The following is a 57,671-nucleotide window of genomic DNA, read 5'->3' as shown; positions in this document are numbered from 1 at the left end:
CGGAGCACTCATCCGCGCGCCTTGAGCGTTATTTGCAACTTTGCGCCGAGCAAAATATGCAGGTTTGTATCCCTTCAACGCCAGCGCAGGTTTACCACATGATCCGTCGTCAGGCGCTGCGCGGAATGCGTCGCCCACTGATTGTCATGTCGCCAAAATCACTGCTGCGTCATCCGCTGGCCGTGTCCTCCCTCGATGAACTGGCCAATGGCAGCTTCCTGCCGGCGATCGGTGAGGTCGACGAGCTGGACTCGAAAGGCGTCAAGCGCGTCGTGATGTGTTCCGGCAAGGTCTATTATGATCTGCTTGAACAACGCCGTAAGAATGAACAAACAGACGTTGCTATCATTCGTATCGAGCAGCTTTATCCGTTCCCGCACAAGGCGGTACAGGGCGTGATTGAGCAGTATGCGCATGTTAAAGATTTCGTCTGGTGTCAGGAAGAGCCGCTCAACCAGGGCGCATGGTATTGCAGTCAGCACAATTTCCGTGAAGTTGTTCCTTACGGTGCTTCTTTACGCTACGCGGGACGTCCGGCATCTGCCTCTCCTGCCGTAGGCTATATGTCAGTTCACCAGAAGCAGCAGCAAGATCTGGTTAACGACGCGCTGAACCTTAAATAGTCGTTTAATTTTGTAATTTACCCGAGCTGATTGTAGTGACAGCCAAAGCTAATGCCGATGCCACTACAATCACCAAGGGACAAATAAGGATAGATTAATGAGTAGCGTAGATATTCTGGTCCCTGACCTTCCTGAATCCGTTGCGGATGCGACGGTTGCGACCTGGCATAAAAAACCTGGTGACAGCGTTGAGCGTGATGAAGTTCTGGTTGAAATCGAAACTGACAAAGTGGTGCTGGAAGTTCCGGCAAGTGAAGCTGGCATTCTGGACAGCATTCTGGAAGAAGAAGGCGCGACCGTGCTTTCCAAACAGCTTCTGGCTCGCCTGCGTCCGGGCGACAGCTCTGGCAAACCAAGCCAGGAAAAAAGTGCAACGAAGGAGTCTACGCCTTCTGATCGTCACACCGCAGCACTGGATGATGAAAGCAACGACGCGCTCAGCCCGGCCATTCGCCGCCTGATTGCCGAGCATTCTCTGGATGCCAGCGCCATTAAAGGCACCGGTGTTGGCGGTCGTCTGACTCGTGAAGATATCGATCAGCACATCGCCAAAAAAGGCAATGACAAACCGGCTGCTGCACCGGCCCAGGCCAAGCCAGCCGAAGCTGCACCTGCACCTTCAATTGGCGCTCGCAGTGAAAAACGCGTGCCGATGTCTCGTCTGCGTAAACGCGTCGCCGAGCGTCTGCTGGAAGCGAAAAACAGCACCGCCATGTTGACCACGTTTAACGAAATCAACATGAAGCCGATTATGGATCTGCGCAAGCAGTACGGCGAAGGCTTCGAGAAGCGCCACGGCGTGCGTCTGGGCTTTATGTCGTTCTACCTGAAAGCCGTGGTAGAAGCGCTGAAGCGTTTCCCGGAAGTGAATGCTTCAATCGATGGCGATGACGTGGTTTACCACAACTATTTCGATGTGAGCATTGCAGTATCTACGCCACGTGGACTGGTAACGCCGGTTCTGCACGATGTCGACACATTGGGCATGGCTGATATTGAGAAGAAAATCAAAGAGCTGGCTATCAAAGGCCGCGATGGCAAATTGACCGTTCAAGAGATGACCGGCGGTAACTTCACCGTGACCAACGGCGGTGTGTTCGGCTCTCTGATGTCAACGCCTATCATCAATCCACCACAGAGTGCGATTCTAGGTATGCACGCGATCAAAGACCGTCCGATGGCGGTTAATGGTCAGGTTGTTATCCTGCCAATGATGTATCTGGCGCTGTCTTACGATCACCGTCTGGTTGATGGACGTGAATCTGTAGGCTTCCTGGTGACCATCAAAGAAATGCTGGAAGATCCATCTCGTCTGCTGTTGGACGTCTAGGATTTAACACCTCTTTATTGAAGGCGTGGTAAATATAAGTGCAGGGCAGGGATTTCTGCTCTGCAACCTACTGAAATCAATGGATAGAACATCATGAATTTACACGAGTACCAAGCGAAACAGCTGTTTCTGCGCTATGGCCTTCCTGCCCCTACAGGCTTTGCTTGCTCCACCCCGCGTGAAGCGGAAGAGGCCGCATCGAAAATCGGTGCCGGTCCGTGGGTAGTAAAATGTCAGGTTCATGCTGGCGGCCGTGGTAAAGCTGGCGGCGTGAAAGTCGTTAAAAGCAAAGAAGAAATTCGCGCTTTTGCAGAGCACTGGCTGGGTAAACGTCTGGTGACCTATCAGACTGATGCACAGGGCCAACCGGTTAACCAGATCCTGGTCGAGGCCGCAACTGACATCGACAAAGAGCTGTATCTTGGTGCCGTTGTTGACCGTAGCTCACGCCGCGTAGTGTTCATGGCTTCCACCGAAGGCGGCGTGGAAATCGAGAAAGTGGCTGAAGAAACTCCACACCTGATCCACAAAGTTGCGCTGGATCCACTGGCAGGTCCACAGCCTTATCAAGGCCGTGAGCTGGCGTTCAAACTGGGTCTTAGCGGCAAGCAGGTTGCACAATTCACCAAGATCTTCATGGGTCTGGCGAATATCTTCCTGGAGCGCGACCTGGCGCTGATTGAAATCAACCCGCTGGTTGTGACCAAAGAAGGTGATTTGATTTGCCTCGACGGCAAGCTGGGTGCAGATGCCAACGCCCTGTTCCGTCAACCGGAACTGCGTGAAATGCGTGACCACAGCCAGGAAGATGCTCGTGAATCTCAGGCTGCACAGTGGGAACTGAACTACGTAGCGCTGGACGGTAACATCGGTTGTATGGTTAACGGTGCGGGCCTGGCAATGGGTACCATGGACATCGTTAAACTGCACGGCGGCGAACCCGCTAACTTCCTGGACGTTGGCGGCGGCGCAACCAAAGAGCGCGTGACCGAGGCATTCAAAATCATCTTGTCTGACGACAAAGTGAAAGCTGTATTCGTTAACATCTTCGGCGGTATCGTGCGCTGTGACCTGATTGCCGACGGCATCATTGGTGCAGTGGCTGAAGTGGGCGTCAACGTACCGGTTGTGGTGCGTCTCGAAGGAAACAATGCTGAACTGGGTGCCAAAAAACTGGCAGACAGCGGTTTGAACATCATTGCAGCGACCAGCCTGACTGACGGCGCAGAGCAAGTTGTTGCTGCAGTGGAGGGTAAATAATGTCGATTTTAATCAATAAGAACACCAAAGTTATCTGCCAGGGTTTCACCGGTAGCCAAGGGACTTTCCACTCCGAGCAGGCGATTGCCTACGGAACCAAGATGGTTGGCGGCGTGACTCCAGGTAAAGGCGGCACTCAGCATCTGGGTCTGCCAGTGTTCAACACCGTGCGTGAAGCCGTTGAAACGACCGGCGCAACCGCATCTGTTATCTACGTTCCAGCACCTTTCTGTAAAGATTCGATTCTTGAAGCTATCGATGCAGGCATCCAGCTTATTATCTGTATCACCGAAGGCATCCCGACTCTGGATATGCTGGTGGTGAAAGTTAAGCTTGAGCAAACTGGCGTGCGCATGATTGGACCTAACTGCCCAGGCGTTATCACTCCGGGCGAATGCAAAATCGGCATCCAGCCTGGTCATATTCACAAGCCAGGCAAAGTGGGTATCGTTTCCCGCTCAGGTACTCTGACTTATGAAGCCGTTAAGCAGACGACCGATTACGGCTTTGGCCAGTCTACCTGCGTCGGTATCGGCGGTGACCCGATCCCGGGTTCAAGCTTTATCGATATTCTGAAGCTTTTCCAGGAAGATCCACAAACTGAAGCAATCGTGATGATCGGTGAGATCGGCGGTAATGCGGAAGAAGAAGCGGCTGCTTACATCAAAGAGCACGTAACTAAACCGGTTATCGGCTATATCGCGGGTGTGACTGCGCCAAAAGGCAAACGTATGGGCCATGCCGGTGCGATCATTGCTGGCGGTAAAGGCACTGCCGACGACAAATTTGCAGCGCTGGAAGCGGCCGGTGTTAAAACCGTGCGCAGCCTGGCTGACATCGGCAACGCCGTGAAATCTGTACTGCCACACTAAGCCTGAACGCGTTAATCTCGTTCTTGTGACGATGCCGCCCACCGAGGCGGCATTTTTTTAGCTAAAACTCCTCCTACCCAAATTCGTTCTTTCCCCTAAATCACTAACAATCTAATTGTTCTCAAACTATTAATTTATCTTTATTAACAATAAAGGTCTATTTTACACTTGGATTACTTTACATTTAATTAAATGAAATATTGATCTGGATCATGGTTTTATTTAATTGAAATAAATGGCGGAATATAAATAATATATAAATATTTATTGCGATACCTGATATTCACATCTATTTAACAGCAATGACTACATGATAATACAAATAATCCTTAAATTAACATTTGGCGAAATAGTTCGTTAAATATTTTCCTATTGATCTGGAAATAAATACCAGAAGAGATTAAATTGCTGTAGATCAATATCTGGTATTGTTTAGGGAAATGATACGAATTGATCTACATTCCAAAAATAAGCTATAGCGCACGAAAAGACCTATTTATTGTGAGGGAATAGTGGCGTAATATTATCGTGAATCAGTAATACCCTTAAAGCAGAGCTCCATGGACCAGAACCCCCCGCATTCTGTGCCTCATGGTGCCAAGCGGCAGCGTGCGTGCCAAGCACGGCTGTGCCTGCAAAGGTAGGGTTAAATAGAATTCTGATGACCCTCTATTTAATTAAAAACTTAACAAGTAAAGATTCGCTTAAGTAAATCGATAATGAATTAACTCATTAATGAATTGAAGCAGTGTTGATAACCGCACGTTAAATACTGGTAGTTGTGAGGCGTATTACCTTTTATACGTCAGAGAGTCGCAATTTGGAGTCTTCCTCCGAGGAGCTAGGGGCTAGAATGTTTGATATCGTAGAGCTGTCGCGTTTGCAGTTTGCTTTAACGGCCATGTACCATTTCTTATTTGTTCCACTAACGCTGGGTATGGCGTTTCTGCTGGCAATAATGGAAACGATTTATGTTCTTTCAGGCAAACAAATTTATAAGGATATGACCAAATTCTGGGGCAAGTTATTTGCTATTAACTTTGCCTTGGGTGTGGCCACAGGATTGACCATGGAATTCCAGTTCGGAACCAACTGGTCATATTTCTCACATTATGTCGGAGACATATTTGGCGCGCCGCTGGCTATCGAAGGCCTGATGGCGTTTTTCCTGGAGTCAACGCTGGTCGGGCTGTTCTTCTTCGGCTGGGATCGCCTGTCAAAAGTGCAGCATATGACGGTAACCTGGTTTGTTGCACTGGGCTCAAACCTTTCTGCGCTGTGGATCCTGGTTGCCAACGGGTGGATGCAAAACCCGGTGGCATCAGCGTTTAACTATGAAACCATGCGCATGGAGATGGTCAGTTTCTCTGAGCTGGTGCTGAATCCGGTTGCCCAGGTCAAATTCGTGCATACCGTGGCAGCAGGCTACGTGACCGGCGCGATGTTCATGTTGGCAATCAGCTCCTGGTATCTGCTGAAAGGACGCGATACGGCCTTTGCCAAACGTTCGTTTGCGATAGCAGCCAGCTTTGGTCTAGCGGCGGTTCTGTCCGTAATTGTACTCGGCGACGAGTCCGGCTACGAAATGGGCGACGTGCAGAAAACCAAGCTGGCAGCTATCGAAGCCGAATGGGAAACCCAGCCAGCACCCGCCAACTTTACGCTGATCGGGCTGCCTAATCAGGACAAGATGGAGAACCAATACTCCATTCAAATCCCGTATTTACTGGGTTTGATTGCAACTCGCTCAATCGATAAACCGGTAACTGGCCTCAAAGAACTGATGGCGCAGCATGAAGTTCGTATCCGCAATGGCATGAAAGCTTACGCGCTGCTTGAAGAACTTCGCTCGGGAAATAACAGCCCTGAAGTACGCAGTGAATTCGAGAAAGCCAAAGTTGATCTCGGCTATGGTCTGTTGCTGAAGCGCTACACGCCAAAAGTTAGCGATGCTACCGAGACGCAGATCCAACAGGCGACCAAAGATTCTATTCCTCGCGTTCTACCGCTGTATTTTGCCTTCCGTATTATGGTGGCGGGTGGATTCTTGATTCTGCTGATCATCGGCCTGTCATTCCTGACTGTGCTGCGCGGCCAGATTGGCAAGCGTCGCTGGCTGCATCGCCTGGCATTGTATGGTTTGCCGCTGCCGTGGATTGCTATCGAAGCCGGTTGGTTCGTGGCCGAGTATGGGCGTCAACCGTGGGCTATCGGCGAGATTCTACCCACTGCCGTGGCGAACTCTTCTCTAACCGCTGGCGACGTACTGACATCCATGATCCTCATTTGTGGCTTGTACACGCTGTTCCTGGTCGCCGAAATGTTCCTGATGTTCAAATTTGCCCGTCTTGGACCAAGCAGTCTGAAAACCGGCCGCTACCATTTTGAACAAACTGCCGCTCACCCTCAGCGCGTACAATAAATAGGAGACCACATATGTTTGACTATGAAGTATTGAGGTTTATCTGGTGGGTGCTGATTGGTGTGCTGTTTATCGGCTTCGCGGTAACCGACGGCTTTGACATGGGCGTGGGCATTCTGGTGAGGATTATCGGCAAGACTGATACCGATCGCCGGGTAATGATTAACGCTATTGCCCCACACTGGGACGGTAACCAGGTCTGGCTGATCACCGCAGGCGGCGCGCTGTTTGCCGCCTGGCCGATGGTTTATGCCGCGGCGTTCTCTGGCTTTTACGCAGCAATGATACTGGTGCTGTGCGCATTATTCTTCCGTCCACTGGGTTTTGACTATCGCGCCAAGGTAGACGATCGCCGCTGGCGGAACATGTGGGATTGGGGCATTTTTATCGGCAGCTTTGTGCCTGCGCTGGTGTTTGGCGTGGCGTTCGGCAATCTGCTGCTGGGTGTTCCGTTCCACGTCGATGAGTATCTGCGCCTTTATTACACGGGCAATTTGTTCCAGCTGCTTAATCCGTTTGGGCTGCTGGCGGGTATTGTCAGCCTGACCATGCTAATTACTCAGGGCGCAACTTATCTGCAAATGCGCACTACCGGTGAGCTGCATCTGCGGACTCGCACCGCCTCGCAAATTTCTGCGCTGGTGATGATGGTGTGCTTCCTGATTGCCGGCATCTGGCTAATAAAAGGTATCGACGGCTACGTAGTGACCTCGGCTATCAACACGGCTGCCGAATCCAATCCGTTACGCAAAACGGTCGCGCATCAGGCCGGTGCCTGGCTGCTCAACTTTAATCGCATGCCGATACTTTGGATAATCCCGGCGCTGGGCGTGATTTTACCTTTATTTACTATTCTGCTTTCCAGATTGAATAAAGGTGCCTGCGCGTTTGTGTCTTCATCGTTGACGATTGCCTGTGTGATCCTTACTGCGGGTGTGACTATGTTCCCGTTCGTGATGCCATCAAGCACCATGCCGAATGCCAGTCTAACCATGTGGGATGCCACTTCCAGCCCGTTGACTCTGAAAGTCATGACCGTTGTGGCGTGTATTTTTGTGCCGATCATCCTTATTTATACCAGCTGGGCTTACTACAAAATGTTTGGCCGTCTCGATAAAAACTTCATCGAAAACAACAAGCATTCACTGTACTAATCTCATCGGAAAGGGGAGTTAAACATTATGTGGTATTTTGCCTGGATACTGGGAACACTGCTGGCTTGCTCGGCGGGAATTATTACCGCGCTGGCGTTGGAGCATGTCGAAGAAACCAAAGCAGTGAATGACCCAGAATAACTCATCATGCGGTGAATGATTTTATTGCCGCTACTGCCAAAGGTCCCAGCCGGGGCCTTTCCTTTCACCCTTCGCGTGGCTTGATTTTTTTTACATGATTTACAAAGCACTGACACTGCCATTTCAATCAACCATCACGGTTCATAATTATTTTCATTCCAGACTTGCAACCCATTCCCAAGCTGAAATCAGTTGCGTATAGTAGGGCCGTCAAATTGCAATACGGGATGTAGAGTGAGTAATTCGTTGTTCCGATGGCCTGCCCGTGTCTACTACGAAGACACCGATGCAGGCGGCGTGGTTTATCACGCCCGTTACGTCGCCTTTTTTGAAAGGGCTCGCACTGAAATGTTGCGCGATCGCAACTTTCACCAGCACCAAATGCTGGAAGATCATATCGCTTTTGCAGTTCGCCGAATGACGGTTGATTATCTGGCTCCGGCACGCCTTGACGATTTGCTGGATGTCCAGAGTGAGATCACCGAAATCCGGGGGGCTTCACTTACCTTTGCACAACGAATTCTTGATTCGCATGGCAACCTTCTGTGTAGTGCAGAAGTACTTATTGCATGCATCGATCCACATCAAATGAAGCCACGAGCGCTTCCTAAGTCTATTGTCGCGGAGTTCAAGCAGTGACTGACATGAACATTATTGATTTATTTTTAAAGGCCAGCATCCTGGTTAAGCTGATCATGCTTATCCTGATCTGTTTTTCCATTGCCTCCTGGGCAATCATCATTCAGCGCACCAAAGTGCTGAATGCGGCAACCCGCGAAGCTGAAGCGTTTGAAGATAAATTCTGGTCTGGTATTGAGCTTTCCCGTCTTTATCAGGAAAGCCAGGGTCGCCGCGACACTTTGACCGGTGCGGAGCAGATTTTCCACTCGGGTTTCAAAGAGTTTGCCCGTTTGCATCGCGCAAACAGTCACGTGCCCGAGTCGGTTATCGAGGGTTCTTCTCGCGCTATGCGTATTTCCTTCAACCGCGAACTGGAAGCGCTGGAAACTCACATTCCTTTTCTGGGCTCGGTTGGTTCTATCAGCCCGTACATTGGCCTTTTCGGAACGGTATGGGGGATCATGAACGCCTTTATCGGTTTGGGCTCGGTTAAACAGGCTACGCTGCAAATGGTTGCTCCAGGTATCTCTGAAGCACTGATCGCTACTGCTCTAGGTTTGTTTGCTGCCATTCCTGCTGTTATGGCCTACAACCGTCTTAGCCAGCGCGTGAATAAACTCGAACAAAATTACGATAACTTCATCGAAGAATTCACGGCTATCCTGCACCGTCAGGCTTTCTCTCGCGAGAGCAGTAATTAAGGGAGGGGAGTATGGCTCGAGTACGAGGTCGTAAGCGCCGTGAACTGAAGTCGGAAATCAATATCGTTCCACTGCTCGACGTGTTGCTGGTGCTGTTGCTCGTTTTTATGGCAACAGCTCCCATCATCACCCAGAGCGTTGAGGTGGACTTGCCTGATGCGACCGACTCTAAAACAGTTTCTACCGATGATAACCCTCCGGTTATTGTCGAAGTTTCTGGCGTAGGCCAATACACCATTGTTATTGACCATCAGAGAATGGAACAGCTGCCCGAGCAGCAGGTTATTGCCGAGGCGTCACAACGCATTCAGGCAAATCCTAAAACCGTTTTCCTGATCGGTGGAGCAAAAACAGTACCTTACGATGAAATCATCAAGGCGCTGAACTTGCTGCATCAGGCGGGTGTTAAATCGGTCGGTTTAATGACACAGCCAATCTGATCATGGCTAATGGGTAACATTTATTTTAAACCTGGTGGCGGTACCTTGACCATTAGGCCTTGCTCAAGCGCGAATCTGGCGGGGCAGGGTGCTAGTGAGTACACACCAGGCTTTAGCAATTCTGTGTTGGGAAATCTATTTTGGTAAAGGCAACTGCAACTGAACAAAACGATAAGCTCAAACGCGCCGTTATTGTTTCGGTCGTTCTGCATATCATATTGATAGCCTTGTTGATCTGGAGTTCTTTCGACAAGGACACCAACATGAGCGGCGGCGGTGGCGGCAGTGATATTTCGGCAGTAATGGTCGATTCCGGTGCCGTGGTCGATCAATACAATCGTGAGCAGCAGCAACAGGCTGATGCAAATAGCGCGCAGCAATCGCATCAGAAAAAATCTGAGCAGCAGGCTGAAGAGGCCAAAGAGGCAGCTGAACAGGCTAAGCAGGAAAAAGCTGAACAAGCCAAAGAAGCTGCCGAATCAGCCAGGCAAGCCGCTCAGCAGCAGAAGGCCGAGCAGGCGAAAGAGGCAGCTCAAGCCGCGCAGGAACAAAAACAGGCTGCTGCCGAGCAGGCAAAGCAAGCCGCCGAGCAACAGAAGCAGGCTGCTGCCGAACAGGCCAAAGAAGCTGCCGAAGATGCTAAACAGGCTGCCGCGGATGCCAAAGCCGCAGCCGTGAAAGAACAGCAAAAGCAGGCTGCAGATGCAGCCGCGAAAGCCAAGGCTGAAGCAGATAAAGTCGCCAAGGCGCAGGCCGATGCGCAGAAGAAAGCCGAAGCTGAAGCCAGGAAGCAGGCTGAGGCAGATACTGCCGCCGCCGCTGCTGCAGCGAAAAAACAGGCTCAGGCAGAAGCTAAGAAAGAAGCCGCAGCAGAAGCCAAAAAAGCGGCTGCTGAAGAGGCGAAACAGGCAGCTGCCGATGCTAAAGCCGCAGAGGCGAAAGAAGCCGCTGCAGCCAAAGCTACCGCAGCGAAAGAGGCTGCCGAGGCTAAAGCTACCGAGGCAAAAGAAGCCAAGGCCGCAGCAGCCAAAGAGGCCGCCGCCGAGAAAGCAGCAGCAGCCAAATCAGCCGCGGATGCCAAGAAAAAGGCGGCCGCTGCTGCAGCGAAACAGTCAGAAGATGTTAACGACCTGTTTGGTGGGTTAGCGTCTTCTAAAAATGCCCCTAAAGGCGGTGGTGGCGCACCTGCTGGCGTGGGTAAAAATAAATCGGCCGGTGCTTCTGGAGCAGATCTTGCCAACTATGGCAGTAAAATTCAGGCAGCAATCCAGCAACGTTTCTATGATTATCAGTCATACATTGGCAAGACCTGTAAACTCAAGGTCAAGATGGCGTCTAACGGCACGCTGCTAGATATCCAGTCCGAGGGCGGCGATCCGGCCCTGTGTCAGGCGGCTATTGCTGCAGCGCGTCAGGCGAAATTCCCGCCTCCGCCTTCGCAGGCCGTGTATGAAGCATTTAAGGACGCAGGATTAGACTTTAAGCCTCGTTAAGAGACTTAAGTCACGGCGTTGTGAGTCGGCAGTCGAAAATATTTATCTTTAAGATATTTACGATGGCTTATCTGGTGTTTGTGTAGTTTTGTGTGTATTGGTTTGTTAAAATTCTGCTAGTTTATCGCGGAAAGAATAAGCCGGTCAGACTTCATGGCTCGCAGGCTTCAGGGCAGTTTAAAACAGTGGAAACCGCGCATTCCCCGACATGGAAACGGGGAGTTTATGCGCGGGCTTCTGCTGTTTGTTATGGAGCCCTGCGAGGCGTAAGATTTCTTTCGGGCTCTATGTCCAGATAAGGGAGATACAATGAAACAGGCAATTCGAGTAGCGTTCGGCCTATTAATGATGTGGGCAACGGTATCTCAGGCGGAAGTTCGCATCGAGATAACCCAGGGTGTAGATACCGCTCGTCCTATCGCGGTAGTACCTTTTAAATGGGCTGGCCCAGGTACTCCTCCGCAGGATATCGGTAGCATTGTTGGTGCCGACCTGCGTAACAGCGGCAAATTCAATCCTATCGACAATGCACGTATGCCACAGCAGCCGACTACCGCAGCGGAAGTTACCCCTGCTGCCTGGAGCGCGTTGGGTATTAACGACGTTGTGGTGGGTCAAATTCAGCCTGGTGGCGACGGCAGCTATGTCGTTTCTTATCAGTTGGTAGATACTTCTGGTAGCAGCCCGACTGTATTGGCTCAGAACCAGTACAAAATTACCAAAGAATGGCTGCGTTACGCGGCTCATACTGCAAGTGACGAAGTCTTCCAGAAACTGACCGGCGTCAAAGGGGCTTTCCGCACCCGTATCGCTTATATCGTGCAGACCAACGGTGGAAAATTCCCGTATGAACTGCGCGTCGCGGATTATGACGGCTACAATCAGTTTGTCGTGCATCGTTCGCCAGAGCCTTTGATGTCTCCGGCCTGGTCTCCGGACGGCAGCAAACTGGCTTATGTCACCTTCGAGAGCGGACGTTCTGCTCTGGTCGTTCAGACGTTGGCCAACGGCGCTATCCGTCAGATCGCTGACTTCCCGCGTCACAACGGAGCACCAGCGTTTTCGCCAGATGGTACCAAACTGGCAATGGCCCTGTCTAAATCAGGTAGCCTCAACTTATATGTAATGAATTTAGCTTCTGGCCAACTAAGCCAGGTTACTGATGGACGTAGCAACAGCACTGAACCTGCATGGTATCCGGACAGCCAAAATCTGGCGTTTACCTCGGATCAGGGCGGTCGTCCACAGTTGTATAAAGTAAATATTAATGGCGGTGCGCCACAACGTCTGACGTGGGAAGGTTCTCAGAACCAAGACTCAGATGTTAGCTCCGATGGAAAATTCCTTGTAATGGTTAGCTCCAACAACGGTAGCCAACACATCGCCAAACAAGATCTGGAAACGGGAGCCGTTCAAGTATTAACGGACACGTTCCTGGATGAAACGCCTAGTATCGCGCCGAACGGCACCATGATTATCTACAGCTCCTCACAGGGACTGGGCAAGGTGTTACAGTTGGTCTCGACTGATGGGCGTTTCAAAGCGCGTCTTCCGGCTACCGATGGACAGGTCTCATTTCCTGCCTGGTCGCCGTACCTGTGATGCATGTTTAGATATGTATGGCAAATTATAAAAAAGGATCAACGAGATGCAACTTAACAAAGTGCTGAAAGGCCTGCTGCTGGCAGTACCTGTAATGGCAATCGCGGCGTGTTCTTCACACAAAACCGCAGACAATGGCCAAGCTGGATACGGCGCTGGTGCTAACGGTGCTAGCACTGAAAATGGCAACATGTCTTCAGAAGAACAAGCTCGTCTGCAGATGCAAGAACTGCAGAAAAACAACATCGTTTACTTCGGTCTGGACAAGTACGATGTTTCTTCTGACTACGCTCAGATGCTGGATGCACACGCAGCTTTCCTGCGTAGCAACCCGTCTTACAAAGTGACTGTTGAAGGTAACGCCGACGAACGTGGCACGCCTGAATACAACATCGCTCTGGGTGAGCGTCGTGCTACTGCAGTTAAAATGTACCTGCAAGGCAAAGGCGTTTCTGCTGATCAAATCTCTATCGTTTCTTACGGTAAAGAAAAACCAGCTGTACTGGGTCATGACGAAGCGGCTTACGCTAAAAACCGTCGTGCCGTACTGGTATACTAAGAGAATCGCATGAGCAGTAACTTCAAACATCACCTGTTGAGTTTGTCGTTACTGGTTGGCGTAGCGGCCCCCTGGGCCGCTACTGCCTCGGCGCCAATCAGTAATGTCGGCTCAGGCTCGATAGAAGATCGAGTCACCACCCTTGAGCGTATTTCTAACGGTCAAGGCCAGCTATTAACTCAACTGCAGCAGCAAGTTTCTGATAATCAGAACGATATTGCCAATCTTCGTGGTCAAATACAGGATAACCAGTATCAGCTGAAGCAAGTCACCGACCGTCAAAATCAAATCCTGCAACAGATTGCTGCGATGCAAAGCTCTGGTGGCGCTCCTGCGGCCTCAGCTGGTGCTGCAGCCGGTGCAGCAGCTTCTGATGGCGGTTCAGCTCAAGCGCCTGCCAGCAGCGCGCCAGCGGCCACCGGTAACCCTGACACCGACTACAATGCTGCCGTGTCGTTAGTGCTGGATAAGAAACAGCCAGATCAGGCTATTAGTGCCTTCCAGGCTTTCATCAAGCAATACCCGGATTCTACTTACCAGCCTAATGCCAATTATTGGCTTGGCCAGTTGTATTACAACAAGGGTAAGAAAGATGATGCCGCGTACTATTTCGCGGTTGTGGTTAAAAACTATCCGAAGTCACCGAAAAGTCCAGATGCGATGTACAAGGTCGGGATCATCATGCAGGAAAAAGGCCAGAGCGATCGTGCTAAAGCCGTGTTCCAGCAAGTGGTTAAACAATACCCGAACAGTGAATCTGCAAAACAGGCTCAAAAACGTTTGGCTTCAAAATAAGTCTTCATTCAGGCCCGAAAAGTAACCATATCGGCTGTTTTTCGGGCTCGAATGTATGAAGAACAAGCAGTCAGTCAGTTATCTCGAAATTAGAGTTGCGCTGTCGAGATAAATCAGTAATATATGCCGCCGTTGCCCAGACAAACTGAAACAAGTTAATCAGGCAAGCAAATTAAGCAGATTAGTGGGTCGTTAGCTCAGTTGGTAGAGCAGTTGACTTTTAATCAATTGGTCGCAGGTTCGAATCCCGCACGACCCACCACTGTTTAATAAGAAGTAAAAGTGTTAAGTCGTAAGGGCTGAGAACCTGCAGTAGGTTCGAGCCGAGCGGAGCGAGACGACAACGCGCTAGCGTTGCCCGAAGGGTGAGGCCATAGGCCGAATCAATCCCGCACGACCCACCACTGTTTAATTAGAAGTAAAGTGTTAAGTCGTAAGGGCTGAGAACCTGCAGTAGGTTCGAGCCGAGCGGAGCGAGACGACAACGCGTTAGCGTTGCCCGAAGGGTGAGGCCATAGGCCGAATCAATCCCGCACGACCCACCACTGTTTAATAAGAAGTAAAAGTGTTAAGTCGTAAGGGCTGAGAACCTGCAGTAGGTTCGAGCCGAGCGGAGCGAGACGACAACGCGCTAGCGTTGCCCGAAGGGTGAGGCCATAGGCCGAATCAATCCCGCACGACCCACCACTGTTTAATTAGAAGTAAAGTGTTAAGTCGTAAGGGCTGAGAACCTGCAGTAGGTTCGAGCCGAGCGGAGCGAGACGACAACGCGTTAGCGTTGCCCGAAGGGTGAGGCCATAGGCCGAATCAATCCCGCACGACCCACCACTGTTTAATAAGAAGTAAAAGTGTTAAGTCGTAAAGTTAGCAAGCAGTTAAACAGTGGGCCGTTAGCTCAGTTGGTAGAGCAGTTGACTTTTAATCAATTGGTCGCAGGTTCGAATCCCGCACGGCCCACCACTGTTTAGTAAGAAGTAAATTTTTAATCCGTAAGGGTTGAGAACCTGCAGCAGGTTCGAGCCGAGCGAAGCGAGACGACAACGCGCCAGCGTTGCCCGAAGGGCGAGTCCAAAGGACGAGTCAATCCCGCACGGCCCACCACTGTTTAGTAAGAAGTAAATTTTTAATCCGTAAGGGTTGAGAACATTGTAGTAAGAAGTAAGTCAGTTAGAAGAGGGCCGTTAGCTCAGTTGGTAGAGCAGTTGACTTTTAATCAATTGGTCGCAGGTTCGAATCCCGCACGGCCCACCACTTCTAAGAAAAAAGCGCCTACGAGGCGTTTTTTGCGTTTTAGAGCCTGTGAAATTATTCAACTACTCCGAGCGTGCAGATCCCGCGAAGAGTGTGGGTGAGAAGCTGCGCACAGGTTCGAGCCGAGCGAAGCGAGACGACAACGCACAAGCGTTGCCCGAAGGGCGAGTCCAAAGGACGAGTCAATCCCGCACGGCCCACCACTTCTAAGAAAAAAGCGCCTACGAGGCGTTTTTTGCGTTTTAGAGCCTGTGAAATTATTCAACTACTTCGAGCGTGCAGATCCCGCGAAGAGTGTGGGTGAGAAGCTGCGCACAGGTTCGAGCCGAGCGAAGCGAGACGACAACGCACAAGCGTTGCCCGAAGGGCGAGTCCAAAGGACGAGTCAATCCCGCACGGCCCACCACTTCTAAGAAAAAAGCGCCTACGAGGCGTTTTTTGCGTTTTAGAGCCTGTGAAATTATTCAACTACTTCGAGCGTGCAGATCCCGCGAAGAGTGTGGGTGAGAAGCTGCGCACAGGTTCGAGCCGAGCGAAGCGAGACGACAACGCACAAGCGTTGCCCGAAGGGCGAGTCCAAAGGACGAGTCAATCCCGCACGGCCCACCACTTCTAAGAAAAAAGCGCCTACGAGGCGTTTTTTGCGTTTTAGAAACGCAGAAATTGTTAAGGTCAATTGCATCTTAAATCAACAGCATACGCTGCGCTTACTGGGCATCGGCCCAGACCGACACAAGAGGAATTCAAGGCCATTCCCCTTGTGAATCCCCGGCCTTGTTATCTTGATACGATCGAGGCAGAAGTATGAGTTCGTTTCAGTTACCACTGCGCATGACGTAGGTCGCGCCGCTTCGCGGTTTCTTCACTGCGGATTCGAAACAAAATCGTTTCTCATCACTTCGTTCAGCGCCGTCCTGATACCGCCAATATGAGCATCAAACCAAAAGCGGCAACCTTGAGGTCAAATCCACGATCCTTCAAACTTCAAACTTCAAACTTCAAACTTCAAACTTCAAACTTCAAACTTCAAACTTCAAACTTCAAACTTCAAACTTCAAACTTCAAACTTCAATATCCGTCATTCCATTTGTTAAAATTTAAGCGGCTTAAACGAAACCCGTATTACGCACAAAATTACAGCGACATTTTACTGTTATCAGAGTATTTTGTTTAGCATACAAAACAAATGAGCCTCACAAAGGCTTGAACTGATGATTTGCCGGATGATTGACGGCTGAATGAGATGATGAGCAATGAGTGAGACATTGGACCTGAACGCGGCGGTTTACCCTTTTCCTCCTAAGCCCGCTTCGCTAAACGACGATGAGAAAGTCTTCTATAAAGAGAAAATTAAAAGACTGCTTAAAGAACGCGATGCGGTGATGGTTGCTCATTACTATACCGATCCTGAAATCCAGGCACTGGCGGAAGAAACGGGCGGCTGCGTCGCCGACTCTCTCGAGATGGCACGTTTCGGCAGCCAGCATCAGGCTTCAACCTTGCTGGTTGCAGGAGTGCGTTTTATGGGCGAGACCTCTAAGATTTTGAGCCCTGAAAAAACCGTGCTCATGCCGACACTGAACGCCGAGTGTTCGCTGGATTTAGGCTGTCCCGAACAGGCCTTCTCTGATTTTTGCGATGCCCATCCCGATCGCACCGTGGTGGTTTACGCCAACACTTCGGCAGCGGTTAAGGCGCGTGCCGACTGGGTGGTCACGTCAAGCATTGCCGTAGAGTTGATTGAACATCTTGATAGTTTGGGTGAAAAAATCATTTGGGCGCCTGATCGCCATCTCGGAAATTATGTTCGCAAGCAGACCGGGGCAGATATCCTCTGCTGGCAAGGTGCCTGTATCGTTCATGACGAGTTCAAGACCCAGGCGCTGACCCGTATGAAAGCTTTATACCCTGAAGCTGCCGTGTTGGTTCACCCTGAGTCTCCTCAGGCGATCGTCGATTTGGCTGATGCTGTGGGTTCTACCAGCCAGCTGATTCAGGCGGCAAAAACCTTGCCTAACAAGAAGCTGATTGTCGCCACCGATCGCGGTATTTTTTACAAGATGCAGCAGGCTTGCCCGGACAAAGAACTGTTCGCCGCGCCGACTGCGGGTGAGGGGGCAAGTTGTCGTACCTGCGCGCACTGCCCGTGGATGGCGATGAACGGCCTCAAGGCGATAGCTGAAGGGTTAGAGCAGGGCGGAAGCCAGCACGCGATAGAGGTCGACGAGGCGCTGCGTGTGAAGTCTTTGATACCGCTGAATCGTATGCTGGACTTTGCTGCCAGCCTGAAACTTCGCGTTCAGGGTAATGCCTGAGATTTTTGCTTCAGAAAATGGGCCTGTTGCCAGGTGCAGCAGGCCGCCAAAACAATCAGTGATTAATTATCCCCGCCACTGACGATAGGCACGCTGCAAATCTACTCCCACTCGATGAGCAGAACCTCGCAGGGTGCGTTTACTGTCAATCAGCGTGACATTTCCTGCACAAGATAAGGTGTGTAAACCATCCGTGAAGGGAGCTGCGCTGGCAGGAGCTTGCAATAACGCCCCTAAAGACAGCTCGGGCGCGGGTAAACTGGCTAACGGCATCTCCAGCAGACGCAAGGCACCGCCATAAGTTTGGCTGCAATCCTGCGTGGGTAACACCAGCGTGCCATCCTGTACAAAGGGCGTTCCTCCCATTCGAGCACCACTTTTATCCTGCCGCAGCGGCTGCTCCGTGACATTTTCCCATGGGCCAAACAGATGATTGGCGCGCGCCAGCATCAGCGTGCGGGTCCGTGCTTCTTTTGGCGACGGTGGGGTATAAAACATCCACCAGCTACTCTCGGCAAAAAATGGCGAGGCATCAATCGCGGCACAGGGAAATGAAAACTCAGGCACTTTTTCCCACTGCCATGGAAAATCAATAGCACGATATAGCGATAGCTGGCCGGATTTGTAGGCTTCGGGCAGCATCCAAGTCTCGCCATCAGCCTCAAAAACCACGGGATAGGAAAGATGCCATTGCTCTGAAAGCACCGTGCGCTGTTCAATCACCTTCAAATTGGCATCCAGCACGAAAACAGCAATGTCCCCTCGCCGGGTGCGATAGTCATAAAATTCAGCAAAAATATAGAGATAGCCATTACGCCAGAGACCAAAAGGATCGGCTAAAAAGCATAGCGAGCGATCGGCTTCAATCCATTTAATGGCAAACGCATCCAGCTTTCCCGCGCCGGCAACGTGCTGAATGGGAGCCTGAATAATGCCAATACGCCATAAATCAGTAAGCAACATATCCATTGATTAATGAGTCTATTTAGTTGAAGTTTGGTAATGCAGCTTGTCGCCAAGGCTGGCGGTAATATTGGCAGTAATGCTGGCAGCAGCCTGAGTGTAAAGCTCACGGCTAAACCTGTTCAGCACGTATTGGCGTGCCTGTTGACCATATTGCCGTAGCGCAGCCGGCTGGGCAAAAATGCGCTCTAGCACGTCAATAAACGCGGCGGTCAAATCACCCTCTAGAATAAAGCCCGTTTGTCCTTCTAAAACGGCCTCGCGCAGCTCACCAACCGGCGTAGCAATAACGGGTAGCGCAGCGTTCATCGCTTCATGAGCGGCAATGCACATCCCTTCATATCTAGAGGTTTGCACATAAACATGCAATCCGGCGAGAAAGCATTCTACTTCACCAGAAAACCCGGGCAGTGACACGACTTCCTGCAAGTCATGCTGCTCAATTTTAGCCTGTAAAGCCTCGCGCTCAGGGCCGTCCCCAAGAATAGTCAAACGAATATGCGAAGCAAGCTGAGGATGTTTATTTAAAAATGCCGCTAATGCGTCAATTAAAAGTGCATAGTTTTTCACTTCATGAAGGCGGCCGACGCTGCCCAACTGCAAGACTGACTGGCCATCCCAGGGATTAGCCTGCGGTGCCTGGGGATTGCTGCAGAAGAATGGCCACGGCATGATCTGTTGAGCAGGAATGTGCATTTCGTCACGCAAGAATCGAACAACGGTTTGAGAGTCGCCAATCCACAGGCGTGACATTTTCCGCAGCCAATAGGTATGGAAACGCACGCTGGCGCTGTGTTTAAAGCTCACGACAGGGATGTTCAGAATACGACCGGCTAATTGGCCGATAACGGTTCCCCAGCTTAAAGATGTCCAAATGACGTCTGGGCGATCCAAGAAAATTGTTGCTAGATAGCTGCCGAGAATAATCGGCAAACTACGCCGCCGCTTCGCCAGCAGGCGATAGGTCAGCCCGGCTTCTGTAAGCCGCACCGCGGCCCCCAGATCGCGAGGTTCACAAGCGATAATAGAAACCTGATGTCCAAGTTTCTCAAGCGTTTGGACAATATCCGGGATAGCAAACTCAGCGCCTCCGGTTTCAAGGCTGGTGACGAGATAATGTATTTTCATTATTTACGCTTACCCAATTTGCAGATATTTACAGGGGCCTAACCCGTTAAAAAATCGTCATTACGTTTTGTGAAAATTACTTTGACGATTTGCACAAAACAGTGATTCAGAAAGGCAGGTATTGGCTTTTTGTCAGTGATTTTTGAAGTGTAAACACGGATTGATACACGATTTATAAACCGTATTGATGAGGGGATGTTTTCAAACAACTGGTTGAGCTGGCGTTGATATTGGTCTTGGAAAGGCCGCGGTAAGGGGGATGTCGACGATGCTTGTTGCAGGATTGAGATTGCAATAAACCCGCGTTTTATAAAACAGCTTTAAACGCGGGTCAGCAGGATTAAAGATCAGTGACGATGCCCGTGATCGCCTGCGTGGTCGTGATCCTCATGATCATCAGTAGAGCCATGACTGTGTGCATGATTGTGTCCGTGATGCCCGGAAGCTGCCGCGGTGGCAGCCTCGTCGCTGAGCGTGCAGTCATACATTTCACAAGCACCGAACTCCATCTGAATCGTCGAATGCCCGATTTTGTATTTTTCAGAAAGATGATGCTGGATCCGAGCGAGCAAGCCGTCGTGATCGTGCGGCGGAACCACCTGCGCGTGCAGAGTCATCAAACGCTGCTCGCCAATCTGCCAGACGTGGACGTGATGCACGTTGCGCACTTCGGGGATCACTAGCGACAGGTCTTTACGCAGTTTATCAATATCAATTTCCTGGGGGGTGCCTTCCAGCAGTTCGTGGAAACTCTCGCGCAGCAGTGCCCAGGCATTGCGCAGAACCAGGCACGAAACCAGCACCGATAAAATCGGATCGATCGGTGTCCAGCCAGTATTCATGATGATCAGTGCCGCAACGACTGCGCCAATTGATCCTAAAAGGTCGCCCATAACGTGTAATGCGGCGGCTCGCACATTGATGTTCTCTTTTTCTTCCCCCTGATGTAGCAGCCAGAAAGACAGCAGATTGGCAAAAAGACCCGCAATCGCGATAGCCAGCATGGGGCCACCCAGCACCGGCTCCGGCGTAGCAAAGCGGCGAATCGCCTCCCACAGTATCAGTACGACAATCAGCAGCAGCGCTGCGGCGTTAACGAAGGCCGCCATGGTGGTCAGGCGCAAGTAACCAAAGGTCAGGCGTGAATTGGGTTTACGGCGCGCAAAACGCACCGCCATCAGCGCCATCAGCAGGGCTGCGGCATCGGTCAGCATGTGACCAGCATCGGCGAGCAGCGCCAGCGACCCCGAAATCAGGCCACCAAAGACTTCCGCCACCATAAAGACTACGGTAACCAGGAAGGCCAGCAGCAAACGGCGGCTGTTCCTGTCCTCAGGTAAAAGAGACCGAACTGACATTATTATTCCCTATATTTTCTAAGTATTGATAAAACGCTGGACAGCATCGGCGTCTAAGTCTGCGCACTTTTCCGTAAAATTTCTAACTGTTGCAGCAAGGTCTGCAACAGATTGATTACCTTATTATAGGCCTGCTGGTGTTTCTTGCCGTGTTGACAGGCCTCGATTAACCGCTGGCACAGCGCAGCCTGATGCTCGTCGCCGATAATAAGCAGGCTGCCCTTGATTCTGTGCGCCGCCTTTGCCATCGACGGCCAATCTTCTGCAGCCGCCGCCTCGAGCAGCTTTTGCCGATCCTCGCCAAGCGTCTGATAGAGCGTATCGATTAGGCGTTTAACCAGCGAAGGATTGCCATTGCCTCGCTCGTGTAATTTATCCTCGAAGGCCGCCAGTTCGGCCTGACGAGCGTTTAACACCGATGTCAGAATAGCCTGAATGGCCGCTAACGATACCGGCTTGGTGAGGAAATCGTTGACCCCAAGCTGCTGAATCGGCAGGCGCGTGAATTCTTGTACATCAGCCGAGCACAGCACGATATGACAGGGAGAACGTCCGTGCTGTCTCTCTTGTCGGCGAATTAATCGACCGAGCAACGCGCCATCAGGGCGTGGCATATTGTAATCGATAAACAGCAAGTCAAATGTCTGTGTTGCGCAGGCAAGCAGGAAAATTTTGCCGCTTTCAAAAGTGCTTGCCACTATGCCGCAAGATAATAGCTGGCGCTGCATTAACAGTAAATTGGTCGGGTGATCGTCGATTACTGCTACCCGCAATGGATAAACCAAGTCATGGCTGGCCTGTTGCGCGCTGAAAGACACTTCAGGCTCCTTAAGGGCGTTCAGCGGCAGTGTAGAGCTCGGCAGGCTAATGTTTACCGACGTCCCCTCGCCGAGGATTGACGTCAGCCGGATTGTTCCCGACATTTTCTCGACAATCTCTTTGCAGACCGACAGCCCCAGGCCACTGCCCTGCACCGAGACACGCTGCGCTCCCGCCGCCCGATAAAATGGTTGAAACAGTTTTTCCTGTTCATCTGCTGCAATGCCGCTGCCTGTATCGCTGATGACAATCTGCAGTTCACCAGCCGTGGCTTCTACCGTCAACCAGCTCAGAGTGAGATCAATTCGACCCAACTCGGTGAATTTAATCGCATTGCTGACCAGATTATTGATGATTTGCATCAGTCGATTGCTGTCTATCAGCACTACCTCGGGCAACGGTTCTACCGTATGCAGAGTAAAGGCAATAGGTCGCTGGCCAATGAGCGGAATAAACAACTTCGGCAGCTGCAACAGCCAGGATCGCAACGCCAGCGGTTGCGGGGAAAGTGTCAAAACGCCGCTATCGAGCCGTGCATAGTCTTGTAAATCGTTAAGCAGATTCATCAGCGACGAAGCCGAGCTGTAAACCAGCGGCAGATTATCACCGTTTGGCCGCCCATCTTTCAGCTCCAGCTCTAAAAGTCCGAGGATGGCGTGCATGGGAGTTCGTAATTCATGGCTGATGGTCGCCAGAAAATGACTTTTAGACCGGTTGGCTTCCTCGGCCTGGCGTCGCGCAAGGTCCAGCCGCTGTCGCTCCTGTTTATCACGACGCTGCAGATAAAGGCGGCGAGAGAGAATAATCAATAGCACTACCACCACCGCCGCCAGCAGACTTAGCAGCCAGGTGGTTTGCGGCTGCATGCGGTTATCGTTTACCGCATCGATTACGTTACGCCGATCGCTAACCCATTGGTCGCGCAACGTTTGCAGGGTTTGCGACGGGATCTGTTGCAGATTTTTATCCAGAATACCCAACAGTAGCGGGGCGTTTTTCGGTACGCCGAAGGCAATCGGATAAGAAATATTGTTGGCGGCAAATGCCAGCTTGATCACCCCTGCATATCGCGACAGGGCAGTGAAGTTGGCGGTGACAATGTTATCAACCAATGCATCTATCTGGCCGTTGGCCAAAGCGTTATACAGCGAGGGGCTGTCATTAAATATTTGCACATTGAGTGAAGCGGGAATAATCGAAAGTGACAGATCGCCACGCAAGGCGCCGATACGTTTGCCGCTCAAACCCTGCCAGGTCGAGACATTCCCTGCCGATTGCGGAACGTACACTCCCCACAGTGAGCGATGATAGGCCATGCTGCTTTCATACTGCCGTTTGGCCTGTTCAAACAGCGGAAGTACGGCGCGAAAAGCCGCTTTGTGTTGATCGACTTCCTGATCCGCCTGCTGCTCATTGGCAGACCACACCGGGGAAAATCGCAGTCCGCTGTTCTGGGCAATAATATTCAGAATATCAACAACAAAGCCGTGCGGCTGTCCATCTGAACCGCGATAGACGAACGGGTAATCGTTTTCGGTCGCCGCGTAATGCACCAGCGGATTTTGCTTCACCCACTGTGCTTCCATGGGCGTTAGCGCGGCGTTGCCGGTGTCGAGATAGCTGGGGATTGGCTTATTCCAGCGGCCTTGTAGCTGATTCATAACCTCGACCGGTGTCGCGCTGATGGTCTGATTCAGCACATCCAATAGCTGCGCATTCTGGCTTGAAAAAATGAACGACAGGCTGCCGAAATTGAGCGTAGTTTCGACCTGATAAATTTGCCCGAGTTGGAGTTGGTCGATAATGAAGCTGGCGCTGGCTTCGTCGGCTATCAGATAATCACTTTTGCCGTTTAGCAGCGAGTAAATCGCCTGCAGGTTGCTGTCGAAAGACTGAATGCTGTGGGTGAGTTTGCTAATGCGATCATAGGCTTCCATGCCGGTCATTTTACTGATGGCAATTTCCGCGCTCTGCGAATTGACCATGACTTGACGAGCATTTTGCCGACTGCGAAGCACCCGTAACGGGCTAATGTAATAGGGCTTACTGGACCACACGCCCGGTGGCAACTGGTTTTGCGGCACGCCAAAAATAGCGTCTATCTGCCCCTGTTTAAGCGCCTCGAGCAGGGCTTCCGGGCTGGAATAACCACTGATGGCAAAATGGATGCCAGTAACCTGTTGCACGTAGCTGAGATAGTCAGCATTCAAGCCGTAATAATCGTTGGCAATCAGGATATTATACGGGCTGCTGTTATCACTGAGGATCCCCGCGCGCAGCGTTTTTCCTCGCCAGGGATTTTGCACGCCATTTAGCAACATATCGGTCGGTAAGGTCAACGTGCTGACCAAATGGTAATTGGTGACAGACGCGGCATAACTGGCGGGCATTAGCAGACATCCTACCAGCAATATCAGCAGCTTCAGGCTTTTCATGGCTTCTGCAATTCTTTGTAGACTGCAGCCAGCTCGAAGAGGTTATTGGCTCCGGTCTTGCGCAAGATATTCTTTTTGTGGGTGCTGACGGTTTTGTTGCTGATATTCAACATGTTGGCAATTTGCAGATTAGAATGGCCCTGCGCCAGCAAACCAATGATCTGCAACTCTTTTGGTGTCAAAGAACCACTGGCGTCGTCGTTATCCGTTTCCGCATCTTGATCAAGCCAGGCTGGAAACACTGTCTCTCCTCGACTTAGCGCCTCAAGAGCTTCTACCAATATGCTCATCGACTGGCCTTTATTAATAAAGCCGCTCGCGCCACCGGCAAAAGCCAGTCTGGCATAAACCTCTTCTTCCTGGGCGGTATAAATCAGCACTGACTGAGCTGGATAGTGGCGCAGGATTCGTTTGAGCAGCTGCAAACCGTCAACCTGCGGCAGGCCGATATCGAGCACCACCAACTGATATTGACAGCTGGCCAGATTGGCCATCGCAGCCTGGTCGTCCTCGACACTGTGCAGTTGCCAGTCACGGCCGGAACGTTGTAGTGCGGCCTCAATGGCAACTTCTACTAAAGGATGGTCATCGACTAAAAGTAACCTTGGCATGCGGCACTCTGCAAAGATAAAAACGGGAAGCCGAAGCCTCCCGTCAGGATAGAACCAGATAATGCCATAAACCTGCTAAGCTGCAGCCTGTTTACCGGTAATTATTTGCCTGAAAAAAGGCTTATTTGCCGGTGTCAGCAGACTGTTTGGTGCCCGGAGTTTGATTAGGGCAGCGACCGTCTTTACACATGGTAATCTTGTGGTCTTTGTTTTTGCTGGTTTTATGGTGCATCGTGGTCGTTTTTTTATGTGGCGACTGCTGAGCGACATTGGTATTCGAGGTATTAATTTTACCGTTATCAACGCCGTTTGGTGCCAGTTTCTGAATCGAACCTGGGCTGTCAGACGCATTGGCGTTACCATTGTTGTTGGAACCAGAGCCATCTTCGGCGTAAGCACCGGCGCTCAGTGCCAAACCTGCGGTCAGAAGTATTATTGCGAGCTTTTTCATTTGCTATCTCCTTATAAGTTTGAGCTTCAACCATCAATTCTTGTAAATGCTTATCAATATAAAAGCTTAGTCGATGATTAAGGGTAAGCAATGAGATTAATGCCGATTAATGGCGGAAAGTCGATTTACAGCTGTACACATTGCCGCTAGATTGGTCGCGATTAGAAAAACAGAACCGCACTTTTTTGAAATACCCAATGGAACAGTTATGAATTATCAAAACGACGATTTACGTATCAAAGAAATTAAGGAACTTTTGCCGCCGGTTGCTCTGCTGGAAAAATTCCCCGCAACGGATAAAGCCGCTAAAACGGTTTCCCAGGCGCGCAATGCTATCCATAAGATATTGAAGGGTAATGACGATCGTTTACTGGTAGTCATTGGACCCTGTTCCATTCATGACCCGAAAGCGGCAAAAGAGTACGCTACGCGTCTGCTGACCCTGCGCGAAGAACTGCGCGGAGAGTTAGAAATTGTGATGCGTGTTTACTTTGAAAAACCGCGTACCACCGTGGGATGGAAAGGTCTGATTAATGACCCGCAAATGAACAATAGTTTCCAGATTAACGACGGTTTAAGAATCGCGCGTAAATTACTGCTGGATATTAATGACACCGGATTACCTGCCGCCGGAGAGTTCCTGGATATGATCACTCCTCAGTATCTGGCGGATCTGATGAGCTGGGGCGCTATCGGCGCGAGAACGACCGAATCACAGGTTCACCGCGAGTTGGCTTCCGGGCTTTCTTGCCCTGTGGGCTTCAAGAACGGCACCGATGGCACGATTAAAGTGGCGATCGACGCGATCAACGCCGCCGGTGCGCCGCACTGCTTCTTGTCTGTGACCAAATGGGGCCATTCTGCCATCGTCAATACTGCCGGTAACAGCGACTGCCATATCATTCTGCGCGGCGGAAAAAAGCCAAACTACAGCGCCGAAGATGTTAAAGAAGTGAAAGAAGGCCTTAAAAAAGGCGGCCTGCCAGCCTCGATTATGATCGACTTTAGCCACGCTAACAGCAGCAAGCAGTTCAAAAAGCAGATGGAAGTTTGTGAAGATGTTTGCGGTCAGATTGCTCAGGGCGAGCAGGCAATCATGGGCGTGATGGTTGAAAGTAATCTGATTGAAGGCAATCAGAGTCTGGATACCGGTGCACCGCTGGTTTATGGCCAAAGCGTGACCGACGCCTGCATCGGCTGGCAAGACACTGAAACTCTGCTGCGTAATCTGGCGAACTCTGTAAAACAGCGTCGCGGATAATTCTTTCGCAATGCCGGTAATGTTATACCGGCAAATTACAGCCAATAAAAAAGAACGCCGAGGCGTTCTTTTTTTCGCATTCAGTTCAGCACTGAATTACTTGGCTTTACCCTGATTGGCAACCGCAGCAGCTTTTGCAGCGATTTCGTCAGCATTACCCAAATAGTAGCGTTTGATTGGTTTGAAGTTCTCGTCGAATTCATAAACCAGCGGCACGCCAGTAGGAATATTCAGCTCAAGAATTTCATCTTCGCTGAGGTTATCCAGATATTTTACCAGCGCACGCAGGGAGTTACCGTGTGCAGCAACGATAACGCGTTCGCCGCTTTCCAGACGTGGCTTGATAACGTCAGTCCAGTAAGGAATAACGCGTTCGATGGTCAGAGCCAGGCTCTCGGTGGTTGGCAGCTCTTCTGGACGCAGTTTTGCATAACGCGGGTCATGACCGGGGAAACGCTCGTCGGTTTTTTCCAACTCTGGCGGAGTAACGCGGAAGCCGCGACGCCATTGTTTAACCTGCTCGTCGCCGTATTTCGCAGCGGTTTCAGCTTTGTCGAGACCCTGCAACGCACCGTAATGACGTTCGTTCAGTTTCCAGGATTTTTCAACCGGCAGCCATGGCTGATCCAGTTCATCCAGCACGCTCCAGAGAGTGTGAATTGCACGTTTCAGTACAGACGTGTAAGCGAAATCAAACTGGAAGCCTTCTTCTTTCAGCAGTTGACCTGCCTGTTTTGCTTCAGTACGACCTTTATCCGAAAGATCAACATCATGCCAACCGGTAAAACGGTTCTCTTGGTTCCATTGACTTTCGCCGTGTCTTACAAGAACCAGCTTGGTTACAGCCATAGCTAAACTCCTCAATTTACTGAAATTCCAAATGACGACTGTGATCATTATATGGCCTGACCCCCCGCGTCGGCAATCAATAAACGAAACGCGCAGCCCGAGTTGGCAGGCTGCGCGTTAATGGGAGTTTGCTTTACCGCTGATTACGCAGCTTTTTTCAAACATGTGCTCATATAGGTTTTACGAGCATCACCTTTGAGTTCTTTTTTGGCAGCATCCGCGTTACAAGTCTTCATTTTGTTTTGCTGCGGTGTCATGGCTTTATCGCCGGTTTTGGATTCCGCTTTCAAGCAGTGGCTCATGAAAGTCTTACGCTCGTCGCCTTTGAGGCTTTGCGTGGTGGCCTGCTGATTACAGTCGGTCATTTTCTGACGTTGAGCTGCCTGAGCCGGGGAAGAGGCCTTCATGGCATCGGCGGCCATAACATTGCCGCTGATGCACAGCGTAGCTAACAATGACAATAAAATGGGTAGACGCATAACGTATTCCTTTTTTAAACGTCCTGCTCACCAGGACACTCTGTAAGCGTAGATGGACTGTTGAATATTGGTTGGGGAAATTCCCGTCCAGCGAGGATAGATATCACATTTTTCGATAAATGATCGCTAAACAATCGTAACAACTCGGTTTTTTTATCCTGTCAAAAACTTACCTAAAAATTACATAAAATCACGGAACTTAGCGGTGAACTTCTATTGACGTGAATGGTTATGATAATTATTATCATTTTCATTACGAGTATTGATTATATAAAACCTGATAAATAACAGGGTATTGCTGTGCGTATGATTTGTCTTTTTTCGCTGGAAAAATGGCTGAGTAAAATAATAATCCTAATCTTCCTAAGGCCTTTTTTATGTCTCCACACAAGGGAAAACGTCACCTTAAGACCTTGCTGTCTTTAAGCCTGGTTGCCAGCTCGATTATGAGTGCCGTCGCAGCGGAAAATGCAGTTTCTACACCAGTGGTTAATAACTCAGATAATAAAAACGCCGATACCGGCGATGTCATGACCGTTATTTCACCAAAAATCGAAAGAAAGGCCGGTGATGAAACCAAGATTACCGCCAAAGATATGCAACGTGATGGCGGCAATGATTTTGGTACTATTATGCGTTACCAGCCGCTGGTGAGCGCCACAGGTTCAGCGGGTGGATCTTCTGTCGGCAAAAGCGGTTTTGATCGCGGCGGTTATACCGGTTACAACATCCGTGGTCTGGAATCCAACCGCGTGGCGATAGACGTTGACGGTATCGCCCAGCCTAACGCCACAGGGCGACCTTATGTCGGACGCGCCGGGCAGGACACCTTTGGAATAGGCCGTGACTATATTGATCCTTATATGTACGGCACCGTCGATATTCAGTCTGGTGCGACCAACGTTTCCTACGCCAACACCGCCATTGGTGGCGCAGTTTCCTTCAAGCCGAAGACCGCCGACGATTATTTGAATGCCAGCAAGCACAGCTACTTTGGTTACCAGAGTGATTACGATTCGGCCAACCGCAGCTGGCACAACGGCATTACCGTTGCCGGTGGCGATCGCGACCTCAGCGGTATCGTGGTGCTGAGCCGCCGCGACGGGCAAGAGACGCGCAACAATAGCGGTACGCGAGATGCCTATCCGGCTAACTGGCATTCCGACGCGCTGATGGCGTCTGGAACCTGGGCTGCGACCGATACTCATACTCTGACGGGTACCGTCGATCTCTATCAGAAAACAAATCACACCAATTTTGACTCATGGAACACCGCAGGAACCGCCATTAACGGCAGGGATTATCAGAGCAGCGAAACTCGACGTTTCAGCGCAAGCCTGCTGGATCACTGGACGCCGTACTCGCTGCTGGTGGACACCATCGACACTCACGTTTTCTATCAAAGAACCCAGGCGCACGATAATACCTACGGCCCGAATACGACTACCGGCAGCGGCATGGTGCGTACCTTCTCAGACTCGAATGCCCACACTCTGGGTTTCGATAACAAGATGGCCAAATCCTGGGGGATTCACGAATTCCGTTGGGGCATGAACGGCAATATTTCTGAAACTGAGCGTCCGTTTAGCCAGTCGCCGAATCAAAGTGCATACACCTATATCATGCAGCCGGCTGCCAATAGCCGCACTTACGTATTTGGCGCTTTTGCCGAAGACACCATGACCTGGGATCTTGGCGGGCATAATTTCTCTGTAGTGCCGGGCCTGCGATTGGCCTACCAAAAATCCGAACCTAAGGATCTTTCTGCACTGGCCAGTGGTTCTCTGTCGGAATCAGAGCTGTCAACGCTGTACAGCAAAACCAGCGACACAGAGCTATTGCCGTCTTTGGCCTTTATCTATGATATCGCGCCAAAAGTGCAAACCTATCTGCAATACAAGCGCGGCGCACAGTTCCCGGATGCCAGCCAGCTTTACGGTTCCTGGAACCTTAGTTCAAGCTACGCCGGAACAGCTCAGTATGCGCTAATCGGTAATCCAAATCTGAAGACCGAAACCAGCAACAACTATGAGTGGGGCATCAAAGGCGAGGCGACGCCGGGGATCACCTTTAACCTCAACGCCTTCTACAGTCAGTACAAAAACTTTATCGCCTACACTCGCTATACCCGATCCGGCAGCCCAGCGGTATTTACCAATATTCCGAGCAACATTTATACGGCGTATGAAGCAGAAAACCGCGACAAGGCCTATATCTATGGCACCAGCCTCAGTGCCCGTTTCAACTTCGGCACCTGGTATCAGCAAGTGGATGGTTTAAGCGCCCGTCTGGCGTTCGGTTATGCCAAAGGCGCATCGAAATCGAGCTATGAAGGGGATAAATACGTATCTCTGGAAAGTGTAGCGCCAATGAAACTGGTCACTGGACTGGCCTATGACGACCCGTCGAAACTTTACGGCATGGCAGTCACTGCAACCTTCAATAAAGGCAAGCAGGCAACGCCAACCAATCGTGAAAGCTATACCAATACCGGCGGAAATCTGGGAAGTTCCTCAACCGAATATGCGCGTATTCCGGGCTACGGAATTGTCGATTTGACCGGCTATGTGCAGGTCGCGCAAAACGTCAAAATCAGCGGCGGTATCTATAACGTCACCGACAGAAAATACTGGGATTACCTGAGTACTCGCGATACCGAGACTTCAACCGCCCAGGACAAGTCTGATCTGGCTCTGGCAACCATGCCGGGCAGAACCTTCCAGCTGGGTGTGAACGTCGACTTCTAATCTCGGCAATGGATAAGGCAAGATAAGCAAAGGGCCGTCCTGTCGAGATGGCCCTTTTTTATGCGCGGTGAAAAGTTACAGCGCGAAAAACTGATACACCGTGGCTGAACGATAAATCTGACCCGGTTTCAACCAGCAGCTCGGCTGCGGCCAGGTTGAATGATTCGGGCTATCTGGCAGGAATTCGCTCTCGAGCGCAACGCCGCTGTAATTGGCATACTGCCCCCCGCTGCGGTTCGGCGTGCCGTTGAGGAAATTACCGGTATAAAGCTGTAGGGCAGGGGCCGAGGTAAATACCGACATTTTGACTTTTTCGTCGGATGACCACAGGTGCGCCGCCGCGTTGTCACTGGCGTTACAGGTGGCGTATAGCAGGTAAGCGTGATCGTAGCCTTTAACCCGTTGCTGATCGCGATCGGCGAGAAAATCTTGAGCCAGCGTTTTCGGCTTGCGGAAATCCATCCCGGTTTGTTGTACCGAAGTTAAATCAGCGCACGGAATCCCGTCGCTATCAATAGGCAGGAAACGCTCTGCGAACAGCTGTAGCTTATGCTTACGCACGTCGTGACCTTCGCCGTCGAGATTGAAATAGGCGTGATTAGTCAGATTCACCGGACAAAGCTTATCAACCTGCGCCTTGTAGCTGATTTCCAGGCGGTTATCATTGGTCAAAACGTAGTGAACCTCGGCGGTCAGCTCGCCAGGGTAACCCTGATCGCCATCTGGCGATACCAGCTGGAAGCTCACCTTTTGCTCGGTATAGTTAAGGATTTTCCAACGACGAGCGTTAAAACCCTCTGGCCCGCCGTGCAGCTGGTGGACGCCCTGATTGGCAACCAATAAATGCGGTTTGCAGTCGATCTGGAACTGCGAACGGGCGATGCGGTTGGCATAGCGGCCCACTGTCGCGCCCAGATAAGCGGTTTGCCGAGGATATATTTCCGGGCTCTGACAGCCCAGCAGCAGCTCGCGCTGTCCACCCGCTTGCAGAGGCAGAACCAAAGATAACCAGGTAGCACCCCAATCCATAAAGGTAGCCGTTGTCCCAGCAGGATTTTTTAGCGTAACCAACTGAAATGGCGAGCCGTCCGGGGCTCGCTGGGTGTCGACTGGTGTTAACATATGCTGGCACCTTCTGAAGCCTGGCAAACGTAGAATGTTTCTTTGATACCCGTTTTAGCGTGATATTCATGAGCGACGGTTTTGCGCACTTTTTCAACCAGCTCGCTCGGCATTAATGCCACAATGCAGCCGCCAAAGCCGCCGCCGGTCATGCGTGCGCCGCCTTTATCACCAATAACTGATTTAACGATTTCAACCAGCGTGTCGATGGGTGGCACGGTGATTTCGAAATCGTCACGCATCGAGGCGTGAGAATCCGCCATCAATACGCCCATGGTTTTCAAATCACCGTGGCTCAGGGCAATAGCGGCGGCCTGAGTGCGATCGTTTTCGGTAATCACGTGACGTGCGCGACGGGCAGTCAGCGGATCAAGGCCGGCTTCCCTGGCGGCAAACAAGGCAATATCCACGTCACGCAGCGCCTTAACGCCAAAGAAACGTGCCGCTTCTTCACACTGTTTGCGACGCGTATTGTATTCGCTGTCGACCAGACCGCGTTTCACGTTGGAGTTGATGATCACAACCGAGGCATCTTTTGGCATCGAAACCGCTTTGGTTTCCAGCGATCGGCAGTCAATCAGCAGCGCGTGATTCTCTTTGCCCAATGCGGAAATCAGCTGGTCCATGATGCCGCAGTTGCAGCCCACGAACTGGTTTTCTGCTTCCTGACCGTTTAGCGCCAGTTGTACACCGTCGATATCCAGATCATAGAGACTTTTCAGCGCCTGGCCGACCGCCACTTCCAGCGAGGCCGATGAACTCAGGCCCGCGCCCTGCGGTACATTGCCGCTTATCACCATATCGGCGCCGGAAAATTCGCTGTTGCGCAGTAACAGATGTTTGACCACCCCGCGCACGTAGTTGGCCCACGGTAGCGCATTGGTGCTGACTATGGGATCGTCGAGCGAGAATTCGTCTTGCTCATTTTCATAATCTGCGGCGATAACGCGGATAATGCGATCGTTGCGTTGACCGCAGGCAATTACCGTTTCGTAATCAATGGCGCAAGGCAGTACAAAGCCGTCGTTGTAGTCGGTGTGTTCGCCAATCAGATTGACGCGGCCAGGAGCCTTGATAGTCACGGTGGCCGGATAGCCGAATTTCTGTTCAAAGATTTCCAGGGTTTTGTTTTTCAATTCCATCATTTAACTCCGGCTTCACGATAGTGAACGTCGCTCACTGCTCGCAGACGTTCAGCGGCCTGTTCGGCAGTCAGGTCTCGTTGGGTTTCAGCCAGCATTTCATAGCCGACCATGAATTTTCTTACCGTCGCCGAGCGCAGCAATGGCGGATAAAAATGGGCATGCAGCTGCCAGTGCGAGTAATCACCCTCGCTAAACGGTGCGCCATGCCAACCCATTGAATACGGGAAAGAGCACTGGAACAGGTTATCGTAGCGGCTAGTGAGTTTTTTCAGCGCCAATGCCAGATCGCTGCTTTGCGCTTCGCCAAGCTCGGTGAGGCGCAGAACTTTGGCTTTTGGCAGCAGCAGCGTTTCAAAAGGCCATGCAGCCCAGTAAGGCACTACCGCCAGCCAGTGTTCAGTTTCAACTACCGTTCGGCTGCCGTCTGCCAGCTCGCGCTGCACGTAATCAAGCAGCATCGAAGAACCATACTGCGCCAGATATTGACGCTGTAGACGATCTTCACGGTCAGCTTCATTAGGCAGGAAGCTGTTGGCCCAAATTTGACCGTGCGGATGCGGGTTAGAGCAGCCCATCGCCGCGCCTTTGTTCTCGAAAACCTGAACCCACGGGTAAGTTTTGCCTAAATCCGCGCTTTGCTCCTGCCAGGTATGCACGACCTTTTCAAGGGCAGGCAGCGACAACTGAGGCAGGGTTTTGCTGTGGTCGGGAGAGAAGCAAATAACCCGGCTGGTGCCGCGCGCACTCTGACAACGCATTAATGGGTCTTCGCTTTCCGGCGCAAAAGGCGTATCCGGCATCAGCGCCGCAAAATCATTGGTAAACACGTGCGTCCCCTGGTAATCGGGGTTGACGTCACCGGTCACGCGAGTATTGCCCGGACACAGGAAACAGTCTGGGTCGTGTTTAGGCAAGGTTTCCTGCGAAGGCGTTTCCTGCTGACCCTGCCACGGTCGCCTGGCACGGTGCGGGCTGACCAATACCCACTGATCGCTCAGCGGGTTATAGCGGCGGTGCGGATGCTCGATGGGATCAAAATCAGACATTCTCTTTCCTTAATCTGGATAGCCCTGTGGGTTTTTTGATTGCCACAGCCAGGTATCGTCCGCCATGTTTTCCAAAGTACGGCTTACACGCCAATTCAGCTCTTTGGCCGCCTTGCCCGGATCAGCCCAATAAGCTGGCAAATCTCCAGCGCGGCGCGGGGCAAAGTGGTAATTCACCGGCTTGCCACAGGCTTCGCTGAAGGCATTGATAACATCAAGAACGCTCTTGCCGACACCTGCTCCGAGGTTGTAAATGTGTACGCCCGGTTTGTCATGCAGGGTTTTCATCGCGGCGATGTGACCATCGGCCAGATCGACCACGTGAATGTAGTCACGCAGACAGGTACCGTCTGGAGTGTCATAGTCGTTGCCAAATACTGACAGCGACTCGCGACGACCTACGGCAACCTGCGCGATAAACGGCATCAGGTTGTTGGGGATACCTTGTGGATCTTCACCCATCAGGCCCGACGGATGCGCACCGACTGGATTGAAATAGCGCAGCAGAGAGATGCTCCAGTTCGGTTGCGCACGCTGCAAATCTTGCAGGATTTTCTCAACCATCAGTTTGCTTTGGCCATAAGGGCTGGAAGGCGTTCCGGTTGGGAAATCTTCAACGTAAGGGGTTTTAGGCTGATCGCCGTAAACTGTGGCCGATGAACTAAAAATGAGGTTAGTCACGCCAGCGGCGCGCATTGCTTCAACCAGCACCAGCGAGCCGTGAACGTTGTTATCGTAATATTCCAGCGGTTTGTTCACCGACTCACCCACGGCTTTCAGGCCGGCAAAGTGAATAACCGAATCGACTTTATATTCGCTGAAGATTTTGTCCAGCAATGCGCGGTCGCGAATATCGCCCTGGATCAGAACGGGAGTTTTACCCGTCAGAGTAGTGATGCGTTCCAAAACGCTGGCTTTGCTGTTGCAAAGGTTATCCAGAATGATTGGCGAATAGCCCGCTTCAATTAATTGAACGCAAGTATGGCTACCAATGTAACCGCTACCACCTGTCACTAGAACGTACATATCGACTCCTTGATGGAAATGATGTGGGTAACAATATCATGCTGTGGTGCGTAAAAAGGTGATCCATCTTATAAAATGGAATCGTTTACACCTCTAGTTTACCACTGTGATAGGCTTCGTACCATGGGGGATAGGGAAGGGGATAATCCCCTTTGAACCCTTGGGATACGTATAGTGTAATCGATTACAGTGATTTTTTTATTGCAAAATTGTTTTTTATGGGCAATTTCCGAGGTTAGTTTTAAGTCAATTATTCAGGCTGATTCTTGTGGTCTACTGCCCTGTATCAACTCTTAAACCAATAAACTATGAGCCATTTTTCCGGTTCACTCATTTCAATGATCATTTAACCGGCAGCATCTCAGCGCTGTAGGTGCTGTGCGCTGGCTTTAGATGCTGCGCTCGGGCTTTTTAAGGTCAATAATCACCGAGGCGTTTTCCGGTTCACTCATTTCATTGGATATTTAGCCGGCAGCATCTCAGCGCTGTAGATGCTGCGCACGGGCTTTTTAAGGTCAATGATCACCGAGGCGTTTTTCCGGTTCACTAAATTCAATGGTCAATTAGCCGGCAGTGCCGGAACCGGGCAAGAGGTCTTCAGGGCGAGCCCTCTTGCATCTCCGCGTTTTGGGTGCTGCGCACGGGCTTTAGATGCTGCGCACGGGCTTTTTAAGGTCAATAATCACCGAGCAGTTTTTCCGGTTCACTCATTTCAATGGTCAATTAACCGGCAGTGCCGGAACCGGGCAAGAGGTCTTCAGGGCGAGCCCTCTTGCATCTCCGCGCCCTTTGGTTTTGTTTGCCTTTACGGCACCAGACGATGAGTTCGTTTCAGTTGCGACTGTGTGTGGCGTTGGTCGCGCCGCTGCGCGGTCCCCTCGTTCGTTCGAAAGCCAAAAACGTCTTTCTCCCTCCCTTAGCGCCGCCCCGAGGCCGCCAATCAGGGCTATTAAAGAAAAATCGGCAACCTAAGCTGAGGTCAAAAGGCCTTTCTTCTGACAAGAATTTTTTTTGAAGGTGACATTCTGTGAATATCGGTTTTATTAATTCAAAAACGAAATCAAAAGTTATATTTAGTCTCGAACAAACCTAAGAGACCTATCTTTGTGAGATCGGCTTTTGACCGCCGTAGAGTTGCCGGTTTTTCTTTTTAGCTACTATTGGCGGCCTCAGGCCTACGCTGAGCGAAGGAAAGGGAGACGCTTTTGGCTCCCGACTGAGTGAAGGCAGCCCGCAGGGCCGTGGCCAACGCCACGCAAGGAGGCTTCTGAAACGATCTACTTTTTTTGCACCAATCTGGTCACGAGAAAAGGGGCCCGGGATTCTTAAGGGTGGCGGCCCAAGGGCCACCCTTGAGGCGGTCTGGGCCGCAGCCCAGTAAGCGAAGCGCATGAAGTTGAATTTGAAGTTGAAGTTAAAGTTGAATTTGAAGTTAAGCTAAAGGCCGTGCGCAACACCTAAGCCATGCGCAGCATTAAAGGCCGTGCGCAGCACAAGATGCTGAATTAAACCCTAGTGCGCTGCCCCAATCCCTAAAACAAAAAGTTGCCTTTAGATTCCCAATCTAAAACCAACCTAACCGCGATCCAGCTCATCAATCTGGTATTGATAAATCTCCCCATCCGGCACAAAAGTCAGTCGATGTGAAATACATTGCGGGGCATCTTCCGCATGATGGGAAACGAACAGTAGCTGGGTGTTGCCTTCGCCGATCAGCACGTCGATAAAGCGTCGCACCAATTGGCGGTTAAGCGGGTCAAGGCCTTGTAATGGTTCATCGAGGATCAGCAAGGCAGGGTGTTTGACCAGCGCACGCGCAATTAGCGCCAGACGTTGTTGACCCCAGGAGAGGCTATGGAATGGCGTATCAGCCGTGCGTCCGCCCAATCCAAGCAGTTCCAGCCATTGGGTGGTCAGCTGCTGTTGGCGATCGGAAACGGCCTGATAAATGCCAATCGAATCAAAGAATCCGGATAAAATTACGTTGCGAACATTTGAACTGACGCGGTAATCGAGATGCAGGCTACTGCTGACATAGCCGATATGGCGCTTGATATCCCAGATGGTTTCTCCGCTGCCACGACGGCGACCAAACAAGGTTAAATCGTTGCTGTAACCCTGTGCATGATCGCCAGTGATAAGGCTTAGCAGGGTCGATTTCCCGGCTCCGTTTTGACCGACGATTTGCCAATGCTGTCCCACATCCACCTGCCAAGTCAGCCCGTGCAAGATAGGTTTGTCGTTGTACTGAACCACACCATTACGAAGTACGATCAGCGGTTGATCGGCAGGCAACAGGGCTTTCTGGGTCGGATCCTCAGCTTCGGGCAAATTCATCCCGCTCAGCGTTTCGCTATGCGCCAACTGGGCAACCAACGCCTCTGACAACACTTGCTGACGCGGCCCGACAGACGCCAAAGAGCAGTCAGCAAGCACGCCAACGTATTGGATAAAATCAGGAATATCATCGAAGCGGTTCAATACCAGCACCATCGTCTGGCCCTGCGCGGCAAGCTCTGCCAGCATCTCCGCCAGCTGTTCCCGCGCCTTGACGTCTAGCCCGTCAAACGGTTCATCGAGCACCAAAAGATCGGGTTGTTGCATCAATACCTGGCACAGCAGCGTTTTACGTGTTTCGCCAGTTGAAAGATATTTGAAGCGTCGACTCAACAGGTGCGCAATACCAAACTGCGCCGCCAGCTTCTCGCAGCGGGCCGCATCATGGACCTGCTCCTGAATAATTTCAGCAGTGGTTCGGCCAGTATCGTCTTCATCGGCGCTTAACATATCGGTGTTATTGCGCTGCCATTCGTCGGCCACCAGCTTTTGCAACTGCTCAAAAGAGAGGCGAACAATGCTGCCGAAATCGCTGTTGCGCGAGCCTTCCAATAACCCCAAATCTCCAGCAATGGCACGCGCCAGGGCCGATTTTCCGCTACCGTTCGAGCCGACGAAAGACCAGGTTTCACCCTGGCGCAAGGTTAACTCGGGTAAATCGAGAGTGCGCGTATCGCTAAGACGGAAAATGGCTTGTGAAATAGATAAAGATGACATTTTGCTCCTGCCTGCTTATGACCTTGGGGTTGCCCGCGCGGGGTCTTATACCCTGAGATTCTTATTAAAATGAATCATTAAGAATTTTAGGGATAAGCTCATCACCGGCCCAAGTCAATTGACAATTCTGCAAACTGTCAGCGCTAAAAATGCAAGATATTGATTAATAATAGCTTTAGCACAGCGTGGCGATAATCACCTGGTCGGCATCAAATTGTGCGTAGACCTCTGCATCTTCTTTGAGTGCCATTTTATCGACTTCTTTAGTCGCCAGAGTGGCACACAGAATTTCGCCCCCTTGCAGGGCAATCAGTACCTCACAGTTATCCGCACCATGCTGGATACTCTGAACCTTCCCTAACAACGCGTTATCGTTATTGCTGGCCTGATAGCTCAGGCTTATCCACGGCGCTTTTATCAGTGCGAGGATCTCTTTGCCTGGGAGCAAAGAAAGACGGTCGGCGCTTTGTTGCGTGAGAGCGGCACGAATCCGCGTTTTACCATCGGCAAGCAGGACATTGATATGCTGTTGGACCTCTTCATGATCGCGCTCGATGACTGTACCAAAAAGCTGATTACGCGCGCTGGTTTGCAGCGAGAAACGAGAGATCGCCGCGAGCAGGCTGTCGAGGGGCAGGCCGTCATCTTTAAGCACATCAAAAGCTTTTTGCTGGATTTGGGCAAGTAAATCAAACAGCTGGATCAGGCGCTCGCCGTAGCGAGTCAGCACCGCGCCGCCACCGCCTTTGCCGCCGGTGTTGCGTTCAACCAGCGTTTGGTCGGCTAGCTGGTTCATTTCGTTAATCGCATCCCAGGCACTTTTATAACTAATTCCGGCCAGCTTTGCCCCTTGGCTGATTGAGCCGGTAATTTTTACCTGTTTAAGTAATTCGATACGGCGCGGGTCGGCGAACACGCGCTGTTGCAGTTTCAGGGTTAACAGGATTTCAGCTTGCATAAATGAGGGTCCAACCTTGGCGTCAGCAAAAGTTATGGTTTGAGGCATAACTTGATAATAGGGCATTGTCGCCGATTGCTGGGAGTTCTTAAAGAGTTGGCGAAAAGCTAAAGTAAATCAGCCAAAACGCTGTTAAGATTAGTTACATATTTTTGCATTTGCTTAAAAGGCTGATGCTTTAGCGAAGAGAGGCTATCATGTTGGAACTACTGGAAAGTTTGCTGTTTGCGATAATTATGGTGCCTATTTTTATCGCCTTGGTATTAGGTCTGATTTACGGCATGGGCGAGCTGTTTAACGTGATTTCCAAAGTCGGTCACTCAAAAGAGTCACACAGCGAACCTAAAAGCTGAATCTCTGCCTATTGCTAATGAAACCCGGTCATCACGCCGGGTTTTTTTATGGATAACCCGCAATTTCTCACGGGCTAAAATACTCTAAAGCACTTTTGTGCGGATCACATCTGCAATGCCCGGTTGTTCGTTGTCGGCGATCACCAGCCCGGCACGTAACTTAATCTCATCAACGGCGTTACCCATCGCCACGCCAAGGCCGACGTTTTCCAGCATGCTAAGGTCATTGAAATTATCACCAAAGGCGATGACTTCGCTCATGCTTATCCCTTGAGATTCTACCCACTGTTGCAGGCGTTTACCCTTGCTGTTGCCACCTTTGGCGACGTCAACCTGATCGTGCCATGACCATTCGCATGCGAGACCCAGCTCTTTCTCGGCCTGTTGTGCGAAGGCTTCCAAAGCGTCTAAATCGTGATGCGAGGTAGCAAATTTCCAGATCGACTGTGCTTCGTCTGCGGCTTCACGCAGGCTGTTGACCTGACTAATCGTCGGCTGCTGGCCTTCTGGCAAGGTTTTTCCCCAGATAATCGAACGTTCAACGTGGCCGCTGGTCTGCTGATACAGCATCGCATCATCAACGTACAGCAAGCCGTGGATCCCGTAAAACTCCAGCAGGTCGATCACCTTTTTGGCTTTGATTTTATCCAGTGGATCGGAGGCCAACACTTTTTGCGCCTGAAAATCATAAAGATAAGTGCCGTTGCAGCAAATGGCCGGAGTATCCAGTTCTAAGGTTTTATAAAACGAACGGATTGCCACGTGATGGCGTCCGGTCACCACGATGACTTTAACACCCGCAGCGCGCGCGTCAGCCAAAGCAGCCAGAGATTCAGGGAGAATACGTTTTTGACGGTCAAGCAGCGTGCCGTCGAGATCGAGCGCGATAACGCGGTAAGTCATGAGCGGTTCCAGCAGAGTGTCATTGTCTAAAATTAAGGCTATAGATGTTACACCTTAAATCTAAATGTTAAAACCTCGCATCAAGGGCTAATGCTTTAGCAAGGTGTTAAGCTATGCTGAAACCCTGCTCTTTTAATAAAACGTACCCATTTTCAGATTTAATAAGGAGATATGATGAAACAAGTCGTTTATGTTGCCAGTCCCGACAGTCAGCAGATTCACGCCTTCAACCTCCACGAAGACGGTGAGCTGTCACTGCTACAGGTGGTGGAAGTTCCGGGTCAGGTTCAGCCAATGGTTGCCTCGCCGGACTCACGTCAACTTTATGTCGGCGTGCGCCCGGAATTTTCCATTGTGACTTATGACATTGGCCACGACGGCAAGCTGGAACTGGCTGGGCAAGCGCCTTTACCAGGCAGCCCAACGCATCTTGGTATCGATTTACAAGGCCGTTTTGTTTTCAGCGCTTCCTACAGTTACAACAATGTCAGCATCCACAAGATTGGCGATGATGGCGTGGCACTGGCTCCGCATCAAGTGCTTGAAGACCTGCAGGCTCCGCACTCGGCCAATATGAATCCGACCAATCAATTGCTGATGATCCCTGCGCTGAAAGAGGACCATATCCGCCTGTTCGATTTTAATCTGCAAGGCGAAGCAACCGCGCACAAGCCTGCCGAACTTTCTACCGTGTCAGGCGCAGGTCCGCGTCATATGGCGTTTCATCCAAATCAGCATTTCGCCTACTGCGTCAATGAGCTGAATGGCACCGTGGACGCGTACCAGAAAGACGTAACCAGCGGCGAATACCGGAACGTGCAAACGCTGGATATCCTGCCTGCTGATTTCAGCGGCGAGCGCTGGTCTGCCGATCTGCATATCACTCCAGATGGCCAGTATCTTTATGCCTCCGATCGAACCGCAAGCACGCTGTCAGTGATTAAAGTGTCTGCCGATGGCAGCGAGTTGACGCTGGTAGGGCATCACCCAACCCAGACACAGCCACGCGGCTTCAATATCGACCATCACGGCAAATATGTGATAACCGCCGGTCAGAAATCCCCTGATATTGAAGTGGCGAAAATCGATCAGGCCACAGGCAAACTGACTCGCCTTAAGACCTATCCGGTCGGCAAGGGCGCGATGTGGGTCACTATTATCGAGCTGCATCACTAGTCTGTTTGCTTTTCAGGATCGAAAAAAAACGCCAGGCTGACGAGTCTGGCGTTTTTATTTTTAACGTCTTGCCGTAGAGCGTTATTTCACCGCAGGCACGGTGTTGTTGTACTGCCACAGGCGGTTGAAACCGGCGTCATTAAGATTGCGGTTCGGTGCCACGTTGCCAGAGAACGGACGCTGAGAGTAAAGCGCTTCGCCCCACGGCTGTTGCAGGTTATAGCTGGTCGCATCAATCTGGCTGTCGCGGATCACCAGTTGGCCGTTTGGCGTTGAACCGGCAGTGTAACCGCCCTGATCTGCGCCTAAATCAACCGAACGTCCCAGTATCGCTTTCGCTGCTGCGCCTTGTCCTGCAAAGCCTTTATCGGCAGTCAGGTTACTGTCGGTTACTAGATAACCGTAAGACACATTGGCCGGAGTAATCGGTGCGAAAATGCTGGCCTGCTTAACGCCACGGCTCGAGAGAGTGTGGAATTCAACGTGGTCAAACACGGCGTCAGCCTGTCCGGTCACATAATCTACGTCGCCTGCAATCAGGCTGTTGTGTACGTAAACGCGGCTGTAGCGGCTGGTTACCGGTTTATTATTGATGTCGGCAGTATTGACCATCAGGGTGTTTTCGCGGCCCAGCAGGTGCACGTTTTCCAGCAGCGTCCGATCGCCGTCAACGCGCAGCGCAACAGCAGGATGTTCGCCCGCGTCGGTGCTGTCCTGCAAGCTGTTGGCGATGGTCAGGTTCTGCAATTGCAGGCCATTACCCTGTGACCACAGCGTTGCGCTACAGCTTGCACCAAGGGTCTGGTTTTGCGGATTGGCGCACAGGTTGTACATGTACCACGCGCGATCGCCCGGCAGGAATTCGCCGTTAGGATTGACTGACTTGCGGTAATCCGCAGGCGCTACGCCCGCTTCCAAACCAAGCTGCAACACCACCTGGTCGGCACTGTCACCGGCACCAAACAGGCTGATTGGCGCAGAACCGGCAGGGATGTAAATTGCACCGGTATAAGTGCCTGGCAGAACTTTGATGTATTCACGTTCGCCGTGATTGTGGTCAGCCAGCGCAGCTTCAACGGCCTGTTGCACTGAGGTGAACTCTGCGCCGTCAGCCCCTTTCTTGGGACCGACGACGTACACATTTTTCACGCCGTCGGTTTTTGCCAGCACTGGCGTCCAGCCCTGCTGCTGCACTTGAACGGATGGCCCACCAAAGGCCAGATAGGATTTCGCCGTATAGTTTGCCGCTTCATCGGCGCTCAGGACTGGCAGTGCCGCGGTTCCCGGTGCAATCTGAGTAGATTGATTTTCCGGACTATGGCTACATGCAGCCAAAAGCAATGTGGCGGATAAAGCAGCGCTGGCACGCGACAGGGTGGAAATTTTCACTGTGTCTGACTCCTTGATGCACAAAAAAAGCGGCCAGCACGGCTGACCACTTATCATTTCGAATGCGGTTTTTTTTGCTAACTGGGTTGCAGCTTACAAACTTCCCAGACAAAAACAGGGTTGTTTTGTATCACAAACCGGATTTTATCATTAGAAAATATTTATTGTGCAAACAAAAAAGCATCAATCTTAGCTATAAATCACCGTCAGAGAGGCTTTGCCCAGCGTGTGGAAGTGAATGTTGAAGCCGAGATAAGCACCGCTGGACTCTTCGCTGACTTCAAGATGTTCAACGTCGAGCGCGTAGACAGTGAAGATGTAACGATGATGCTCGCCCTGCGGAGGTGCAGCACCGCCGTAACCCGCTTTGCCGAAATCGGTGCGCGTTTGCACTGCACCCACAGGCAGGCCGCCCTTGTCCGACCCAGCGCCGGCAGGCAGCTCATGCAGATCGGCGGGCAGGTTGGCGACGCCCCAGTGCCACCAGCCAGAACCCGTCGGCGCGTCAGGGTCGTAGCAGGTGATAGCAAAGCTTTTGGTTCCGGCCGGGGCATTTTCCCAGCTTAGGTGGGGAGAGAGGTTGTTACCCTGATAACCCATGCCGTTGAATACTTGACCATTAGGCATCTTGTCGCCGTCTTTGAGATCGTTACTTTTAATCGTAAAAGCCATTATATCCCCTGCAAACTGGTTAAATTTACGCTTTGAAATTTTCAGACCGAGCCTAGCATTTTCAACAATGCCTGAGCAACGCCTGCGGAAGAGGCCGGATTCTGGCCGGTGATCAGCTTGCCGTCAACCAACACGTAAGGACGCCAGTCGGCCGCTTTGCTGTATTCGCCACCGTTTTTCTTCAGCTCGTCTTCAACCAGGAAAGGCACAACATTGGTAAGCTGAACCGCTTCCTCTTCACTGTTACTAAAGCCGGTAACATGCTTGTCTTTGACCAGCGGTAAATCATCTATTTCGACATGGCGGAACACGCCGGGCGCGTGACACACAGCAGCCACGGGTTTGTCGGCACGCCAGAAGGCTTCGATTAGCGCAATAGAATCAGCATCTTCCGCCAAATCCCACAGTGGACCGTGACCTCCGGGATAAAACACCGCATCAAAGTCACTTTCATAAACTTCCGATAACTTGCGGGTGGTAGCCAGAAGTTTTTGGGCATCTTTGTCGTGACGAAAACGTTCTGTGGTTTCGGTTTGCGAATCCGCTTCATCACTTTTTGGATCAAGCGGAGGTCGGCCCCCCTTGGGGGAGGCCAAAGTGATGTCCGCACCAGCGTCGAGAAATTCATAGTAAGGGGCAGTGAATTCCTCGAGCCAGAATCCGGTTTTCTTGCCAGTATCGCCAAGTTTATCGTGAGAAGTTAATACCATAAGTAATTTCATATCATCTATCTCCAATGATTTCAGTAACGTACCTGTAAAAACTTAGGCTTCTTCCTGGCCTACCTGAATCACCATCTTGCCGAAGTTTTTGCCCAGCAAAACGTCATTCAACGAGGCTGGCGCACTTTCCAAATCTTTAACGATTTGTTCGCGGAATTTGATTTTATCGGCCGAGAACCATTCACTCATCTGGGCTGCAAATTCTGGATAGCGATGACCGTAGTCATCAAAAATAATGAAACCTTCAACGCGCAGGCGTTTCTTCAAGATAGTGTTGGTCAGCAGGGTCATAGCCTCGCCACCTTTCTTGTTGTCGACGTCATTATATTGCGCGATCACGCCGCACACTGGTACGCGAGCCTTGGTATTGAGCAGAGGTAACACCGCCTCGAACACTGCACCTCCAACGTTTTCGTAATACACGTCAATGCCGCGCGGGCAGGCTTCTTTCAGGCGCTGTGGGAGATTGGCCGCGCGGTGATCCAGGCATTCATCAAAACCGAAATGCTCGACCGCGTAGCGACATTTCTCTTCTCCACCGGCGATACCCACCACTTTACAGCCTTTAAGCTTGGCGATTTGCCCAACCAATGAGCCGACCGGACCGGTCGCTGCGGCAACGACCACTGTTTCACCGGCTTTTGGCTGGCCGATATCCAACAGCCCCATAAAGGCGGTAAAGCCAGGCATGCCGAGCACGCCAAGTGCCAGCGAAGGATGCTTCAGTGCAGCGCCTTCGAGTTTTCTGGCTTCTTTGGCATTAACCACTGCGTAATCCTGCCAGCCGTTGGTGGCTACCACCCAGTCACCGGTCTTGAAGTTGGCGTCTTTCGATTCAACTACGCGCGATACGGCACCGCCAGTCATGACGTGATCAATCTCAACCGGTGGCGCATAAGAAGGACCGGCACTCATACGACCACGCATGTAAGGGTCAAGCGACAGATACACCGTGCGCAGCAGCAGTTGGCCTTCTGCCGGTTTTGGCAGCTCGGTTTCTTCCAGACGGAAATTTTCTGCTACTGGCAGACCGGTTGGACGAGAGGCGAGAACGAAGCGACGATTAACGGATGATTTCTGAGACATACTGATTCCTTATATTTAAAAACTTCCACCAAGTATAAGTATAGAACGCAAGGCGAAACGTGTAAGCGACACTACAGGGGACCCGCGGCAAGGTACAGGAATTGGCAGGAGTATTTTGTTAATGAATAATAATAAAAGGATTATTGCGGGGAATGGTCAAGTTATCCGCCACCATCTGATGATAGTGGCGGGAGAAACCTCAAGCTTATTTGGCAGTTACGTCGAGATCGCCAAAATATTTTTTCGCCAGCCGGGTAACGACGCCGTCTTGCTTGATTTGCGCAATGGCTTTGTCGAGGCGCTCTTTGTTGGCGGTATCGCCTTTACGCACGCCAAAAGCAATGCCGCTGCCGAGGATTTTGTCATCACGCACGGAATCGCCGACGAAGCCATAACCCTTGCCGTCCGGGCGATCGAGGAAGCCTTTCTGGCCCGCCGGTGCCATGACCAGCGTTCCGTCAAGACGGCCTGAGGTCAAATCGAGATAGACCTGATCCTGGTCCTGATATGACACAATATCGACACCCTGCGGCGCCCAGTGAGCCTGCGCATAAGTTTCCTGAATCGAACCCTGTAACACGCCAATGTGCTTGCCTTTCAACGACGCGGCATCCGGCAGCAGGCCAGAGTCGGTTTTCGCAATCAGTTTGGTCGGGATACGATAAATAACGGTTGTGAAATCAATCGCCTGACGACGTTTATCGGTGGCGTTCATGGCCGAGTTGATGGCGTCGAACTTACGCGCCTGAAGGGCAGGGATTAGGCCGTCGAACGAGGTTTCGCTCCACTCACATTTGGCCTTTGCCGCCGCACAGACCGCATTGCCGACGTCGATATCAAACCCTTGCAGCTCGCCAGTGGCCGATTTGGATTCAAACGGCGGATACAGCGCCTCAAGGCCAAACTTGATGGTCGAGCTTGTAGCCATGGAAGAAAAAGATGCCAAGGCACAGCTCAGCAGCATCAGGCTTTTCAATTTATGCATTTTTATCGCTCCAGAAGTGATGTTTTAAACGCCGCTCAAACGGCGCGCGCCTTCAATTAATGTCGCATCGTCTTTGGCAAAGCTTAGGCGAATCAGTCCAGTAGGTTTATTACCGCTGTAAAATGCCGACAGCGGAATACTGGAAACCTGATGATCGCGAATCAGACTCAGCACAAACTCATCGTCACTCAGCGGGCTGAAATGACTGAATCTGGCGAGCATAAAGAAGCTGCCGCGCGTTGGCAGCAGTTCGAAACGTGAACCCTGCAACGCATTAATCAGTAAATCACGTTTTTGCTGATAAAAATCAGCCAGTCCCAAATAACTTTGCGGACTGGCCAGCGCCTCGGCAAACGCGTATTGCATTGGGGTATCGGCGGTAAAGACCATAAACTGGTGGATCTTGCGGATCTCGTCCATCAGCGCCGCTGGGGCCAGCGTGTAGCCCACGCGCCAGCCGGTAACGTGATAGGTTTTGCCAAACGAGGAAACAATTACGCTGCGCTCGGCAAGTTCCGCATGACGCGCCATGCTCTCATGACGTTCGCCGTCAAAAACCACGTGCTCGTAGACTTCATCGGACAGGATCACGATGTTGGTATTGCGGGTCAACGCGGTAAGTCTGTCGACGTCGTGCTGGGTGAAAATCGCGCCCGTCGGGTTGTGCGGGCTGTTGATAATGATCATCCGCGTCCGGCTGTTGATAGCGCTCGACACTTCATCCCAGTTGATGCTGAAATCTTCCATCGACAGAGTGATCGGCACTGGCGTTGCACCTTGCAGTCTGACAATCGGCGAGTAGCTGTCGAAGGCCGGTTCGAAATAGATTACCTCGTCGCCCGGATGAACCAGCGCGCTGATGGCAGAATAAATCCCTTCACTGGCGCTGGCAGTAATGGTGACTTCCTCGTCGGCATCATAATGGCTGCCATACAGCGCTTCGACCTTGGCAGACAGTGCCTGACGCAGCGCCGCAACGCCGCTCATTGGCGCATACTGGTTTTGGCCTGCACGCATCGACTGGGCTACGGCGTCAATCAGCGCAGGTTGGCATGAAAAGTTTGGCGCGCCCTGAGACAGGTTAAGTGCGTTATGCTCGGCGCTTAGCTGGCCAATAACGGTAAAAATCGTGGTGCCGACGTCGGGTAATTTCGACTGCGGGGACATGGCGCTTTTCATGCTAACTCCTGTGGGCAGTAACGGATGGGCAGAATAGTGATGTTTGATTAAGCAATAGATTCGTTAGGTCCACAATAGAAAGTTTGTCATACTTACCATGATCTGACGTCATGGCTGGAGCCAAACCACAATGCGTTCACACTCGGGTTTTTCGCCTCATTCTTTGCCAAATTCGGCACTCAATTTACCGCCGCTAAACTTGCTCAAGACATTTGTCATCGTTGCTCAAGCCTTGAATCTGACGCGCGCCGCCGAGCTGTTGCACATCACGCAAGGTGCGGTAAGCAGGCAGGTCACCGGGCTAGAAGCGCATCTTGGGTATCCGCTGTTTGTCAGGCAGGCAAGGGGATTGACGCTGACACCGCGAGGCGCGCAGCTGTTGCCGCCGATACAGATGGCCATGACACAAATGGGCGAGGCGCTGCAACGGGTAGCGAGTCATCCTGATACCGTGCGCATCAAGTGTCCAACCTGTTCGATGCGCTGGCTGTTACCGCGGGTGATCCAGCTGCAAAACGATCGTCCGGATATGCAGATCGAGCTCACTGCTTCGGTGGCGCATGGGGTGGATTTTAGCAGCGAACATTTTGATGCGGCGGTGGTGTTTGGAAGACCGGTTGAGAATGCGGCCAACGTGCTGCATCTGTTCGATGAAGTACTGACGCCAGTTTGCGTGCCGGATCTTTTAGCGACAAAGCCTGATCTTTTAACGACAAAGACAGAAAATATCGGGCTTGGCAGTCTGGCGGATCAAACGCTGCTGCATCCGACCCGCGATCGTCGTGACTGGCTGCTTTGGCTTAAAACCGCTGGCGTACAGGTATTGCCCTCAAGCAAGTCCCAGCATTTTGACACCCTGGATCTGGCGATTAACTCGGCGTTGCAAGGTTACGGCGTGGCGATCGGCGATCTCACGCTGATTGAGGATGATTTGCAGGCCCACAGAGTGATCGCGCCGTTTACTCTTTGTGTCGCCAGCGGGGCAAGTTATCAACTGCTTTACCCCGATAATCCAAACCCGGCGCTGCAGGTTGCCATCGATTTTCTCAATCAGCAGGCTGGTGAAAGCCGCAACAGGCTTGATACCCTGCTGGCTGCCTCACGACAGCTAGTCCGTACTGGCGGCAAAGTTTAGCTCACACCTGCGGCAAAGTTCAGTTCGCACGGGCAGCAAGCTTTAATAAAGCTGTTGCAGAGCGCTGGCCACTGCCTGCGTGAGCTGACGCAACTGCTCAGGGGTAATCACGTACGGCGGCATTAGATAAATCAGTTTGCCAAACGGCCTGATCCACACTCCTTGCGCAACAAAATGCTGCTGCAGGTGTGCCATCTCCACGGGTTGGCGCATTTCCACCACGCCGATCGCTCCCAACACTCGCACATCAGCCACTGCCGGATGAAGTTTGAGTGGCGCAAGCTCGGCGTTAAGCTGCTCTTCAATTGCTGCGACCTGCTGCGGCCAGCGGTTTTCTGCCAGTAATGACAGGCTGGCGCTGGCGACGGCGCAGGCCAGCGGATTGCCCATAAAAGTCGGGCCGTGCATAAAGCATCCCGCTTCGCCATTGCTGATGACGTTAGCGACCTCGCGGGTCGTCAGCGTGGCGGACAGTGTCATGTAGCCGCCCGTCAGCGCCTTGCCGAGACAAAGAATGTCCGGTGCGATCCCGGCATGTTCGCAGGCGAACAGCTTGCCGGTGCGGCCAAAGCCGGTCGCTATCTCGTCGGCAATCATCAGAATGCCTGTTTCATCGCAAAGTTTTCGCACCTGACGCAGATACTCGGGGTGATAAATTCGCATCCCGCCTGCGCCCTGAACTACCGGCTCAAGAATGACTGCGGCAATGTCTTTTTCATGCTCTTTCAACAGTGCCACAAAAGGTGCAATGTCCTCTGCGTGCCATTCGCCATCAAAACGGCACTGAGGCGCAGGGGCAAACAAATGTTCTGGCAAATATCCCTGATACAGACTGTGCATCGAGTTCTGCGGGTCACACACCGCCATCGCGCCAAAAGTATCGCCGTGATAACCGTGGCGCAGGGTTAACAGCTTTTGACGTTTTTCGCCGCGCGCCTGCCAGTATTGCATTGCCATCTTTAGTGACACCTCAACTGCCACCGATCCTGAATCAGCCAAAAATACGCATTCCAGGCCTTCTGGAGTGATGGCTACCAACTGTTTTGACAGCGCGATCGCCGCCGGATGAGTGATACCGCCAAACATTACGTGCGACATCTTGCCAATCTGTTCAATTGCCGCCTGATTTAACTGCGGGTGGTTATAGCCGTGGATTGCGGCCCACCAGGATGACATGCCGTCAATCAGTTGGCGGCCATCGGCCAGATTGAGCAGCACCCCTTGCGCAGATTCCACCGCATAGGTCGGCAGTGGCTGGATCATAGAAGTGTAGGGATGCCAGATATGTCGTTGATCAAATTCGAGGTCGGCGGGCGTCATGAAAATTCCTTGCAAAAGTCAGGTCGAAAATTAGTCGTAAACCAAAAATAAAATATTACGTTGACCGTAAACTAAAATAAATCAAAAATGGTTGACGGTATATCATTACTTTTGGAGATGTCTTATGACAACCCGCCCTCGTTGGACTTATGAGCAAACAAAAGCGCTATTCGAAAAACCCTTTCTGGAACTGATGTTTGAAGCGCAGCAGATTCACCGTCAACATTTCGACTCGCGACAGGTGCAAGTCAGCACGCTGCTGTCGATCAAGACGGGTGCCTGTCCAGAAGACTGCAAATACTGTCCGCAAAGTTCGCGTTATAAAACCGGGCTTGAATCCGAGAAGCTGATGGAAGTTCAGCAAGTATTGGAGTCGGCGCGCCAGGCCAGGGCTGCGGGTTCGACTCGCTTCTGCATGGGCGCGGCGTGGAAGAATCCGCACGACCGTGATATGCCGTATCTCGAGCAGATGGTGCAGGGCGTCAAAGCGCTGGGCATGGAAACCTGCATGACGTTGGGCACGCTGAACACCTTGCAGGCGCAGCGTCTGGCGAATGCCGGGCTGGATTTTTACAATCATAATCTCGACACCTCGCCGGAATTTTATGGCAGCGTAATCACGACTCGCAGCTATCAGGAAAGGCTGGATACGTTGCAGGAAGTGCGTGGTGCGGGGATCAAAGTTTGCTCGGGGGGGATTGTCGGATTGGGAGAAACGGTTAAAGACCGTGCGGGCCTGCTGATGCAGCTGGCGAATCTGCCGGTGCCGCCCGAGAGTGTGCCGATCAACATGCTGGTCAAGGTTAAAGGCACCCCGATGGCCGATAACGCCGACGTCGATCCGTTTGATTTTATTCGTACTATTGCGATTGCGCGCATCATGATGCCGACATCTTACGTGCGCCTTTCCGCCGGTCGCGAGCAAATGAGCGAGCAGACGCAGGCGATGTGCTTTATGGCAGGTGCAAACTCGATTTTCTACGGCTGCAAACTCCTGACTACGCCGAATCCGGCAGAAGATAAAGACCTGATCCTGTTCGGCAAGCTTGGCCTGAATCCACAAAATTTCGCCACAGAAATGGGCGATGAAGAACAGCAGCAGGCGTTGAGTTCACAGTTGCTGCATGCCGACAGCGAGCAATTTTACAATGCTGCGCGCTAACGTGCGGATGCGGTTTATGCCAAGGTTTCGTTTTCGTCACCAGCAATGGGGGCATTGATTATGTCGTGGCATGCGCGTTTTGATGCAGCGATTGCCGAGCGGCGACAGGCCGACGCTTTTCGCCAGCGGCAGCCTAATCACGGCGGCAATGGCCGCTGGCTGCAACAGGGCGATCGCCGCTATCTGAACTTTTCCGGTAACGATTATCTCGGGTTATCGCAGCATCCTGAGCTGATCGCCGCCTGGCAGCGCGGTGCGGAAAAATATGGTGTCGGCAGCGGCGGTTCAGGCCACGTTACCGGCTTTTCTCAGGTACATCAGCAGTTTGAACAGCAGCTGGCGGAGTGGCAGGGTTATCCCCGCGCCTTGCTTTTTATCTCTGGTTTTGCCGCTAATCAGGCGGTGTTGGCGGCGATGATGCAGGGAGAAGACCGGGTCCTCGCCGATAAACTCAGTCACGCCTCGCTGCTTGAGGCGGCGGTGCATTCCCCGGCCCAGTTGCGGCGTTTTGCCCACAATCAGCCTGCGGCATTACAACGATTGCTGGAAAAGCCTCTGGCGGGAGAAACACTGGTAGTCACCGAAGGTATCTTTAGCATGGACGGCGATGCGGCACCTTTGGCCGCCCTGCATAGGCTGACAAAACAATACGGCGGCTGGCTGATGGTCGATGATGCACACGGCGTCGGCGTACTGGGCGAGCAAGGTCGCGGTAGCTGCTGGCAGCAAGGGATTAAACCCGAGCTGCTGGTGCTGACCTTTGGAAAAGCGATGGGCTGCAGCGGTGCGGCGGTGCTATGCGATCAAGCTACTGCCGATTACTTGTTGCAGTTTGCTCGCCATCTGATTTACAGCACCGCAATGCCCGCGGCCCAGGTTTGTGCGTTACAGGCCGCGTTGACATGTATTCAGCAAGGCGATGACCTGCGTGATAAACTGGCCAATAACATTGCCCGTTTTAGAACGGGTGCCGGGCAGTTGGGTCTAGAGCTTGCCGATTCATCGAGCGCGATTCAGCCATTGATCATCGGTGAGAATCAGCCAGCACTGCAATGGGCGCAGCGGTTGCGCAAGCAGGGTCTGTGGGTCAGCGCGATTCGCCCGCCGACGGTGCCACCAGGCAGTGCACGGTTGCGTCTGACCCTGACGGCTGCCCATAAGCCTGAAGATATTGATATTTTGCTGGAGTCCCTGAATGGGTGCAGTTACCGAATTAGTGAATAAAAAAGCGGTCGCCAATGCGTTTAGTCGTGCGGCCCACAGTTACGAAGGTGCCGCAGAGTTGCAGCGTCTGAGTGGCGAAACCCTGATAGCCATGGCTGAGCAACAGGGCGTTGAATTAGGGCCACAAGTGCTGGATGCCGGTTGCGGCACGGGCTATTTCAGCCGTTGCTGGCAGGCGTTGGGTAAAACAGTCACCGCTTTAGATCTCTCCGAGGGCATGCTGGCGCGGGCGCGGGAGTTAAATTCTGCCGCACATTATTTACCCGGTGACATTGAGCGCCTGCCGCTGGAAAGCAACTCGGTGGACGTCAGTTTCAGCAATCTTGCCGTGCAGTGGTGCAATGCGTTGCCGCGCGCGCTGCAAGAGCTGGTGCGGGTAACGCGTCCGGGTGGAGTGGTGCTGTTCTCGACTCTGGCAGAACATTCTCTGCTCGAGCTGTCGCAGGCGTGGATGAAGGTCGATGGCCGTCCTCACGTTAATAAGTTTCTTACGCCGGATAAAATCGCCGAAGCCTGCGCGCCCTTTACTCATCACGTCGAGTTCAGCCAGCATACTGCGCTGTTTCCTGATGTGATGAGCCTGATGCGTTCGCTCAAGGGCATTGGGGCTACCCATATCAAAGGCGGGCGACTGGGCGGCTTGGGCGGACGGTCCCGTCTGGCAAGTGTCGAACAGCATTTTGCCCGTCAGGATGGGCAACTGCCGCTGACCTATCGTTTGGTTTACGGGATTATTTATGTTGAAGAAGAATAATGGATAGGGCGATCGACAAGCAGCGCTGGTTTATTACTGGCACGGATACTGAAGTCGGCAAAACAGTGGCTACTTGCGCCTTTTTACAGGCTGCGGCCACGGCAGGTTTCACTACGGCGGGCTACAAGCCTGTCGCCTCGGGCAGTGAAATCACGCCACAAGGCCTGCGCAACAGTGATGCGCTGGCGCTACAGGCTAACAGTTCAGTAGCGCTGAGCTACCAACAGGTCAATCCTTATACCTTTCGTGAGCCGACCTCGCCGCATATTGTCAGCGAGCTTGAGGGCAAAGCTATCGTGTTGGCCGAGCTGTCCCGGGGATTGCGCGAGCTGGAACCTTTGGCAGATTGGGTCGTGGTAGAGGGTGCGGGAGGCTGGTTTACGCCGCTTAACAAGGAACACACCTTCGCCGACTGGGTGATCGACGAGCAGTTGCCGGTGATATTAGTGGTTGGTATGCGTTTGGGCTGCATCAACCATGCGCTGCTGACCGCGCAGGCTATCTTGCGAAGCGGGCTAAAGCTGGCGGGTTGGATCGCCAATGATGTAGAGGAAACGGGGCAGCATCATCAGGCTTATCTTGCAACCCTGACCCGGCTGCTGCCTGCGCCACTATTGGGCGAGATCCCGTATCTTCAACATCATCAATTTAACGATCATGGCCGCTATCTTTCGTTGAAAGCTTTGATTTTGGCCTAAGCGTTAGACAGTAAGATAAGTTTTCACCAGATTATCGTCCAGCTGTTCCAGCGTGCCCTGAGCGACGTTGCGCCCGCCGTCCAGCAGGCAGAAACGGTCTGCGACGCTGCGAATAAACGGCAGTTTATGACCGACCAGCAGCAATGTCAGGCCAAGGTCGCGGTTGAGACGATGGATAATATTGCCCATGTTGGCTTCCATCGCCTCGCTGGTATGCTCTGTTGGTTCATCGAGGATCAGCAGCTCTGGCTCCTGCACCAGCGCCCGGCTGATAGCCAGTTGCTGCTGCTGACTTTCGTCCAGTTCTCCGGCCTTGCGAGAACCCATCTCTTTCATCGAAGGAAACAGATCGTAAACCTGCGAAGGAACGCGGCGGGTTTTGTTACGCCCGGCCATCATGGCAATCTGCAGGTTTTCATCCACGCTCATCTGCGAGAAAATCTGTCGCCCCTGAGGTACATAGCCAATCCCCATCTGCGCGCGGGTTTCCACCGGCATCATCAGCAAATTCTGCGGTTCATGATTGGCCGACTGCCAAGTCATCGATCCACTTTTCACGGGTAAATGACCCATGATGCAGTTGATCAACGTCGTTTTGCCAACACCGTTGCGGCCGATCAGGCAATTACATTGTCCGCGATACAATTCGAGATTGATGTCCCAAAGGATATGGTTTTGACCATAAAATTGGTTAACTGCTTTTACGCTTAGCATCAGTTGTTCCTCACTTATTAGGCGTTCCGTTGAACACATCATTGACGACCCCTGTCATATTTCTGACATTTTTACGATGCCGCTAATCTGTTAACACAGGATTAAATTCCGTTTAAGTCTCGTATTTCAACAGCATTAACAGGTGACAAACGGCTATCCCGCAGTGCTAAACGGCTAAAACTGACGTTTATTGGCCTTAAAAGCATTCACTGTTGCTAAAAAAGTAGAGAGTTAAGTTGTTTTAGATAACACAGCAGATAATTCGTAAAGGTTACCTGCTGAAGTAATGTTGCAACTCTTGGGCCAAGTTTAAAAAGATAACTCCTAAACACTATTGATTGAGGGTTTGTAAGGCTGCGCAAGTAGGGGGAAGGGGCAATTCATTATCAGGGATAATGTTTATGTGAGATCCGCGATCCTGAGGTGCACTTTGCCAGTGCCGAGACCGCAATTTTTGGTGCAAGCTTAAACCGACTTAAGAGCAGAAAAGTCCCGATAGGATGCACATACTGATTTTGCAATCTAAAAGATCGACCTTTTCTAGGTCAAATCTGAATATATAAAGAAATAAAAGTGTAAAAAAATAACTAAAAAAATGCCAAATGAGTCCGGATTAGGAAAATGTCGATTTTTGTCAACGCAGGTCCCGTGCGGCGCGCTGTGAGTTATCCACCATTCCTGTGGATAACCTTGTGCATGAGAGACATAAAACTTGCTACAGGCGAGTCAGGGCGCGGGTTGAGCTTAGTTTGTCCGCATTCGCAGCTTTTTAAGTAAATATATATTTTTCAACAGCTTAATTAAAATCAATAGCGCTAATAATTTGCCTGCAAGGTTGTGTAAATTTTCGTCAGCAGACCTTGTAAAAGTTTAGTCGCGACAAAATCTGGGGATAAATGTCCTTTGATGGGGAAAAGAGGAGGACGTGTTGCCCTAAAATGAACAACTTAACCGTTTAACAAAAAATAGCCACTTGAGACTGGTTTTTTATCCAGTATAATGGTTGACCAAAACGCTGCTCAGGCTGATGCAGCGGTAAATTCGAAGGAAAGTGATCCATTTGACATAGTGGGGGAGTATTCCATACTTCCTGACCGGTCTCGCACGTTCTCATCTCAGGTAGCCCGCAATGAGCAAAGTTTTCAAATTACATTCCGAATTTAAACCTTCGGGCGATCAGCCTGAGGCGATCCGCCGTCTTGAAGAAGGGCTGGAGAACGGTCTGGCACATCAGACATTGCTGGGTGTGACCGGCTCGGGCAAAACCTTTACCGTCGCCAACGTGATTGCCGATTTGAATCGTCCTACCATGGTGCTTGCGCCTAACAAAACGCTGGCAGCCCAGCTTTATGGCGAAATGAAAGAGTTTTTCCCCGAGAATGCGGTGGAATATTTTGTCTCTTATTACGATTACTACCAGCCTGAAGCCTATGTGCCGAGCTCGGATACCTTTATTGAAAAAGATGCGTCGGTAAACGAACATATCGAGCAGATGCGTCTTTCCGCAACAAAAGCGCTGCTGGAGCGCAAAGACGTGATCGTGGTAGCGTCGGTGTCGGCTATCTACGGCCTGGGCGATCCGGATCTCTATCTTAAAATGATGCTGCATCTCACCAAGGGTATGATCATTGACCAGCGAGCGATCCTGCGTCGTCTGGCCGAGCTGCAGTATGCGCGTAACGATCAGGCATTTCAGCGCAGTACTTTCCGCGTGCGCGGTGAAGTGATCGACGTTTTCCCGGCTGAATCTGACGATCTGGCGCTGCGTATTGAACTGTTTGATCAGGAGGTTGAGCGGCTGTCACTGTTCGATCCGTTGACCGGCCAGATTTCCACCGAGGTGCCGCGTTTTACTATTTATCCCAAAACGCACTACGTTACCCCGCGTGAGCGCATTGTGCAGGCGATGGAAGAGATCAAAGTCGAACTGGCCGATCGTCGCAAAAATTTGCTGGCCAACAACAAACTGCTCGAAGAGCAGCGCATCAGTCAACGAACGCAGTTTGATTTGGAGATGATGAACGAGCTGGGCTATTGCTCTGGCATCGAAAACTACTCGCGCTATCTGTCTGGCCGTGGCGAAGGAGAGCCGCCTCCGACGCTGTTTGACTATTTACCGGCTGACGGCCTGCTGATTGTCGACGAATCTCACGTGACTATTCCGCAAATTGGCGGCATGTACAAAGGTGACCGCTCACGTAAAGAAACGCTGGTCGAGTACGGATTCCGCCTGCCTTCGGCGCTGGATAACCGTCCCATGCGTTTTGAAGAGTTTGCTGCCGCGGCGCCGCAGAGTATTTATGTGTCGGCAACGCCGGGCACCTACGAGCTGGAAAAATCCGGCGGCGATATCGTTGAACAGGTTGTTCGACCGACCGGACTGCTGGATCCGCTGATTGAAGTCCGTCCGGTAACGACTCAGGTTGATGACCTGTTGTCTGAAATCCGCAAACGGGTGGCTGTCAACGAGCGCGTGCTGGTAACGACGCTGACCAAGCGTATGGCCGAAGACCTTACTGAATATCTCACCGAGCACGGTGAAAAGGTGCGTTATCTGCACTCGGATATCGATACCGTTGAACGTGTCGAAATCATTCGCGATTTGCGTTTGGGCGAGTTTGATGTGTTGGTCGGCATCAACTTACTCCGCGAGGGGCTGGACATGCCAGAAGTGTCGCTGGTGGCGATTCTCGATGCCGATAAAGAGGGCTTCCTGCGTTCGGAACGTTCCCTGATCCAGACCATTGGCCGTGCGGCGCGTAACCTTAACGGCAAAGTCATTCTTTACGGCGACAAGATAACCAAATCAATGGCCAAGGCGATTGAGGAAACCGAGCGCCGTCGCGCCAAGCAGGAAGCGTATAACCTTGAGCGTGGTATCACGCCGCAGGGTCTGAACAAAAAGGTCGGCGATATCCTGCAGCTTGGACAGCCGAAATTCAAAAAGAACAAGGAGCTGCGCGACGCTCAGGCAGCTTCTACTGTCAAGGCGCTTACGCCGAAAGCGTTGGAACAGCGTATCAAGGAACTGGAGGCGCAGATGTATCAGCATGCGCAGAATCTTGAGTTCGAGGCTGCGGCCAACACGCGAGATGAGTTGCATGCCCTGCGCGACCAGTTCATCGCTATGTCCTAAATACCTATATCTTTCACGCTCTAACTTCGTAC

The 57,671-nt window shown here is 51.6% G+C and carries 48 protein-coding genes, 3 tRNA genes and 8 other RNA genes (1 of these 59 running past the window's edge); 36 read left to right on the top strand and 23 right to left on the bottom strand.

Annotation, left to right across the window (positions count from 1 at the left end):
* From sucA to nadA, 26 genes are all read left to right on the top strand, one after another.
* Window positions 1–623, top strand: the end of a protein-coding gene (gene sucA / locus AB3G37_RS18605; protein WP_009636838.1) for a 2-oxoglutarate dehydrogenase E1 component. Its footprint begins 2,185 nt before the window's first position; 623 of the gene's 2,808 nt are visible here — the last part of the coding sequence; its start codon lies beyond the left edge, outside the window; it ends in the stop codon at window positions 621–623.
* A gap of 97 nt (window positions 624–720) precedes the next feature.
* Entirely contained in the window at window positions 721–1,953 is a 1,233-nt protein-coding gene (gene odhB / locus AB3G37_RS18600; protein WP_009636837.1) for a 2-oxoglutarate dehydrogenase complex dihydrolipoyllysine-residue succinyltransferase, read from the top strand.
* Window positions 1,954–2,046: 93 nt separating this feature from the next.
* Window positions 2,047–3,213: an ADP-forming succinate--CoA ligase subunit beta gene (sucC, locus tag AB3G37_RS18595; RefSeq protein WP_009636836.1), complete on the top strand. Its 1,167-nt coding sequence runs from the start codon at window positions 2,047–2,049 to the stop codon at window positions 3,211–3,213.
* Window positions 3,213–4,085 carry a succinate--CoA ligase subunit alpha gene (gene sucD, locus AB3G37_RS18590; protein ID WP_009636835.1) on the top strand — a complete coding sequence of 291 codons (873 nt, stop codon included), beginning with the start codon at window positions 3,213–3,215 and terminating at the stop codon, window positions 4,083–4,085. Before sucC ends, sucD begins: the two co-directional genes overlap by 1 nt.
* 853 nt (window positions 4,086–4,938) lie before the next feature.
* Window positions 4,939–6,507: a cytochrome ubiquinol oxidase subunit I gene (gene cydA, locus AB3G37_RS18585; protein WP_009636834.1), complete on the top strand. Its 1,569-nt coding sequence runs from the start codon at window positions 4,939–4,941 to the stop codon at window positions 6,505–6,507.
* 14 nt (window positions 6,508–6,521) lie between these two features.
* A complete protein-coding gene (gene cydB / locus AB3G37_RS18580; RefSeq protein WP_009636833.1) occupies window positions 6,522–7,661 on the top strand; it encodes a cytochrome d ubiquinol oxidase subunit II in 1,140 nt (379 codons plus the stop codon).
* A 27-nt stretch (window positions 7,662–7,688) separates the two neighbouring features.
* Entirely contained in the window at window positions 7,689–7,802 is a 114-nt protein-coding gene (gene cydX, locus AB3G37_RS18575) for a cytochrome bd-I oxidase subunit CydX (protein ID WP_009636832.1), read from the top strand.
* Between the two features lie 234 nt (window positions 7,803–8,036).
* Entirely contained in the window at window positions 8,037–8,441 is a 405-nt protein-coding gene (gene ybgC, locus AB3G37_RS18570; protein ID WP_369788747.1) for a tol-pal system-associated acyl-CoA thioesterase, read from the top strand.
* A complete protein-coding gene (gene tolQ, locus AB3G37_RS18565; protein WP_009636830.1) occupies window positions 8,438–9,124 on the top strand; it encodes a Tol-Pal system protein TolQ in 687 nt (228 codons plus the stop codon). The genes ybgC and tolQ overlap by 4 nt, the downstream gene beginning before the upstream one ends.
* An 11-nt stretch (window positions 9,125–9,135) precedes the next feature.
* Window positions 9,136–9,564, top strand: a complete 429-nt coding sequence (gene tolR, locus AB3G37_RS18560) for a colicin uptake protein TolR (RefSeq protein ID WP_009636829.1) — start codon at window positions 9,136–9,138, stop codon at window positions 9,562–9,564.
* A gap of 140 nt (window positions 9,565–9,704) precedes the next feature.
* The gene (gene tolA / locus AB3G37_RS18555; RefSeq protein WP_369788746.1) at window positions 9,705–11,057 is read left to right on the top strand and encodes a cell envelope integrity protein TolA; all 1,353 of its coding nucleotides are present in this window, start codon (window positions 9,705–9,707) and stop codon (window positions 11,055–11,057) included.
* Between the two features lie 309 nt (window positions 11,058–11,366).
* Window positions 11,367–12,659 (top strand): Tol-Pal system beta propeller repeat protein TolB, encoded by a 1,293-nt coding sequence (gene tolB / locus AB3G37_RS18550; RefSeq protein WP_009636827.1) that lies wholly within the window; start codon window positions 11,367–11,369, stop codon window positions 12,657–12,659.
* Window positions 12,660–12,705: 46 nt separating this feature from the next.
* Entirely contained in the window at window positions 12,706–13,218 is a 513-nt protein-coding gene (pal, locus tag AB3G37_RS18545; RefSeq protein ID WP_009636826.1) for a peptidoglycan-associated lipoprotein Pal, read from the top strand.
* 9 nt (window positions 13,219–13,227) lie between these two features.
* Window positions 13,228–14,013 carry a cell division protein CpoB gene (gene cpoB / locus AB3G37_RS18540; protein ID WP_009636825.1) on the top strand — a complete coding sequence of 262 codons (786 nt, stop codon included), beginning with the start codon at window positions 13,228–13,230 and terminating at the stop codon, window positions 14,011–14,013.
* Between the two features lie 186 nt (window positions 14,014–14,199).
* Window positions 14,200–14,275, top strand: a tRNA-Lys gene (locus tag AB3G37_RS18535).
* A gap of 16 nt (window positions 14,276–14,291) precedes the next feature.
* Window positions 14,292–14,417, top strand: a non-coding RNA gene (locus tag AB3G37_RS18530) — RtT sRNA.
* A 15-nt stretch (window positions 14,418–14,432) separates the two neighbouring features.
* Window positions 14,433–14,558: non-coding RNA, RtT sRNA (locus AB3G37_RS18525), on the top strand.
* 16 nt (window positions 14,559–14,574) lie between these two features.
* Window positions 14,575–14,700, top strand: a non-coding RNA gene (locus tag AB3G37_RS18520) — RtT sRNA.
* A gap of 15 nt (window positions 14,701–14,715) precedes the next feature.
* Window positions 14,716–14,841, top strand: a non-coding RNA gene (locus AB3G37_RS18515) — RtT sRNA.
* A gap of 56 nt (window positions 14,842–14,897) precedes the next feature.
* Window positions 14,898–14,973: transfer RNA gene (locus AB3G37_RS18510), tRNA-Lys, on the top strand.
* 15 nt (window positions 14,974–14,988) lie between these two features.
* A non-coding RNA gene (locus AB3G37_RS18505) (RtT sRNA) lies at window positions 14,989–15,114 on the top strand.
* A 74-nt stretch (window positions 15,115–15,188) separates the two neighbouring features.
* Window positions 15,189–15,264 (top strand) — tRNA-Lys (locus AB3G37_RS18500).
* A gap of 77 nt (window positions 15,265–15,341) precedes the next feature.
* Window positions 15,342–15,467, top strand: a non-coding RNA gene (locus tag AB3G37_RS18495) — RtT sRNA.
* Window positions 15,468–15,544: 77 nt separating this feature from the next.
* Window positions 15,545–15,670, top strand: a non-coding RNA gene (locus AB3G37_RS18490) — RtT sRNA.
* A gap of 77 nt (window positions 15,671–15,747) precedes the next feature.
* Window positions 15,748–15,873: non-coding RNA, RtT sRNA (locus AB3G37_RS18485), on the top strand.
* 644 nt (window positions 15,874–16,517) lie between these two features.
* Window positions 16,518–17,579: a quinolinate synthase NadA gene (nadA, locus tag AB3G37_RS18480; protein ID WP_009638891.1), complete on the top strand. Its 1,062-nt coding sequence runs from the start codon at window positions 16,518–16,520 to the stop codon at window positions 17,577–17,579.
* A 66-nt stretch (window positions 17,580–17,645) separates the two neighbouring features.
* Here nadA and AB3G37_RS18475 read toward each other — a convergent pair whose 3' ends face one another.
* The 6 genes from AB3G37_RS18475 to AB3G37_RS18450 all read right to left on the bottom strand — a co-directional run bounded on the left by AB3G37_RS18475 (window position 17,646) and on the right by AB3G37_RS18450 (window position 25,344).
* Window positions 17,646–18,548 (bottom strand): hypothetical protein, encoded by a 903-nt coding sequence (locus AB3G37_RS18475; RefSeq protein ID WP_369788745.1) that lies wholly within the window; start codon window positions 18,546–18,548, stop codon window positions 17,646–17,648.
* A gap of 12 nt (window positions 18,549–18,560) precedes the next feature.
* Window positions 18,561–19,670 (bottom strand): glycosyltransferase family 4 protein, encoded by a 1,110-nt coding sequence (locus AB3G37_RS18470; protein WP_369788744.1) that lies wholly within the window; start codon window positions 19,668–19,670, stop codon window positions 18,561–18,563.
* Between the two features lie 347 nt (window positions 19,671–20,017).
* Window positions 20,018–21,028 (bottom strand): CDF family zinc transporter ZitB, encoded by a 1,011-nt coding sequence (zitB, locus tag AB3G37_RS18465; protein ID WP_369788743.1) that lies wholly within the window; start codon window positions 21,026–21,028, stop codon window positions 20,018–20,020.
* Between the two features lie 53 nt (window positions 21,029–21,081).
* Window positions 21,082–24,282: a transporter substrate-binding domain-containing protein gene (locus AB3G37_RS18460; protein ID WP_369788742.1), complete on the bottom strand. Its 3,201-nt coding sequence runs from the start codon at window positions 24,280–24,282 to the stop codon at window positions 21,082–21,084.
* The gene (locus AB3G37_RS18455) at window positions 24,279–24,893 is read right to left on the bottom strand and encodes a response regulator transcription factor (protein ID WP_009638887.1); all 615 of its coding nucleotides are present in this window, start codon (window positions 24,891–24,893) and stop codon (window positions 24,279–24,281) included. Before AB3G37_RS18455 ends, AB3G37_RS18460 begins: the two co-directional genes overlap by 4 nt.
* Before the next feature lie 121 nt (window positions 24,894–25,014).
* Window positions 25,015–25,344 carry a protein YbgS gene (locus tag AB3G37_RS18450; protein WP_369788741.1) on the bottom strand — a complete coding sequence of 110 codons (330 nt, stop codon included), beginning with the start codon at window positions 25,342–25,344 and terminating at the stop codon, window positions 25,015–25,017.
* A 208-nt stretch (window positions 25,345–25,552) separates the two neighbouring features.
* Here AB3G37_RS18450 and aroG point away from each other — a divergent pair, with 208 nt between their 5' ends.
* Entirely contained in the window at window positions 25,553–26,605 is a 1,053-nt protein-coding gene (gene aroG, locus AB3G37_RS18445; protein WP_009638885.1) for a 3-deoxy-7-phosphoheptulonate synthase AroG, read from the top strand.
* Between the two features lie 96 nt (window positions 26,606–26,701).
* Here aroG and gpmA read toward each other — a convergent pair whose 3' ends face one another.
* Both gpmA and AB3G37_RS18435 read right to left on the bottom strand, forming a co-directional pair.
* Window positions 26,702–27,454: a 2,3-diphosphoglycerate-dependent phosphoglycerate mutase gene (gpmA, locus tag AB3G37_RS18440; protein ID WP_009638884.1), complete on the bottom strand. Its 753-nt coding sequence runs from the start codon at window positions 27,452–27,454 to the stop codon at window positions 26,702–26,704.
* A 143-nt stretch (window positions 27,455–27,597) separates the two neighbouring features.
* Window positions 27,598–27,933: a PsiF family protein gene (locus AB3G37_RS18435; protein ID WP_369788740.1), complete on the bottom strand. Its 336-nt coding sequence runs from the start codon at window positions 27,931–27,933 to the stop codon at window positions 27,598–27,600.
* A gap of 377 nt (window positions 27,934–28,310) precedes the next feature.
* Between AB3G37_RS18435 and AB3G37_RS18430 the strand changes: the two genes are divergently transcribed.
* Window positions 28,311–30,680, top strand: coding sequence for a TonB-dependent receptor domain-containing protein (locus AB3G37_RS18430; RefSeq protein ID WP_369788739.1), 2,370 nt, complete (start codon window positions 28,311–28,313; stop codon window positions 30,678–30,680).
* 75 nt (window positions 30,681–30,755) lie between these two features.
* Here AB3G37_RS18430 and galM read toward each other — a convergent pair whose 3' ends face one another.
* From galM to modE, 6 genes are all read right to left on the bottom strand, one after another.
* On the bottom strand, window positions 30,756–31,802 hold the full coding sequence (galM, locus tag AB3G37_RS18425) for a galactose-1-epimerase (RefSeq protein ID WP_009638881.1): 1,047 nt from the start codon (window positions 31,800–31,802) through the stop codon (window positions 30,756–30,758).
* Window positions 31,796–32,944 (bottom strand): galactokinase, encoded by a 1,149-nt coding sequence (gene galK / locus AB3G37_RS18420; protein ID WP_369790994.1) that lies wholly within the window; start codon window positions 32,942–32,944, stop codon window positions 31,796–31,798. The genes galM and galK overlap by 7 nt, the downstream gene beginning before the upstream one ends.
* Window positions 32,944–33,993 (bottom strand): galactose-1-phosphate uridylyltransferase, encoded by a 1,050-nt coding sequence (gene galT, locus AB3G37_RS18415; protein WP_369788738.1) that lies wholly within the window; start codon window positions 33,991–33,993, stop codon window positions 32,944–32,946. The genes galK and galT overlap by 1 nt, the downstream gene beginning before the upstream one ends.
* A gap of 9 nt (window positions 33,994–34,002) precedes the next feature.
* Entirely contained in the window at window positions 34,003–35,019 is a 1,017-nt protein-coding gene (galE, locus tag AB3G37_RS18410) for a UDP-glucose 4-epimerase GalE (RefSeq protein ID WP_009638878.1), read from the bottom strand.
* Between the two features lie 1,575 nt (window positions 35,020–36,594).
* Complete coding sequence (modF, locus tag AB3G37_RS18405; protein ID WP_369788737.1) at window positions 36,595–38,073, bottom strand: molybdate ABC transporter ATP-binding protein ModF; 1,479 nt, start codon at window positions 38,071–38,073, stop codon at window positions 36,595–36,597.
* A gap of 175 nt (window positions 38,074–38,248) precedes the next feature.
* The gene (modE, locus tag AB3G37_RS18400; RefSeq protein ID WP_369788736.1) at window positions 38,249–39,031 is read right to left on the bottom strand and encodes a molybdenum-dependent transcriptional regulator; all 783 of its coding nucleotides are present in this window, start codon (window positions 39,029–39,031) and stop codon (window positions 38,249–38,251) included.
* 197 nt (window positions 39,032–39,228) lie between these two features.
* Here modE and AB3G37_RS18395 point away from each other — a divergent pair, with 197 nt between their 5' ends.
* Window positions 39,229–39,384, top strand: coding sequence for an AcrZ family multidrug efflux pump-associated protein (locus tag AB3G37_RS18395; RefSeq protein WP_009638875.1), 156 nt, complete (start codon window positions 39,229–39,231; stop codon window positions 39,382–39,384).
* Between the two features lie 84 nt (window positions 39,385–39,468).
* Here AB3G37_RS18395 and AB3G37_RS18390 read toward each other — a convergent pair whose 3' ends face one another.
* The gene (locus AB3G37_RS18390; RefSeq protein ID WP_009638874.1) at window positions 39,469–40,287 is read right to left on the bottom strand and encodes a pyridoxal phosphatase; all 819 of its coding nucleotides are present in this window, start codon (window positions 40,285–40,287) and stop codon (window positions 39,469–39,471) included.
* A 174-nt stretch (window positions 40,288–40,461) separates the two neighbouring features.
* Here AB3G37_RS18390 and pgl point away from each other — a divergent pair, with 174 nt between their 5' ends.
* Window positions 40,462–41,463, top strand: coding sequence for a 6-phosphogluconolactonase (pgl, locus tag AB3G37_RS18385; RefSeq protein ID WP_369790993.1), 1,002 nt, complete (start codon window positions 40,462–40,464; stop codon window positions 41,461–41,463).
* An 81-nt stretch (window positions 41,464–41,544) separates the two neighbouring features.
* Here the strand turns inward: pgl and AB3G37_RS18380 are convergent, their stop codons facing one another.
* The 6 genes from AB3G37_RS18380 to AB3G37_RS18355 all read right to left on the bottom strand — a co-directional run bounded on the left by AB3G37_RS18380 (window position 41,545) and on the right by AB3G37_RS18355 (window position 47,496).
* Complete coding sequence (locus AB3G37_RS18380; RefSeq protein WP_369788735.1) at window positions 41,545–42,852, bottom strand: putative acyl-CoA thioester hydrolase; 1,308 nt, start codon at window positions 42,850–42,852, stop codon at window positions 41,545–41,547.
* A 189-nt stretch (window positions 42,853–43,041) separates the two neighbouring features.
* Window positions 43,042–43,524, bottom strand: a complete 483-nt coding sequence (locus AB3G37_RS18375; protein WP_369788734.1) for a kinase inhibitor — start codon at window positions 43,522–43,524, stop codon at window positions 43,042–43,044.
* A gap of 41 nt (window positions 43,525–43,565) precedes the next feature.
* Window positions 43,566–44,246 (bottom strand): type 1 glutamine amidotransferase domain-containing protein, encoded by a 681-nt coding sequence (locus AB3G37_RS18370; RefSeq protein ID WP_009638870.1) that lies wholly within the window; start codon window positions 44,244–44,246, stop codon window positions 43,566–43,568.
* A 42-nt stretch (window positions 44,247–44,288) separates the two neighbouring features.
* Window positions 44,289–45,332, bottom strand: coding sequence for an NADP-dependent oxidoreductase (locus AB3G37_RS18365; RefSeq protein ID WP_009638869.1), 1,044 nt, complete (start codon window positions 45,330–45,332; stop codon window positions 44,289–44,291).
* 205 nt (window positions 45,333–45,537) lie between these two features.
* Window positions 45,538–46,317, bottom strand: a complete 780-nt coding sequence (locus AB3G37_RS18360; protein ID WP_369788733.1) for a transporter substrate-binding domain-containing protein — start codon at window positions 46,315–46,317, stop codon at window positions 45,538–45,540.
* Window positions 46,318–46,341: 24 nt separating this feature from the next.
* Window positions 46,342–47,496, bottom strand: coding sequence for a methionine aminotransferase (locus AB3G37_RS18355; RefSeq protein ID WP_369788732.1), 1,155 nt, complete (start codon window positions 47,494–47,496; stop codon window positions 46,342–46,344).
* A 130-nt stretch (window positions 47,497–47,626) separates the two neighbouring features.
* Between AB3G37_RS18355 and AB3G37_RS18350 the strand changes: the two genes are divergently transcribed.
* Window positions 47,627–48,631 carry a LysR family transcriptional regulator gene (locus tag AB3G37_RS18350; RefSeq protein WP_369788731.1) on the top strand — a complete coding sequence of 335 codons (1,005 nt, stop codon included), beginning with the start codon at window positions 47,627–47,629 and terminating at the stop codon, window positions 48,629–48,631.
* Between the two features lie 42 nt (window positions 48,632–48,673).
* Here AB3G37_RS18350 and bioA read toward each other — a convergent pair whose 3' ends face one another.
* Complete coding sequence (bioA, locus tag AB3G37_RS18345) at window positions 48,674–49,951, bottom strand: adenosylmethionine--8-amino-7-oxononanoate transaminase (protein WP_369788730.1); 1,278 nt, start codon at window positions 49,949–49,951, stop codon at window positions 48,674–48,676.
* A 124-nt stretch (window positions 49,952–50,075) separates the two neighbouring features.
* Here bioA and bioB point away from each other — a divergent pair, with 124 nt between their 5' ends.
* The 4 genes from bioB to bioD are packed head-to-tail and all read left to right on the top strand — an operon-like array spanning window position 50,076 to window position 53,789.
* Entirely contained in the window at window positions 50,076–51,113 is a 1,038-nt protein-coding gene (bioB, locus tag AB3G37_RS18340; RefSeq protein WP_369788729.1) for a biotin synthase BioB, read from the top strand.
* A gap of 60 nt (window positions 51,114–51,173) precedes the next feature.
* Window positions 51,174–52,337, top strand: coding sequence for an 8-amino-7-oxononanoate synthase (gene bioF / locus AB3G37_RS18335; protein ID WP_369788728.1), 1,164 nt, complete (start codon window positions 51,174–51,176; stop codon window positions 52,335–52,337).
* Complete coding sequence (gene bioC / locus AB3G37_RS18330; protein WP_009638862.1) at window positions 52,309–53,091, top strand: malonyl-ACP O-methyltransferase BioC; 783 nt, start codon at window positions 52,309–52,311, stop codon at window positions 53,089–53,091. The genes bioF and bioC overlap by 29 nt, the downstream gene beginning before the upstream one ends.
* Window positions 53,091–53,789, top strand: a complete 699-nt coding sequence (bioD, locus tag AB3G37_RS18325; RefSeq protein WP_369788727.1) for a dethiobiotin synthase — start codon at window positions 53,091–53,093, stop codon at window positions 53,787–53,789. Before bioC ends, bioD begins: the two co-directional genes overlap by 1 nt.
* 3 nt (window positions 53,790–53,792) lie before the next feature.
* On the opposite strand, the gene AB3G37_RS18320 is transcribed toward bioD, so the two are convergent.
* A complete protein-coding gene (locus AB3G37_RS18320) occupies window positions 53,793–54,503 on the bottom strand; it encodes an ABC transporter ATP-binding protein (protein WP_009638860.1) in 711 nt (236 codons plus the stop codon).
* Between the two features lie 1,129 nt (window positions 54,504–55,632).
* Between AB3G37_RS18320 and uvrB the strand changes: the two genes are divergently transcribed.
* On the top strand, window positions 55,633–57,639 hold the full coding sequence (gene uvrB, locus AB3G37_RS18315) for an excinuclease ABC subunit UvrB (RefSeq protein ID WP_369788726.1): 2,007 nt from the start codon (window positions 55,633–55,635) through the stop codon (window positions 57,637–57,639).
* Window positions 57,640–57,671: the final 32 nt, after the last annotated feature.

This window comes from Rouxiella sp. WC2420 (genome assembly GCF_041200025.1).
Lineage (GTDB): Bacteria > Pseudomonadota > Gammaproteobacteria > Enterobacterales > Enterobacteriaceae > Rouxiella.
Note: the sequence above shows the minus strand (reverse complement) of the source record. Positions and strands in the feature narration are given on the sequence as shown.

Coding starts and splice junctions, on each gene's coding strand:
- odhB (WP_009636837.1), top strand. CDS start 721: ATGAGTAGCGTAGATATTCTGGTCCCTGACCTTCCTGAATCCGTTGCG.
- sucC (WP_009636836.1), top strand. CDS start 2,047: ATGAATTTACACGAGTACCAAGCGAAACAGCTGTTTCTGCGCTATGGC.
- sucD (WP_009636835.1), top strand. CDS start 3,213: ATGTCGATTTTAATCAATAAGAACACCAAAGTTATCTGCCAGGGTTTC.
- cydA (WP_009636834.1), top strand. CDS start 4,939: ATGTTTGATATCGTAGAGCTGTCGCGTTTGCAGTTTGCTTTAACGGCC.
- cydB (WP_009636833.1), top strand. CDS start 6,522: ATGTTTGACTATGAAGTATTGAGGTTTATCTGGTGGGTGCTGATTGGT.
- cydX (WP_009636832.1), top strand. CDS start 7,689: ATGTGGTATTTTGCCTGGATACTGGGAACACTGCTGGCTTGCTCGGCG.
- tolR (WP_009636829.1), top strand. CDS start 9,136: ATGGCTCGAGTACGAGGTCGTAAGCGCCGTGAACTGAAGTCGGAAATC.
- tolB (WP_009636827.1), top strand. CDS start 11,367: ATGAAACAGGCAATTCGAGTAGCGTTCGGCCTATTAATGATGTGGGCA.
- pal (WP_009636826.1), top strand. CDS start 12,706: ATGCAACTTAACAAAGTGCTGAAAGGCCTGCTGCTGGCAGTACCTGTA.
- cpoB (WP_009636825.1), top strand. CDS start 13,228: ATGAGCAGTAACTTCAAACATCACCTGTTGAGTTTGTCGTTACTGGTT.
- nadA (WP_009638891.1), top strand. CDS start 16,518: ATGAGTGAGACATTGGACCTGAACGCGGCGGTTTACCCTTTTCCTCCT.
- AB3G37_RS18475 (WP_369788745.1), bottom strand. CDS start 18,548: ATGGATATGTTGCTTACTGATTTATGGCGTATTGGCATTATTCAGGCT.
- AB3G37_RS18470 (WP_369788744.1), bottom strand. CDS start 19,670: ATGAAAATACATTATCTCGTCACCAGCCTTGAAACCGGAGGCGCTGAG.
- zitB (WP_369788743.1), bottom strand. CDS start 21,028: ATGTCAGTTCGGTCTCTTTTACCTGAGGACAGGAACAGCCGCCGTTTG.
- AB3G37_RS18460 (WP_369788742.1), bottom strand. CDS start 24,282: ATGAAAAGCCTGAAGCTGCTGATATTGCTGGTAGGATGTCTGCTAATG.
- AB3G37_RS18455 (WP_009638887.1), bottom strand. CDS start 24,893: ATGCCAAGGTTACTTTTAGTCGATGACCATCCTTTAGTAGAAGTTGCC.
- AB3G37_RS18450 (WP_369788741.1), bottom strand. CDS start 25,344: ATGAAAAAGCTCGCAATAATACTTCTGACCGCAGGTTTGGCACTGAGC.
- aroG (WP_009638885.1), top strand. CDS start 25,553: ATGAATTATCAAAACGACGATTTACGTATCAAAGAAATTAAGGAACTT.
- gpmA (WP_009638884.1), bottom strand. CDS start 27,454: ATGGCTGTAACCAAGCTGGTTCTTGTAAGACACGGCGAAAGTCAATGG.
- AB3G37_RS18435 (WP_369788740.1), bottom strand. CDS start 27,933: ATGCGTCTACCCATTTTATTGTCATTGTTAGCTACGCTGTGCATCAGC.
- AB3G37_RS18430 (WP_369788739.1), top strand. CDS start 28,311: ATGTCTCCACACAAGGGAAAACGTCACCTTAAGACCTTGCTGTCTTTA.
- galM (WP_009638881.1), bottom strand. CDS start 31,802: ATGTTAACACCAGTCGACACCCAGCGAGCCCCGGACGGCTCGCCATTT.
- galK (WP_369790994.1), bottom strand. CDS start 32,944: ATGGAATTGAAAAACAAAACCCTGGAAATCTTTGAACAGAAATTCGGC.
- galT (WP_369788738.1), bottom strand. CDS start 33,993: ATGTCTGATTTTGATCCCATCGAGCATCCGCACCGCCGCTATAACCCG.
- galE (WP_009638878.1), bottom strand. CDS start 35,019: ATGTACGTTCTAGTGACAGGTGGTAGCGGTTACATTGGTAGCCATACT.
- modF (WP_369788737.1), bottom strand. CDS start 38,073: ATGTCATCTTTATCTATTTCACAAGCCATTTTCCGTCTTAGCGATACG.
- modE (WP_369788736.1), bottom strand. CDS start 39,031: ATGCAAGCTGAAATCCTGTTAACCCTGAAACTGCAACAGCGCGTGTTC.
- AB3G37_RS18395 (WP_009638875.1), top strand. CDS start 39,229: ATGTTGGAACTACTGGAAAGTTTGCTGTTTGCGATAATTATGGTGCCT.
- AB3G37_RS18390 (WP_009638874.1), bottom strand. CDS start 40,287: ATGACTTACCGCGTTATCGCGCTCGATCTCGACGGCACGCTGCTTGAC.
- pgl (WP_369790993.1), top strand. CDS start 40,462: ATGAAACAAGTCGTTTATGTTGCCAGTCCCGACAGTCAGCAGATTCAC.
- AB3G37_RS18375 (WP_369788734.1), bottom strand. CDS start 43,524: ATGGCTTTTACGATTAAAAGTAACGATCTCAAAGACGGCGACAAGATG.
- AB3G37_RS18370 (WP_009638870.1), bottom strand. CDS start 44,246: ATGAAATTACTTATGGTATTAACTTCTCACGATAAACTTGGCGATACT.
- AB3G37_RS18365 (WP_009638869.1), bottom strand. CDS start 45,332: ATGTCTCAGAAATCATCCGTTAATCGTCGCTTCGTTCTCGCCTCTCGT.
- AB3G37_RS18360 (WP_369788733.1), bottom strand. CDS start 46,317: ATGCATAAATTGAAAAGCCTGATGCTGCTGAGCTGTGCCTTGGCATCT.
- AB3G37_RS18355 (WP_369788732.1), bottom strand. CDS start 47,496: ATGAAAAGCGCCATGTCCCCGCAGTCGAAATTACCCGACGTCGGCACC.
- AB3G37_RS18350 (WP_369788731.1), top strand. CDS start 47,627: ATGCGTTCACACTCGGGTTTTTCGCCTCATTCTTTGCCAAATTCGGCA.
- bioA (WP_369788730.1), bottom strand. CDS start 49,951: ATGACGCCCGCCGACCTCGAATTTGATCAACGACATATCTGGCATCCC.
- bioB (WP_369788729.1), top strand. CDS start 50,076: ATGACAACCCGCCCTCGTTGGACTTATGAGCAAACAAAAGCGCTATTC.
- bioF (WP_369788728.1), top strand. CDS start 51,174: ATGTCGTGGCATGCGCGTTTTGATGCAGCGATTGCCGAGCGGCGACAG.
- bioC (WP_009638862.1), top strand. CDS start 52,309: ATGGGTGCAGTTACCGAATTAGTGAATAAAAAAGCGGTCGCCAATGCG.
- bioD (WP_369788727.1), top strand. CDS start 53,091: ATGGATAGGGCGATCGACAAGCAGCGCTGGTTTATTACTGGCACGGAT.
- AB3G37_RS18320 (WP_009638860.1), bottom strand. CDS start 54,503: ATGCTAAGCGTAAAAGCAGTTAACCAATTTTATGGTCAAAACCATATC.
- uvrB (WP_369788726.1), top strand. CDS start 55,633: ATGAGCAAAGTTTTCAAATTACATTCCGAATTTAAACCTTCGGGCGAT.